Genomic DNA, 57,671 nt, shown 5'->3' with positions numbered 1-57,671 from the left:
GCGGGCCGAACCGGGCGCCGTACGGGAATCGGAACCGCACATCCCGGGGACCGTCGAGCACCTGATCGTGGGCTCGGGAAGGGTCAAGGCCGGACCGGCGGGGGAGGAGGCCGAACTGGACTCCGGCGACTACATGACGTACCGCGGAGACGTGGCCCATTCGTACGAGGCGCTCGAACCCGGCACGACGTTCGTGCTCGTCATGCAGCACGTGTGAGAGCGCGGGCGGACAAGGCAGGAGCCCCGCTGCCGTGCGGCGCGGGGCTCCTTGGGTACTGCATTCAGGTCCGGATCAGAGGCTGGAGCGCCTGTGAGACGGGATCGCTCAGACGGGGGTGACGTTCTCCGCCTGCGGGCCCTTCGGGCCCTGGGTCACGTCGAAGGAGACCTGCTGGTTCTCCTCCAGCGAACGGAAGCCGCTCGCGTTGATCGCGGAGTAGTGGACGAAGACGTCGGGGCCGCCGCCCTCCTGGGCGATGAAGCCAAAGCCCTTTTCGGCGTTGAACCACTTCACGGTTCCGGTAGCCATAAGCCCTCCTTGGGCCCAAAAGGGTTGCCCTGCTCCAGAACCTGCAAGTGTGAAAACAGTGCCGCACAACTGCATTCTTCTGAAAACGACTAGAGCCCGCGGTTACATGCTCCGCAGGCTCTGTACTGCAAGGGAAACCAAACTGCAACTTGCGGCGAGCCTAGCACGCGGGCAGCCGAAAGCAATAGAGGCCAAGATCACGTCACCCGGATGTTTGAAGATCGCGAAGGCGTTGACCCCGGGGCCGGAGTCCGAAGCGTACCCCAAGGGGTCTACTGTCGCGATGTGGACAATTCTCGCACCCGGCCGCGCGTCGGCCACATCCAGTTCCTGAACTGCCTGCCCCTGTACTGGGGGCTCGCGAGGACGGGCACGCTCCTCGACTTCGAGCTCACGAAGGACACCCCGGAGAAGCTCAGCGAGAAGCTGGTGCAGGGAGATCTCGACATCGGGCCCATCACCCTGGTCGAGTTCCTCAAGAACGCGGACGACCTGGTCGCCTTCCCCGACATCGCCGTCGGCTGCGACGGCCCGGTCATGTCCTGCGTCATCGTCTCGCAGGTCCCGCTGGACGAACTGGACGGGGCGAGGGTGGCCCTCGGGTCGACCTCGCGCACCTCCGTACGCCTCGCCCAGCTCCTCCTCGCCGAGCGCTACGGCGTCCGGCCCGACTACTACACCTGCCCGCCCGACCTCAGCCTGATGATGCAGGAGGCGGAGGCCGCCGTGCTCATCGGGGACGCGGCCCTGCGGGCGAACCTCCTCGACGGGCCGAAGTACGGCCTCCAGGTGCACGACCTCGGCGCGCTCTGGAAGGAATGGACGGGACTGCCGTTCGTCTTCGCCGTGTGGGCCGCCCGCCGGGACTACCTCGAACGCGAGCCGGTCATCACCCGCAAGGTCCACGAGGCCTTCCTCGCCTCCCGGAACCTCTCCCTGGAGGAGGTCGGCAAGGTCGCCGAGCAGGCGGCCCGCTGGGAGGACTTCGACGAGGAGGTCCTGGAGAAGTACTTCACGACCCTGGACTTCCGCTTCGGCGACCCGCAGCTCGCGGCCGTCACGGAGTTCGCCCGCCGCGTGGGACCCACGACGGGTTTCCCCGGGGACGTGAAGGTGGAACTGCTTCGGCCCTAACCTGCATCTGAACCTTCTGGGGCCTTACGGGGGAGGCAGCATGCAGCCGCTGGGAGTCGACGAGCCCACCGCCGTGGGCCCCTACCGGCTGCTCGGCCGGCTGGGCTCCGGCGGCATGGGCCGGGTCTACCTCGGCCGCAGTGCCGGGGGCCGCACGGTCGCGGTCAAGATCGTGCACCCGCACTTCGCGCTCGACGAGGAGTTCCGCGCCCGCTTCCGGCGCGAGGTGGACGCGGCACGCAGGGTGGGCGGGGCCTGGACCGCGCCGGTCCTCGACGCCGACCCGGAGGCGGCCGTGCCCTGGGTCGCCACCGGGTACGCGGCGGGCCCTTCGCTGGCCTCGGCGGTCACCGACGGCGGCCCGCTGCCCGAGCACTCCGTACGGGTCCTGGGCGCGGGCCTGGCCGAGGCGCTCGCCGCCGTGCACCAACTCGGGCTCGTCCACCGGGACGTGAAACCCTCCAACGTCCTGCTCACCGTCGACGGCCCCCTCCTCATCGACTTCGGCATCGCCCGCGCCACCGACGGCACCGCGTCCCTGACGTCGACGGGGGTCTCGATCGGCTCGCCCGGTTACATGGCGCCCGAGCAGATCCTCAGCAAAGGGGTGTCGGGCGCGGCGGACGTCTTCTCCCTGGGCGCGGTCCTGGCGTACGCGGCCACGGGGACACCGCCCTTCCCCGGGGACTCCTCGGCCTCGCTCCTCTACAAGGTCGTCCACGAGGAGCCCGAACTCGGCTCGTTGAGCGGTGAGTTGCGGTCCGTCGTGCAGGAGTGCCTGGTCAAGTCGGCGCAGGACCGCCCGGCTCCGGGCGAGGTGGCCCGCCGGCTGGCCCCGCAGGGCGCGGCCCGGTTGGTGGCGGCGGGGTGGCTGCCGGGGGCCCTGGTGGAGCAGGTGGGGCGCAGTGCCGTGGAACTGCTGAACCTCGAGGCGGTGGGGGAGCAGCCGTCCGGGCCGGTGGGGTTCAGCAGCCCCTCCGTGGGCGGGGGCCCGGCGGCGTCGGTCGGCGCGTTCGGGCCGCCGCCGGTGATGCCGTCGGTGTCGCAGGGGGCACCCCCGGCTCCCGCGACCGGGCCCGCCGCGTTTCCGGTCACGCCACCGGCCCCCACGGGTCCTCCCTCCGGGCCCGCCGTGCCGGAGCCCCGGGACGCGGTGCCGCACGCGACGGTGGTGCCCTCGGACAGCCGGTCCGGTCCCGGAAAGCTCTCCGTCTCCGTGGCGGCCACGTCCACGTCCGGCGACAACGGCCGCGGGCGTCGGATGAGTTGCACCGTGGCGCTCGCGGTGGCGGGCGCGCTGGCGGCCGTGACCGTGGGGTCGGTGCTCGTGTTCGACCTGCTGCCGGACCGAGGCGGCGACGACGACTCGGCGAGCTCCCCGCCCGGCAGCGACGCGTACTCCTCCGCGCCCACGTCCGTACCGTCGGCGACCTCCTCCGTCTCGTCCCCGCCCGGTTCCCCGTCGCCGTCGGGCGGGGCATCCGGCGAGGCGTCGGGCGGGCCGTCCGAGGTCCCGGCCCGCTACCTCGGCACCTGGGAGGGCCAGGGCACGGGTCTCGGCGGGAGCCTGCCGATGGGGACCTTCCGGATCACCGTCAAGAAGGCGGATGTGGGCGAGGAGTTGGGCCGCCTCCGGCAGACCGACGCGATCGGCGCGGTCTGCACCGACGTCCTCACCCTGAAGAAGGTCACCGACACGGAACTCGTCACCACGGCCGTCGGCGCCGCGGACAACCACGCCGGCTGCAACCCCACCGCCCACACGGTCCGCCTCACCACCGTGGGCGACGACCTGAAGTACACCTCCGAAAGTCAGGCCGAGGGCTACCCCGAGGCCCGGATGTCGAAGGTCGGGCGGTGACGGAGCTGCTCGTCGCCGTGGCCGCGCTGTGGGGAGCGGCCACGGGCGCGCTGCTGCCCCGCGCGGCCTACCGCTTCTCCGTCCCGCCCGAGCACCCGTGGCGCGACACCTGCCCCGACGGCCACCCCCTGACCGGCTGGCTCGGACGGGCGAGGTGCCGCGACTGCGGCACCATGCAGTCCTACGGCCGCGGCGCCCTGCTCCTCCCCACCCTCACCGCCCTCCTCTGCGCCGCCCTCGCCGTCGCCACCGGCACCCGCCCGGAGATCGCCGTCTGGCTGCTGCTCACCCCGGTGGGCGTCCTGCTCGCCGCCGTCGACGTGCGCGTACGACGGCTGCCCGACCCGCTCACCCTCCCCCTCGCCGTCGCCGCGCTCGCCCTGCTCGGGCCGGTCTCCTTCCTGCCGGAGCACGCCGGCACCTGGACGCACGCCCTGTCCGGCGCCCTCGCCCTCGGCGTCGGCTACTGGGTGCTGTGGCGGATCAACCCCGGCGGCATGGGCTTCGGCGACGTGAAACTGGCGCTCGGCGCGGGCGCGGTCCTCGGCTGGTACGGCTGGGACACCGTGCTGCTGGGCACCTTCGCCGGGTTCCTGCTCGGCGCGCTGTACGGCGGTGTCCTGGTCCTGGCGGGCAGGGCGGGCCGCAAGACGGCGATCCCGTTCGGGCCGTTCCTGATCACGGGGGCGTACGCGGGGCTGCTCGTCGGTGCGTACACGGCCTGACATCCGGCTTGTCACAGGGCTGGCGTAGGCTGGCCCGGACCGCCCGAATCCTTGACGAAAGGCACGCCCCGGTGACCGAGAAGGCCGACCTTCAGTCCGTCCTCGACCGTGCCGCCGAGGGTGGGCGCATCACCCCGGAGGAGGCGCTCGACCTCTACCGCGACGCCCCGCTGCACGCGCTGGGCTCGGCCGCGGACGCCGTGCGCCGCCGCCGGTACGCGGGCACGGAGCACATCGCGACGTACATCATCGAGCGGAACATCAACTACACCAACGTCTGCGTCACGGCGTGCAAGTTCTGCGCGTTCTACGCCCCGCCCACCGCCAAGGACAAGGGCTGGACCCGCGACCTGGACGACATCCTGCGCCGGTGCGCGGAGACCGTCGAGCTCGGCGGCACGCAGATCATGTTCCAGGGCGGCCACCACCCGGACTACGGCGTGGAGTACTACGAGAAGCACTTCGCCGCCATCAAGAAGGAGTTCCCCCAGCTGGTGATCCACTCGCTGGGCGCGTCCGAGGTCGAGCACATGGCCCGGATCTCCAAGGTGAGCGTCGAGGAGGCGATCCAGCGCATCCACGCGGCCGGTCTCGACTCCTTCGCCGGCGCCGGCGCCGAGCTGCTGCCCGAGCGGCCCCGCAAGGCCATCGCCCCGCTCAAGGAGTCCGGCGAGCGCTGGCTGGAGATCATGGAGACCGCGCACCGGCTGGGCGTGGAGTCCACCTCCACCATGCTCATGGGCACCGGCGAGACCAACGCCGAGCGCATCGAGCACCTGCGGATGATCCGTGACGTCCAGGACCGCACGGGCGGCTTCCGGGCCTTCATCCCGTACCTCTACCAGCCGATGAACAACCACCTGAAGGGCCGCACCCAGGCCACGATCTTCGAGTACCTGCGGATGATCGCGATCTCCCGGCTCTTCATGGACAACATCGCCCACATCCAGGGCTCCTGGCTGACCACCGGCCAGGACGCGGGCCAGCTCACCCTGCACTACGGCGCGGACGACCTCGGCTCGGTCATGCTGGAGGAGAACGTCGTCTCGGCGGCCGGTGCAAAGCACCGCTCCAACCTCCAGGAAATGATCGACATGATCCGCACGGCGGGCCGTGTCCCGGCGCAGCGCTCCACCACGTACGAGCACCTCGTCGTCCACGACGACCCGGCGAACGACCCGGTCGACGCGCGCGTGATGTCCCACATCTCCTCCACGGCGATCGAGGGCGGCACGGCCCACCCCGAGTTGAAGATCCTCGCGTCCAACTAGGCGCGCGGTGCTGACGATCCACACGGCCGACGTCGTGGTCCCGGGGGGCGGGAGGTCCTTGCTGCCCGGCGGGGCCGTACTGGTCGAGGGACGGCACATCGCGGCCGTGGAGGCGTACGAGGACCTGGCGGCGGCCCACCCGGCAGCACGGGTGCGCCGCTGGCCCGGCCGCATCACCCCCGGCCTGCTGGACCCGCACGGGCGGGAGCTGCTGGAGGAGTCCTACCACCCCGACCCCCGCGAGGACCTGGGCGACGAACCCCTCACCGGCGAGGCACTGTCGGCCCTGGCCATGACCGACGCGCGATGGGGCGCGAGCGCGCGCCGGGGCGTACAGCGGTTGCTGGCGAAGGGCACGGTGGCGGTGGTGGGCCCCTTGCAGCGCCCCACGGTGATCGACGCCGTGCACAGGTCGGGCCTGAGGATCGAGCACAGCTTCACGGAGGAGCCCCTGATCCCGCTGCTCCCGGGCGCGGACGCGACCTTCGTGGTCTTCGACGCACCGGAGTGCGTGGCCACGGTGATCAGGGGCCGCTTGCTGCACAGGCGCAGGTAGGGGCTTCAAGGGGCGCGGGGAACTGCGCGACGAGCCCCCGCAGGCCGGCACTCGGAACTCAACCCGCCAAAGCCTCTCCGAACGCCCCTGCGGACTGGGAAACCCCGCTGCAATTGGTCAACGCGTCATCCGCATCCGAGTCCCCCGACGCACACTGCCGATCCCGGAACGCCGACCACATGGACACCCACGCCACCTGCTTCGACTCCGCGAACTCCCGCACCTGCGCCGCGTCGGACAAGGTGAACGTCTCCCCGGCCACATCATTCGTGCCGATCATCGACGTGAGCGCCATTCCCCGCCACGCGGTGGAGTCGGACGTGCCGAACACCTTCTTCAACTGACTCTGCGCCGCCTTCGCCGAGGTGATCGCGTAATCCCCCATGTCCCCGTCGTACGACTCCCCGTAGTTCATCGTCATGATGTTGACCGTCGACACCTGAACCGCGTTGTCGTTCGCGGACTCCAGCAGAGCCACGCTGTCGTCGTCGAGCCCCGACGGCATCACGGGAAGCGTGAACGAGACGGCGAGACCGGTCCGTTCCTTCTGGAGCAACGCGATCGCCTCGGACCGCAGCTCCACCGACTCGGAGTCCGTCAGCGCGTCCCCCTCGATGTCGAAGTCGGCGAGCGAGGAACCCGCCGCGTCCAGCGCGGAGCCGTACGCCGCCGCGAGCTCCGCCGCGCTGGAGCAGGTCTCCGCCAGCTCCTTCCCGGACGCCCCGCCGAAGGAGACCCGCACCTCGGCGCCGTCCTCCTTGAGCGCGTCGATCCGGGACGCGACGGACGCGTCGCCGACGGCGGACGTGCCGTTCCAGGACGGCGTGCAGTCACTGCCGTCGGCGATCACGAACGCGAGGTTGTACACGGAGGGCGAGCCCGCGGAGTCGTTGTCGGAGGCCCCGGTGGCACTGACGTACGGGGCGTACCCGGTGACCGCCGACGGTGACGCGCTGCTGCGGTCCGGCGGCTTCGCGTCCGAGGCGCTGTCCGATGCGGAGGAACACCCCGCCGTGGCCAGGGCGACCAGACAACTGAGCCCGGCCATCGGCTTCAGGAAACTCCGCATTTCACATGCACCCGCTCTCGTGAGGTCGCCTTTCGGGGAGCGAATGTCTCACACGGACCTGAGCTTTCCCGGCCCCTCTCAGGAAACAGACAGCATAAGGGCCTTCTCATATGCGCTTCACAAGAACGCCAAATGTGAACACATAAAGACCGCCTAACGTCTGGGAAATGCATTCCGAGCCTGCCACCGAAAACCGCGCGGACATGCGCGGTCACCGCCGCAAACGCGGCAGTAACGGGTCCGCCGAGGGGCCCGTGTTCGTTGACAACTCCGGACGCCGCTCCAGGCTGCTGCGCCGGATCGGCCTCCTCCTCGGCGCCCTGTCCCTCGGCTACGCCGTCGTCCTGGGCCTGGCCTTCATGGGCATCGGCGTCTCCAGTACGACGCTGCTGCCCTTCGCGGGCGGCGGGCCCGGCGGTTCCTCCACATCCGGCCCCGGCGGCTTCCGGCCGCAGGGCGGTGTCGGCACCCCGCCCGCGCTGCCCACCGGTACCCCGCCCGCAGGCACCGCCCCGACCGCGACCGCCTCCGCGGCCTCCAACTGACCGGAACGGCCCACCACATGACCACGACGACGCCCTCCCGCGGCCGCCGGCGTGCCCCCTCCCGCATCGAGCGGGCGGCGGGCAGGGCCGCGGCGCTCCAGAAACCGCGGGTCGTCCTCGCCCTGCTGCTCCTGCTCGGCCTGACCAGCGTGATGCTGCTCGACGGCTATCTGCGCGCCGAGGTCGGCGGCGACCAGCGGGTGCGCGACGGCGCCAGCTCCAGCAAGGTCCCCGACGAGATCATCAACGGGGGGCCGATCATCAGCTTCCGGGGCGGCCAGGCGACCACGACCTCCGTGCCGGACAAGACGATCGCGCTCACCTTCGACGACGGCCCCAACCCGACGTACACGCCCCAGGTGCTGGAGATCCTGGAGAAGTACGACGTACCGGCGACGTTCTTCGTGGTGGGCTCGATGGTCTCGCGCTACCCGGGGATCGTGAAGGACATGGTCGACCAGGGCAACGAGGTGGGCATCCACACCTTCACCCACGTCGACCTCTCGTACCAGAGCGACGCCCGCATCCGGCGCGAGATGACCCAGACGCAGCTCGCCCTGGCTGGCGCGGCCGGCATCACCACCACGCTGTTCCGGGCGCCGTACTCCTCGGAGACGGACGCGATCGACAACTACAGCTGGCCCGTCTACAAGAAGCTCGGCGAGGAGGGTTACACCAGCGTCTTCGTCGACACCGACAGCGACGACTGGAAGAAGCCGGGCGTCTCGAAGATCGTCAAGTGGGCCACCCCGTCCGGGACCTCGGGCGCCTCCGTGCTGATGCACGACGCCGGTGGCGACCGCGAGCAGACGATCGCCGCGCTGCCGAAGTACATCGAGAAGATGCGGGCGAAGGGCTACACCTTCACCACCGTCAGCGGGGTCGTCGAGGCGCAGAACACGGGCGCGCAGTTCCCGGTCGGCAACCGGAACGGCACCGACCGCCTCCAGGCCGCCCACCGCGAGGCCACCGGGGCAACCCTCTACGAGGGCAAGGCGCTCGTCGTGGCCGTGGCCGTCGCCGAGTACACCGTGCCCGCGCTGTCGGCCGGACTCGTGGTGGTGGGCGTTGCCGTCATGGGCCGGTTCGGGATGATGCTGATCCTCGCCCGCCGCCACTACCGGCAACGCAACAGACGCCGCTTCTCGTGGGGGCCCGCGGTCACCCGGCCGGTGACCGTGATCGTCCCGGCGTACAACGAGAAGGAGTGCATCGCCAACACCCTGGAGTCGCTGGCGAGGAGCACCCATCCGATCGAGATCATCGTGGTGGACGACGGTTCGTCGGACGGCACCTCCGAGATCTCGCGGGAGGCGGCCCGGGCCCTCGGCATGACCAACGTCCGCGTCATCCGCCAGGAGAACGCCGGCAAGCCGGCCGCCCTCAACAACGGTGTCCGCCACGCCAGTCACGACATCGTCGTGATGATGGACGGCGACACCGTCTTCGAGCCGGACACCGTACGGCAGCTCGTGCAGCCCTTCGCCGACCCGGAGGTCGGCGCGGTCGCCGGCAACGCCAAGGTCGGCAACCGCAACACCGTGATCGGGGCCTGGCAGCACATCGAGTACGTGATGGGTTTCAACCTCGACCGCCGGATGTACGACCTGCTGCGCTGCATGCCCACCATCCCGGGCGCGATCGGCGCGTTCCGCCGCGAGGCGGTCCTCCAGGTCGGCGGCATGAGCGAGGACACCCTCGCCGAGGACACCGACATCACCATCGCGATGCACCGCGCGGGCCGGCGGGTCGTCTACCAGGAGCACGCCCGCGCCTGGACCGAGGCACCGGGCTCCCTCAAGCAGCTCTGGTCGCAGCGTTACCGGTGGTCGTACGGCACCATGCAGGCGCTGTGGAAGCACCGCAAGTCCCTCACCGACAGGGGGCCCTCGGGCCGCTTCGGCCGGGTCGGCATGCCGCTGGTGGTGATCTTCCAGATCGTCACGCCGGTCTTCGCCCCGCTGATCGACGTGTTCACCGCATACTCGATGATCTTCGTCGACTTCCGGGCGGCGCTGTACGCGTGGCTCGCGGTCCTCGGCGTCCAGCTCGTGTGCGCCGCGTACGCCTTCAGGCTGGACAAGGAGCGGTACCGCTATCTGCTGATGATGCCGCTCCAGCAGCTCGCCTACCGGCAGATGATGTACCTCGTCCTGATCCACTCCTGCATCACCGCGCTCACCGGCGGCCGCCTGCGCTGGCAGAAGCTGAAGCGGACCGGCGAGGTCGGCACCCCGGCGGGGGTCGGCCGATGAGCTGGGAGCAGCAGGGATACCAGCAGCAGGGGTATCCGCAGCAGTACCGGGGATACGGGCCCGAGTACGGGTACCCGGAGTACGTACAGCAGTCGTACCCGCAGCAGTACGTGGACCCGGTGCCGTACGCGACAGCCCCCTTGCCGGTGGTGGAGCCGGAACCGGAGCCACCGGTGCCCGGTGCTCCCACCGACGCCGAGGCGGAGGAGGAGAAGCCTCCGTCTCGGCCCGCCGGCCGTGACCGCTACTTCGACACGCTGAGAGCCGTCGCCCTGGTCCGGGTCGTCGCCTATCACACGTTCGGGTGGGCCTGGGCCGGCCTGGTCTTCCCCTCCATGGGCGTCATGTTCGGCCTGGCCGGGACCCTGATGGCGAAGTCCCTGGAGCGCCCGGCGGCCCAGGTGATCAGGAGCCGGCTGCGCCGCCTGCTGCCGCCGTTCTGGTTCTGGGGCGTCTTCGTGGTCCTCGCGATGCTGGTCCACGACTGGATGCCGGACTGGCGGATCGTCTTCTGGGTCGTGCCGCTCGGCGACCCGCCGGGCGACGCGTGGGGCGAGCAGGCCTGGGAGATCCTCTGGTACCTGCGCACCTACCTCTGGTTCGTCCTGCTGTCCCCGGTGCTGCTGAGGGTGTTCCGGCTCGCCCCGGTGCCGGTCCTGCTGGCGTCCCTGGTCCCGATCGTCGTCCTCCGGTTCCTGTGGGAGCCCCCCGACGACCGTCTCGGCAGCGCGCTGACCGACCTCGCGACCTTCCTGTTCTGCTGGCTTCTCGGCTTCGCCCACCGGGACCGGGTCCTGGACCGGCTCAAGCCGGCGGCCGTGGTCGTGCTCTCGCTCGCCGCGCTCGGGTTCGGCGGCTGGTACGCCTTCACCCACCGGGCCGAGACGGGGTCGTACGACCTCGACGACATCCCCCTCGGACAGGCCTTCTGGTCCGCCGGGTACGTGATGCTGCTGATGTGGGCCAAGTCGTACTTCCGGATCGACTTCGCGTGGCTGACCCGCTTCCGGCGCACGGACCGGGTCGTCACCGCCTTCAACTCCCGCGCGGTGACGATCTACCTGTGGCACGAGATCGCGCTGATCCTCGCGGTGCCGCTGATCGACGAGTTCTGGAACGTGCCCGCGTTCGAGAAGTGGCTGCCGCTGGAGAGCCAGTGGTTCATGTTCGGCGTCGGCTGGGTCCTCCTCGCGGTGTTCGTGCTGCTGTGCGGATGGGTGGAGGACGTGGCCGGGAAGAGGAAGCCGCAGCTTCTTCCGGGTGGGCGGCCTGCAAGAATGGGGACGTGACCCGCGCTTCCCTGAACAAGCAGCCGCACGAAGTCGCCTCGATGTTCGACGACGTGGCGGAACGGTACGACCTGACCAACGACGTGCTGTCGCTGGGCCAGGACCGGGTGTGGCGCAAGGAGGTCGCCAGGGCCGTCGACGCCCGCCCCGCCCAGAAGATCCTGGACCTGGCGGCGGGCACCGCCACCTCGTCGCTGCCCTTCGCCCGCACCGGCGCCTACGTCGTGCCCTGCGACTTCTCGCTGGGCATGCTCCGGGTCGGCAAGCGGAACCACTCCTGGCTGCCGTTCACCGCGGGCGACGCCACGAAGCTGCCCTTCCAGGACGACACCTTCGACGCCGTCACCATCTCCTTCGGGCTGCGCAACGTCCAGGACACCGACGCCGCGCTGCGCGAGATGTACCGGGTGACGCGGCCCGGCGGCCGGGTCGTGATCTGCGAGTTCTCCCACCCGACCTGGGCGCCCTTCCGCACGGTCTACACCGAGTACCTGATGCGCGCCCTGCCGCCGGTGGCCCGCGCGGTCTCCTCCAACCCCGACGCGTACGTCTACCTCGCCGAGTCCATCCGCGCCTGGCCCGACCAGCCGGCCCTCGCGGAGCGCCTCCAGAAGGCGGGCTGGTCGAAGGTGGCGTGGCGGAACCTGACGGGCGGGATCGTGGCCCTGCACCGGGGCGTCAAGGCGGGCTGACCGGCCCGGCGCCGGCTCAGAGTCCGGTCACGCAGCGGACCACGTACGGATCGCCCGGCTCGTCCAGTTCGCGCTGCAGGCCCCCGCTCGGGGGTCTGGGGACGCGGGGCTCGCGGATGCCCCCGCCGCCCTCACCCGGGCCGAGGTCGAACCACACGTACACCACCGAGTCCCGCGGCACCTCCGCGCCGGCCTGCGGGTACTGGCGTACGACGTAGTCCACGACGGACTGGTGGAAGTCCTTGCGGTCCGGCGCGTTGACGAACAGGCCCTGCGCCTGGGCCGTCTCGCGCGCGTCCACGGCCATGAGTCCGACCAGACGCGGCACGCGCACTTCGGGCGTCTTGGGTGTTATGTGCACAGATGTCACCCCCAGCGGTACTGGAAGGGTAACTCCGGCCCTGTGGCGGCCGGAAGTGCCGGATGTCTTTCTGTAACAGAACGCTACGGTGAGTAACTTCCCCTACAGGGAGAGCCGGAAGCAGAGCGCCTCTTCCTGGAAGAGGGGGTGCGGGTAGGTCTCCGCGAGTTCCATGCCGAGGCGCTTGGTGACCGCTATCGACCGTTCGTTGCCGGGTCTGACCATCGCCACCACGTCGGTGACGCCCGCCGCCTTGAGCCGCTCCAGGGTCATCCGCGCGGCCACGGTGGCGTACCCCTTGCCCCAGTACGCCCGGCCGAGCCGCCAGCCGATCTCGATCTCGCCCGTCGGCCCCCAGTCCCGCGGCCAGGGCTGGGCACCGGTGAAGCCGATGACCCGCCCGTCCTCGTCGACCATGGTCCACAGGCAGAAACCCAGCTCGGCGTCGTGCCGGCGCTGGCGCGCGGTGAGTTCCTCGTAGACGGACAACTCCGCGGACTTGCCGCCATGGAACTCCATGACGTCCGGGTCGTCGAAGACCCGGTGCCAGGCCACGGCGTCCTCGTCGGTGGGGACACGCAGCCGTACCACGGGCAGAGCTCGGTTCACTGGGGCAGCCCTTCAGCCGGGTGATCAATTCTGCTGAATAGACTGCCCATGTCCAGTGCCGGTCGGCACGCGGATTCAGAACTTGATTCCGAACTTGATTCCGAGCCTGGGGAGATCCCGCAGTGACCGAGCCCCTGTCCGAGAACACCGCCGATGTCATCGTCGTCGGCGCGGGGCCGGCCGGCTCCACGACCGCGTACCACCTGGCCAAGTCCGGCCTCGACGTGCTCCTGCTGGAGAAGACCGAGTTCCCGCGCGAGAAGGTCTGCGGCGACGGTCTCACGCCCCGGGCCACCAAACAGCTCGTGGCCATGGGCATCGACATCTCCGAAGAGGCCGGCTGGCTGCGCAACAAGGGCCTTCGCATCATCGGCGGCGGGGTACGCCTCCAGCTCGACTGGCCGGAGCTGGCCTCCTTCCCCGACTACGGCCTCGTCCGCAAGCGCGACGACTTCGACGAGCAGCTCGCCCGCCAGGCCCAGAAGGCCGGTGCCCGGCTCTACGAGCGCTGCAACGTCGGCGCCCCGATCGTCGACGACCGCACCGGCCGCATCACCGGCGTGCACGCGAAGCTCGGCGAGGACAAGCGCGAAGTCACCTTCCACGCGCCCCTCGTGGTCGCCGCCGACGGCAACTCCACCCGGCTCTCCCTCGCGATGGGCCTGCACCGCCGCGAGGACCGCCCGATGGGCGTCGCCGTACGGACGTACTTCGAGAGCCCCCGCCACAAGGACGACTACCTGGAGTCCTGGCTGGAGCTGTGGGACCGGCGCGGTCCCGGCGAGGACCGGCTGCTGCCCGGCTACGGCTGGATCTTCGGCATGGGCGACGGCACCTCCAACGTCGGCCTCGGCGTGCTGAACACCTCCGACTCCTTCAAGGAGCTCGACTGGCGCGAGGTGCTGAAGGCCTGGTGCGCCTCCATGCCGGAGGACTGGGGCTACACCCCGGAGAACATGACCGGCCCGATCCGCGGTGCCGCCCTGCCGATGGCCTTCAACCGCCAGCCGCACTACACCAAGGGCCTGCTCCTGGTCGGCGACGCCGGCGGCATGGTGAACCCCTTCAACGGCGAGGGCATCGCCTACGCCATGGAGTCCGGCCAGATCGCCGCCGACGTCATCGTCCAGGCCCACGCCCGCGCCACGCCCGCCCAGCGGGAGATCGCCCTCCAGCGCTACCCGCAGGTCCTCAAGGACACCTACGGCGGCTACTACACGCTGGGCCGCGCCTTCGTGAAGCTCATCGGCAACCCGAAGGTCATGAAGATCGCGGCCCAGCGCGGCCTGACCCACCCGCTGCTCATGAAGTTCACCCTCAAGATGCTCGCCAACCTCACCGACCCCACCGGCGGCGACGCGATGGACCGGATCATCAACGGGCTGAGCAAGGTGGCGCCGAAGGCGTGACGGGGAGCCCGGGAGTGGGGCACCTTGGAAGGATGGACGCAGGGCTCGCGCTACCCGTGTTCGTCATCCTCATCGCGGTGTCGGTGTGGGCGCTGGTCCACTCCCTCAGGCGCTGAACGTGCCCCGGGCATCCGGGGTGCCCCGAGCGGCACGGGTGTCCCGAGCGCCGTTCAGCGCCTCGGCGTTGGCCGCCCGGCGGGCGAGCACCTCCTCCCGCCGGTCCGCCGCCTGCCGCAGCGCCTCCTTGCGGTCCCGCCTGGACAGCCGGTCCAGATACACGTGCCCGTTCACATGGTCGGTCTCGTGCGCCAGGCACCGCGCGAAGTAGCCGGTCCCCTCGATCACGAGCGGCTCCCCGTCCCGGTCGACCCCCCGGACCACGGCCCGGTCCGGACGCGGTACGTCCATGACGGCTCCGGGCACCGACAGGCACCCCTCGCCGTCGTCGAGCAGCCTGCGCCCGGCCGGATCGAGCGGATCCAGGACCGGGTTGACGATGTGCCCGACATGCCGGACACCGTCGTCGTCGGGGCAGTCGTACACGAACAACCGCAGATCGACGCCGACCTGGTTCGCCGCGAGGCCCGCCCCGTCGGCGATGTACATCGTCAGGAACATGTCGTCGATCAGCGCGGCCAGATCGGGCCCGAACTCCGTCACGTCCCGGCAGGGCCTGTGCAGCACCTCCTCGCCGACCTCGGTGATGCGCCGCACCTGCCCGCGCCGGGCCTCGGGGGCGAGCCGGGGGTACGAGTCGGTGGGCCTGCCTTGCACGAACACACTGGGCATGCGGATGTCTCCTGTCTGGTGGGGGCGGTGCGGACGCGCACCGCGGACCCCCATCCAACCCCGTGCAGGAGAACGGAAGGGCCGCAGCCCCCGAGCGGCTGCGGCCCTTCCGTACGTTCGTGCCGTCCTGGTGTCTCCTGGTGTCAGAGCACCCGCACCGCGCCGGTCGGCGGGTCGTAGGACAGCGGCTTCTCGGCGACACCCGTCGAGGGGTTCTGCGCGCCGACGAACATGCCGTCACCGACGTACACGGCGACGTGATACGCGCTGCCCGCGCCGCCCCAGTACAGGATGTCGCCCGGCTGGAGGTTGCTCAGCGAGACCTGGGTGCCCGCGGTCGACTGGTCCTGGGAGACGCGCGGCAGGTCGACACCGATCTGGCTGAACGCGGCCTGCACGAGGCCGGAGCAGTCCCAGGAGTTGGGGCCGGTGCCGCCGGAGACGTAGGCGTCACCGATCTGCGCCTTCACGAAGGCGATGACGGCCGCGGCCGAACCGGTCGCCGTGGACGAGCTCGTGGAGACACTGGCGCTCGCCGAGGCGGCCAGGGTGGTCCGCTCGGAGCTGCGGGAGGCGGCCTCCTCGGCGGCGGCCCTGCGGGCCTCCTCCGCCTTCTTCTTGGCCTCCGCCTTCTTCTTGGCTTCCGCGAGGTCCGCCTTGGCCTGCTTCGCGGCCTTTGCCGCGGCCGCGTCACGCTCGGCCTGAAGCTGGTAGTTGGCGGCCGCCTGCTGCATCGCGTCGGCGGACTCGGCGACCTGGCTGCCCAGGTCGGCCGAGAGGGTGGGCAGTTCGAGGGTCTGCGTCGTCGACTCGGCGGCGAACGCCGAAGCCGACGCGCCCGCCGCGGCCATGCTGAGCACGCCACCGGCGACTCCGGCACGCACGGCGATCGAAGTCGTCGCGCTGCGGCGGGGTTTCCGGTGGCTGCGTATGTGAGCGGTGTGGGACATGAGACCAACTGGTATCAGGGGCTCCTCCATACCTTCAAGAAACGTGGGCTGCGCCACAGTTGTTCAATCGGCGGCCCGAATTCCGGGCGTGCCGCTCTTTATTGACGCCGTAACGGACATTGCGGACTCTCGTGATCATGGCCGTGATCATGGACTTTCGCTGTTACGCCCGAATTGCCCCGCGGCTACCATCGGTTGGCCCTGATGGCCAAGCCCCCTTCTTATGGATCTCTCATGTGTGTGGCGGAGGTCACGCAACGGTTACGGGGGCGGCTGCGTCCGGAGCCGTTCGGTGCTCGTGAATGTGTGCACGCGTCCACACCCGCCCCCGCGCCTCCCTCTGATGTGTGAACGCGGTCCTCTACCAAGTGGTCGCGTCCAGCGCCAATTTGCATGCAGGAGAAGTCTCTTGATATGGAGACGCCTCTCGCGACCTGCGCCGACTAGCGGAAATGTCACCTCTGGTGATCACTCGGACGCTTCTCGTGTGAAGATCACCGCTGATCCGACTTCATGATCCTTCGTCTGGTGGTGGAGATCACAAAGCTTGTGCAATACCCCGTGTCGCAGATCACAGACCGGCGGGCATAAGATGCGGGTCAGTTGGGCTTGTGACCTGCTTCACATGTTCGCGATCTTCGTCGGGACGGACGGAGGTCTGAGGGACGTATGAGCCGGGTGTGAGTCCGATGTCATCGCCAGCAGTCAGTGCCGACTGAGAGGAGCGAGGAGCGGTGAACGCGTATGCGCCCATCCTCGTACTGGGAGCCCTCGGGGCAGGCTTTGCGATCTTCTCCGTGGTCATGGCCACGCTGATCGGTCCGAAGCGGTACAACCGGGCCAAGCTCGAGGCCTACGAGTGCGGGATCGAGCCGACCCCCACGCCGGCCGGCGGCGGGCGCTTCCCCATCAAGTACTACCTGACGGCGATGCTCTTCATCGTCTTCGACATCGAGATCGTCTTCCTCTACCCCTGGGCCGTCACCTTCGACGCCCTGGGTGTTTTCGGGCTCGTGGAGATGCTGCTCTTCGTGCTCACCGTCTTCGTGGCGTACGCGTACGTGTGGCGGCGCGGCGGCCTGGAATGGGACTGAGGGGCCTTTAACTCATGGGACTCGAAGAAAAACTGCCGAGCGGCTTCCTGCTGACCACCGTCGAGCAGGCCGCGGGCTGGGTGCGCAAGGCGTCCGTCTTCCCGGCCACCTTCGGCCTGGCCTGCTGTGCCATCGAGATGATGACCACCGGCGCCGGACGCTACGACCTGGCCCGCTTCGGCATGGAGGTCTTCCGCGGCTCACCCCGCCAGGCGGACCTCATGATCGTGGCCGGCCGGGTCAGCCAGAAGATGGCGCCGGTGCTCAGGCAGGTCTACGACCAGATGCCGAACCCCAAGTGGGTCATCTCCATGGGGGTCTGCGCCTCCTCGGGCGGCATGTTCAACAACTACGCGATCGTGCAGGGCGTCGACCACATCGTCCCGGTCGACATCTATCTGCCCGGCTGCCCGCCACGGCCGGAGATGCTGATGGACGCCATTCTCAAGCTCCACCAGAAGATCCAGTCCTCCAAGCTCGGCGTGAACGCCGAGGAGGCCGCCCGTGAGGCGGAGGAGGCGGCGCTCAAGGCCCTGCCCACGATCGAGATGAAGGGGCTGCTGCGGTGAGCGACGCGAACGGCACCAACGGAGCCAACCCGGAGAAGGAGCTCAGCGGCTCCAACCTCCCCGGCCAGCGCGGCGAGGGCGGTGAGGAGATCCGCGTCCAGCGCGGCATGTTCGGCGCCAACAACGGCGGCGACACCACCGGTTACGGCGGCCTGGTCCGCTCGATCCGCCTCCCGGGACCGGCGGCCCGCCCCTACGGCGGCTGGTTCGACGAGGTCGCCGACGAACTGGAGGGCGCCCTGGAGGAACAGGGGCTGCTCCCCGACAACGCCATCGAGAAGACGGTCGTCGACCGCGGCGAGATCACCTTCCACGTCGAGCGCGAGCACCTGCCGCGCGTCGCGCGCACCCTGCGCGACGACCCCGCCCTGCGCTTCGAGCTCTGCACCGGCGTCAGCGGGGTCCACTACCCCCACGACAAGGGCCGCGAGCTGCACGCCGTCTACCACCTGCGCTCGATCACCCACAACCGGCTGATCCGCCTGGAGGTCAGCGCCCCGGACGCCGACCCGCACATCCCGTCCCTGGTCTCGGTGTACCCGACCAACGACTGGCACGAGCGCGAGACCTACGACTTCTTCGGGATCGTCTTCGACGGTCACCCGGCCCTGACGCGGATCATGATGCCGGACGACTGGCAGGGCCACCCGCAGCGCAAGGACTATCCCCTCGGCGGCATCCCCGTCGAGTACAAGGGCGCCCAGATCCCGGCTCCGGACCAGCGGAGGTCGTACTCATGAGCACGCAGCACGCATCCGCCTCGGCGCGCGAGACCACCGAGGGGACCGTCTACACGGTCACCGGGGGCGACTGGGACGAGATCGTCCAGGCCGCGGCCCGTGCCGACGACGAACGCATCGTCCTCAACATGGGCCCGCAGCACCCCTCCACCCACGGAGTGCTCCGCCTGATCCTGGAGATCGACGGCGAGACGGTCACCGAGGCCCGCTGCGGCATCGGCTACCTGCACACCGGCATCGAGAAGAACCTCGAGTTCCGCACGTGGACGCAGGGCACCACGTTCGTGACGCGCATGGACTACCTGACGTCCTTCTTCAACGAGACCGCCTACTGCCTCGCCGTCGAGAAGCTCCTCGGCATCGAGGACCAGATCCCCGACCGGGCCGAGATCATCCGGGTGCTCCTCATGGAGCTGAACCGGCTCTCCTCGCACCTGGTGTGCATCGCCACCGGCGGCATGGAACTCGGCGCCACCACGATCATGATCTACGGATTCCGTGATCGTGAAATGATTCTCGACATCTACGAGCTCATCACGGGCCTGCGGATGAACCACGCGTACATCCGCCCCGGCGGACTCGCGCAGGACCTGCCGCCCGGCGCGGTGGACCACATCCGCGAGTTCGTGAAGAAGATGAAGAAGAACCTCCCGGAGTACGACAAGCTCGCCACCGGGAACCCCATCTTCAAGGCCCGTATGCAGGACGTCGGCTACCTGGACCTGGCGGGCTGCATGGCCCTCGGCGCCACCGGCCCCATCCTGCGCTCCACCGGCCTGCCGCACGACCTGCGCAAGGCCCAGCCCTACTGCGGCTACGACACCTACGAGTTCGACGTGCCGACCGCCGACACCTGCGACTCCTACGGGCGCTTCCTGATCCGCCTGGAGGAGATGCGCCAGTCGCTCCGGATCGTCGAGCAGTGCCTGGACCGGCTCCAGCCCGGCCCGGTCATGGTCGCCGACAAGAAGATCGCCTGGCCCGCCCAGCTCGCCCTGGGACCCGACGGGCTCGGCAACTCCCTCGACCACATCAAGAAGATCATGGGCACCTCCATGGAGGCCCTGATCCACCACTTCAAGCTGGTCACCGAGGGCTTCCGCGTGCCGCCGGGACAGGCGTACGCGGCCGTCGAGTCGCCCAAGGGCGAACTCGGCGTGCACGCCGTGTCCGACGGCGGCACCCGCCCCTTCAGGGTCCACTTCCGCGACCCGTCCTTCACCAACCTTCAGGCCATGGCGGCGATGTGCGAGGGCGGCCAGGTCGCCGACGTCATCGTCGCCGTCGCGTCCATCGACCCCGTGATGGGAGGCGTCGACCGGTGACCACCAGTTCTTCCGAGCGGGGCGTCAGCCTGGGCATGCCCGAACTGCCCGCACCCGCTTACCCGGACGACGTCCGAGCCCGGCTGGAGGCGGACGCGCGCGAGATCATCGCCCGCTACCCGGACTCCCGCTCGGCGCTCCTGCCGTTGCTGCACCTCGTGCAGTCGGAGGAGGGGCACGTCACGCGCACCGGCATGCAGTTCTGCGCCGACGTGCTGGAGCTGACCACGGCCGAGGTCACCGCGGTGGCCACCTTCTACACCATGTACCGGCGCAAGCCCTCCGGTGACTACCAGGTCGGCGTCTGCACCAACACGCTGTGCGCGGTCATGGGCGGCGACGCGATCTTCTCCGAGCTCCAGGAGCACCTGGGCGTCGGCAACGGCGAGACCACCGACGACGGCAAGGTCACCCTGGAGCACATCGAGTGCAACGCGGCCTGCGACTTCGCGCCGGTCGTGATGGTCAACTGGGAGTTCTTCGACAACCAGACCCCGGACACCGCCAAGCGGCTCGTCGACGACCTGCGCGCGGGGCGTCCGGTCGAGCCCACGCGCGGGGCGCCGCTGTGCACCTTCAAGGAGACCGCGCGGATCCTCGCCGGCTTCCCCGACGAGCGGCCCGGTGCCGTCGAGGCGAGCGGCGGGGCCGGCCCCGCCTCGCTGGTGGGCCTCCGCCTCGCCAGGGGAGAGGCCGCACCCGCACGCGTGGTCCACCCGCGCGAGGGAGCACCGCAGGACCGCGACGGCGCACCGCAGGACGGGACCGCCCACGAGCCGTCCCCGTCGGAGCACCTGAGCTCGCACGACGCGCCGCAGGACACGTCGGCCTCCGACCCGGCCCACCCGGCCGGGCCCGCCGCCGAGGAGGGGGAGTGATGACCTTGGCACCCGAACTGAAAGACACCGGCCCCGAGAAGCTGCTCGCACCCGTGCTGTCGGCCTTCTGGGACGAGGACAAGTCCTGGACGCTGGACGTCTACAAGAGGCACGAGGGCTACGAGGGACTCCGCAAGGCGCTCGCGATGTCGCCGGACGACCTGATCGCGTACGTCAAGGACTCCGGTCTGCGCGGCCGCGGCGGCGCCGGGTTCCCCACCGGGATGAAATGGCAGTTCATTCCGCAGGGAGACGGCAAGCCGCACTATCTGGTCGTCAACGCCGACGAGTCGGAGCCGGGCACCTGCAAGGACATCCCGCTCCTCTTCGCGAACCCGCACAGCCTCATCGAGGGCATGATCATCGCGTGCTACGCCATCAGGTCCTCGCACGCCTTCATCTATCTCCGCGGTGAAGTCGTCCCTGTGCTGCGGAGGCTGCACTCGGCCGTGAGCGAGGCCTACGCGGCCGGCTACCTCGGACAGAACATCCTGGGCAGCGGCCTCGATCTCGACATCACCGTGCACGCCGGGGCCGGGGCGTACATCTGCGGTGAGGAGACCGCACTGCTCGACTCGCTCGAAGGCCGCCGTGGCCAACCGCGGCTCCGTCCCCCCTTCCCTGCGGTCGCGGGCCTCTACGCCTGCCCCACTGTGGTGAACAACGTGGAGTCGATCGCGTCGGTTCCCGCGATCCTCCAGAAGGGCAAGGACTGGTTCAGGTCGATGGGCAGCGAGAAGTCCCCGGGCTTCACGCTCTACTCGCTCAGCGGCCATGTCGCCAACCCCGGCCAGTTCGAGGCCCCGCTCGGCATCACGCTCCGCCAGCTCCTGGAGATGAGCGGCGGCATGCGGCCCGGCCACCGGCTGAAGTTCTGGACGCCGGGCGGCTCCTCCACGCCGATGTTCACCGACGAACACCTCGACGTCCCCCTCGACTACGAGGGCGTCGGCGCCGCCGGCTCCATGCTCGGCACCAAGGCGCTCCAGTGCTTCGACGAGACGACCTGCGTGGTCCGCGCCGTCACCCGCTGGACCGAGTTCTACGCCCACGAGTCCTGCGGCAAGTGCACCCCGTGCCGCGAGGGCACGTACTGGCTCGTGCAGTTGCTGCGCGACATCGAGGCCGGCAAGGGCGTCATGTCCGACCTCGACAAGCTCAACGACATCGCCGACAACATCAACGGCAAGTCGTTCTGCGCCCTCGGTGACGGCGCCGCCTCGCCGATCTTCTCCTCGCTGAAGTACTTCCGCGAGGAGTACGAGCAGCACATCACGGGCCGCGGCTGCCCCTTCGACCCGGCCAAGTCGACGGCCTGGGCCGACCGCACGGAGGTGAACGCATGACTGTGACCACCAACGCTCCCTCAGGCGGGGGAGAGGCGGCGGTCCCGCCGGAGGATCTCGTCTCGCTGACGATCGACGGCGCCGAGATCAGCGTGCCCAAGGGCACCCTGGTCATCCGGGCCGCCGAGCAGCTCGGCATCGAGATCCCCCGGTTCTGCGACCACCCCCTCCTCGACCCGGCCGGCGCCTGCCGCCAGTGCATCGTCGAGGTCGAGGGCCAGCGCAAGCCGATGGCCTCCTGCACCATCACCTGCACCGACGGGATGGTGGTGAAGACCCACCTCACCTCGCCGGTCGCCGAGAAGGCCCAGCACGGTGTGATGGAGCTCCTCCTCATCAACCACCCGCTGGACTGCCCGGTCTGCGACAAGGGCGGCGAGTGCCCCCTTCAGAACCAGGCCATGTCCCACGGCCAGGCCGAGTCCCGCTTCGAGGGCAAGAAGCGGACCTACGAGAAGCCCGTCCCGATCTCCACCCAGGTGCTGCTCGACCGGGAGCGGTGCGTGCTGTGCGCCCGCTGCACCCGCTTCTCCAACCAGGTCGCGGGCGACCCCATGATCGAGTTGATCGAGCGGGGCGCGCTCCAGCAGGTCGGCACCGGCGAGGGCGACCCCTTCGAGTCGTACTTCTCCGGCAACACCATCCAGATCTGCCCGGTCGGCGCCCTCACCTCGGCGGCGTACCGGTTCCGCTCCCGCCCCTTCGACCTGGTGTCCTCCCCGAGCGTGTGCGAGCACTGCTCCGGCGGCTGCGCGACCCGCACCGACCACCGGCGCGGCAAGGTCATGCGCAAGCTCGCGGCCAACGACCCCGAGGTCAACGAGGAGTGGATCTGCGACAAGGGGCGCTTCGCCTTCCGGTACGCGCAGCAGCGGGACCGGCTGGAGCACCCTCTGGTCCGCAACCCCGAGGGCGAGCTGGTCCCGGCGTCCTGGCCGGAGGCGCTCCAGATCGCGGCCCAGGGCCTGCTCGCCTCCCGCGGCCGGGCCGGCGTCCTCACCGGCGGCCGCCTCACCGTCGAGGACGCCTACGCGTACAGCAAGTTCGCGCGCGTGGCGCTCGACACCAACGACATCGACTTCCGCGCGCGCGTGCACAGCAGCGAGGAGGCCGACTTCCTGGCCGCGCGGGTCGCGGGCCACGGCCGTGACCTCGACGGTACGGGCGTCACGTACGCCGCTCTGGAGAAGGCGCCGGCGGTCCTGCTGGTCGGGTTCGAGGCCGAGGAGGAGGCGCCCGGCGTCTTCCTGAGGCTGCGCAAGGCCTGGCGCAAGCACGGCCAGAAGGTCTTCTCGCTCGCCACCCACGCGACCCGCGGCCTGGAGAAGGCGGGCGGCGTCCTGCTGCCGGCCGCTCCCGGCACCGAGACCGAGTGGCTGGACGCGCTGGCCGGCGGGGTCGGCCTGGAGGACGACGGCAGCAGGGCCGCCGAGGCGCTGCGCACCCCGGGCGCGGTGATCGTCGTCGGCGAGCGGCTGGCCGCCGTGGCCGGGGGCCTCACCGCCGCCGCACGGGCCGCCTCCGCGACCGGCGCACAGCTCGTGTGGATCCCGCGGCGGGCCGGAGAACGCGGTGCCGTCGAGGCGGGCGCGCTGCCGTCGCTGCTGCCGGGCGGGCGCCCGGCCACCGACCCGCGCGCGCGTGAGGAGGTCGCCTCCGTCTGGGGCGTGGCCGAACTCCCGCACCGCTACGGCCGCGACACCGGGCAGATCGTCGAGGCCGCGGTCTCCGGCGAGCTCCAGGCCCTGGTGGTCGCGGGCGTCGAGATCGCCGACCTGCCCGACCCGGCACGCGCGCGTGAGGCGCTCCAGGAGGTCGGGTTCGTGGTGTCGCTGGAACTGCGTCCCGGCGAGGTCACCGAGCACGCGGACGTCGTCCTGCCGGTGGCCGCGGTCGCCGAGAAGGCCGGCACCTTCCTCAACTGGGAGGGCAGGGTGCGCTTCTTCGAGGCCGCGCTCAAGCCCGACCAGATGACCCGCCGCCTCGCGCCCACCGACGCACGGGTGCTCCAGATGCTGGCCGACGCCATGGACGTGCACCTGGGCCTGCCGGATCTGCGCACCACGCGCGCGGAGATCGACCGGCTCGGCCCCTGGGACGGACCGCGCGGCACCGAACCCTTCGAGACCGGGGCCCAGCTGCCGCGGCCCGCCGCCGGAGAGGCCGTCCTGGCCGGGCACCGGCTGCTGCTCGACCAGGGCCTCCTCCAGCAGGGCGACGAGGCGCTCGCCGGGACCCGGCACGCGGCACGCGCGCGCGTGTCGGCCGCGACGGCCGCCGAGGTGGGCGTCAAGGAAGGCGACCTCCTCGCCGTGACCGGCAAGACCGGAGTCGTCGAACTGCCGCTCCAGATCACCGAGATGCCCGACCGCGTGGTCTGGCTCCCGCTGAACTCCACCGGCGGGGGCGTCGCCTCCGACACCGGGGCGCTGCCCGGCTCCCTCGTCCACATCGGCCCGGCGACGCTCGCAGCCGAAGCTCCCAAGGAGGTGGAGGCATGAGCCCGTACACCGCCGCGGAAGACCTCTCGATGTTCGGCACCGACCCGTGGTGGCTCGTCGTCGTCAAGGCCGTCTTCTGCTTCGCGTTCCTGATGGTGACCGTGCTGTTCTCCATCGTGTGGGAGCGCAAGGTCGTCGCCTGGATGCAGCTGCGCATCGGCCCCAACCGGCACGGCCCCTGGGGCATGCTCCAGTCGCTCGCCGACGGCATCAAGCTGATGCTGAAGGAAGACGTCATCGTCAAGCGCGCCGACAAGGTCGTCTACGTCCTCGCGCCGATCGTCGCGGCCATCCCCGCCTTCATGGCGATCGCGGTGATCCCCTTCGGCCCGTCCGGCAACGAGATCTCGATCTTCGGCCACCGCACCGCGATGCAGCTCACCGACCTGCCGATCGCGATGCTCTACATCCTCGCGGTGGCCTCGGTCGGCATCTACGGCATCGTCCTCGCGGGCTGGAGCTCCGGATCGACGTACCCGCTCCTCGGCGGCCTGCGCTCCTGCGCCCAGATGATCTCGTACGAGATCGCCATGGGTGCCGCCTTCGCCTCGGTGTTCCTCTACTCCGGGTCGATGTCCACCTCGGCGATCGTCGAGGCCCAGCAGGACCGCTGGTACATCATCCTGCTGCCGGTCTCCTTCATCATCTACGTCGTCACCATGGTCGGCGAGACCAACCGCGCCCCCTTCGACATGCCGGAGTCCGAGGGCGACCTGGTCGGCGGCTTCAACACCGAGTACTCGTCGATCAAGTTCGCGATGTTCATGCTCGCCGAGTACGTGAACATGGTGACGGTCTCGGCCGTGACCACCACGCTCTTCCTCGGCGGCTGGCGGGCGCCCTGGCCCGTCAGCACCTTCTGGGAGGGCGCCAACCACGGCTGGTGGCCGCTCCTCTGGTTCGTGATCAAGGTGCAGCTGCTGCTGTTCTTCTTCATCTGGCTGCGCGGCACGCTCCCGCGCGTCCGCTACGACCAGTTGATGAAGCTCGGCTGGAAGGTCCTCATCCCGGTCTCCGTGGTCTGGCTGATGCTCGTGGCGACCGTGCGGACCCTGCGCAACGAGAACTACGACTTCGCCGACATCGCCCTGTACGTCGGCGGCGGAGTCCTGGTCCTGCTGCTGCTCTCCTTCGTCGCCGACATGTTCCGCGAGAAGTCGAAGGCCGCGGCGCAGCCCGCCGAGGAGCCGCCCGCCTTCGACCCCACGGCGGGCGGATTCCCCGTCCCGCCGCTGCCCGGACAGCAGTTGCCGCCGGTGCCCAGGCGCCGCTCGCGCCAGGAGCGGGAGCTGATTGTCAGTGGCGGGCCCGATACTCAGAGTGACGGATCTCTGGATGGAAAGGAGGCGTCCGATGGCTGAGGAGCCCAAGGAGACCGAGCAGTTGAAGCCCGGCTTCATGAACCCCGTCGCCGGCTTCGGCGTGACCTTCAAGGCCATGTTCAAGAAGCGGCTGACGGAGCAGTACCCGGAGCAGCAGAAGACCACCGCTCCGCGGTTCCACGGACGGCACCAGCTCAACCGCCATCCGGACGGCCTGGAGAAGTGCGTCGGCTGCGAGCTGTGCGCCTGGGCCTGCCCCGCCGACGCCATCTACGTGGAGGGCGCCGACAACACCGACGAGGAGCGCTACTCGCCCGGCGAGCGGTACGGCCGCGTCTACCAGATCAACTACGCCCGCTGCATCCTGTGCGGGCTGTGCATCGAGGCGTGCCCCACGCGCGCGCTGACGATGACCAACGAGTTCGAGCTGGCCGACAGCAGCCGCGCCAACCTCATCTACACCAAGGAACAACTGCTCGCCGGCCTCGAAGAGGGCATGGTCGACTCCCCTCACGCGATCTACCCCGGCACCGACGAGCAGGACTACTACCGGGGCCTGGTGACCGAGGCCGCGCCCGGCACCGTGCCCCAGGTCGCGGTCTCCAAGGGTGAGGTGGTCCAGGAGGCCGACTCCACCTTCGGCGAGGACGAACCGGCGTCCAAGAAGGTGATCGGGCGATGACCGCACCTCTCCAGCTCGCCGCCACGGCGACTCTGGCCGCCGACACCTCCACCGGCGAGGCCTTCCAGTTCTGGGTCCTCGGCACCGTCGCCGTGATCGGCGCCCTGTGCACCGTGTTCATGCGGAAGGCCGTGCACAGCGCGCTCTGTCTCGCCGGCACCATGATCATCCTGGCGGTGTTCTACCTCGCCAACGGCGCCTACTTCCTCGGCGTCGTCCAGATCGTCGTCTACACCGGCGCGATCATGATGCTGTTCCTGTTCGTGGTGATGCTCGTCGGCGTGACCGCCGCGGACTCCCTCAAGGAGACCATCAAGGGCCAGCGCTGGCTGGCCCTGCTGTGCGGACTCGGCTTCGGCATCCTGCTGTTCGCCGGCATCGGCAACGCCTCCCTGCACCAGTTCAACGGCCTCGCCCAGGCCAACTCCGGTGGCAACGTGGAGGGCCTGGCGACCCTCATCTTCACCAAGTACGTCTTCGCCTTCGAGATCACCGGCGCCCTGCTGATCACGGCCGCCGTCGGCGCCATGGTGCTCACCCACCGCGAGCGCACCGAACGGGCCCTGACCCAGCGCGAACTGGCCGAGAAGCGCGTCCGCGAGGGCAAGCACGTCCCGCCGCTGCCCGCCCCCGGCGTCTACGCCCGGCACAACGCGGTGGACATCGCGGGCCTGCTGCCCGACGGCACCCCGTCCGAGCTCACGGTCAGCAAGACCCTGCGCGAGCGCGGCCAGATCCGTGACGTGTCCGCCGAGGCGCTGGGCGACCTCAAGGCGCTGGAGCAGCGCGCCGAGGAGCGCCTGGAGCGGACCGAGATCGAACCGGCCACCTTCAAGAAGGAGGCGTCGAAGTGAACCCGGTCAACTACCTCTACCTCGCCGCCCTTCTGTTCACGATCGGCGCCACCGGCGTGCTGATCAGGCGCAACGCCATCGTGGTGTTCATGTGCATCGAGCTCATGCTCAACGCCTGCAACCTCGCGTTCGTCGCCTTCTCCCGGATGCACGGCAACCTCGACGGCCAGATCATCGCCTTCTTCACGATGGTCGTCGCCGCCGCGGAGGTCGTGGTCGGTCTCGCGATCATCGTGTCGCTGTTCCGTTCCCGCCACTCGGCCTCGGTCGACGACGCCAGCCTGATGAAGCTGTAAGGGGTCGCTGAATCGTGGACAACCTCATTGCGCTGCTCATCGCGGCGCCCCTGCTCGGAGCGGCGGTCCTGCTGACCGGCGGCCGGCGGCTGGACGCCGTCGGCCACTGGATCGGCACCCTGCTCGCCGGCGCCTCCTTCGTGTTCGGCGCCATCCTCTTCGCCGACCTGCTCGGCAAGGACGCCGAGCACCGCACGCTCACCCAGCACCTGTTCAGCTGGGTGCCGGTCGAGGGCTTCCAGGCGGACGTCGCCTTCCGCCTCGACCAGCTGTCGATGACGTTCGTGCTGCTGATCACCGGCGTCGGCTCACTGATCCACCTGTACTCGATCGGGTACATGGAGCACGACGAGCGGCGCCGCCGCTTCTTCGGCTACCTGAACCTGTTCCTCGCGGCGATGCTGCTGCTCGTCCTCGCCGACAACTACCTCCTGCTCTACGTCGGCTGGGAGGGCGTCGGTCTCGCCTCCTACCTGCTGATCGGTTTCTGGCAGCACAAGCCCAGCGCGGCCACCGCGGCGAAGAAGGCCTTCCTGGTCAACCGCGTCGGCGACGTGGGCCTGTCGATCGCGATCATGCTGATGTTCACGACCTTCGGCACCTTCGCCTTCGGCCCGGTCCTCGGCAGCCACCAGGAGCCGGGCGCGGTGAGCGACGCCGGAGAGGCCACGCTGACCGGCATCGCCCTGATGCTGCTGCTCGCGGCCTGCGGCAAGTCCGCCCAGGTCCCGCTCCAGTCCTGGCTCGGGGACGCCATGGAGGGCCCGACCCCCGTCTCGGCCCTCATCCACGCGGCGACCATGGTGACCGCGGGCGTCTACCTGATCGTCCGCTCCGCCAACATCTTCAACCTCGCCCCGGACGCCCAACTGGTCGTCACCATCGTCGGCGCGGTCACGCTTCTGTTCGGTGCGATCGTCGGTTGCGCGAAGGACGACATCAAGAAGGCGCTGGCCGGCTCGACCATGTCGCAGATCGGCTACATGGTCCTCGCCGCGGGCCTCGGCCCCATCGGCTACGTCTTCGCGATCATGCACCTGGTGACCCACGGCTTCTTCAAGGCCGGGCTCTTCCTCGGCGCCGGTTCGGTCATGCACGGCATGAACGACGAGGTCGACATGCGCAAGTACGGCGGCCTCCGGAAGTACATGCCGGTCACCTTCGTGACGTTCGGCCTCGGCTACCTCGCCATCATCGGCTTCCCGGGCCTGTCCGGCTTCTTCTCCAAGGACAAGATCATCGAGGCGGCCTTCGCCAAGGGCGGCACAGAAGGCTGGATCCTCGGCGCCTGCGCCCTGCTGGGCGCGGCCATCACCGCCTTCTACATGACACGCGTGATGCTGATGACGTTCTTCGGGGAGGAGCGCTGGAGGAACCAGGCCACCCGCTCCCCGGAGGCCCCGAGCGCCGAGCCCGCCGCCGAACACCACGGCGAGCACGCCGAACCGCACCCGCACGAGTCCCCCAAGTCCATGACGATCCCCATGATCGTGCTGGCCTTCGGATCGGTCTTCGCGGGCGGCCTGTTCAGCATCGGCGACCGGTTCCTCAACTGGCTGGAGCCCGTCACCGGCCACGACCACGGCCACGCGCCGATCGGCGCCGCCACGGTCACGGCGGCCACGGTGACCGTGATGGTCGTCGGCGTCGCCATCGCCTGGCTCCAGTACGGCAGGCGCCCGGTCCCGGCCGTCGCCCCGCGCGGCTCGCTGCTCACCCGGGCCGCCCGGCGCGACCTGCTCCAGGACGACTTCAACCACGTCGTCCTGGTCCGCGGCGGGCAGCACCTGACGCGGTCCCTCGTCTACGTCGACCACACCCTGGTCGACGGAGTGGTCAATGGCACGGCGGCCTCGGTCGGCGGTCTGTCCGGACGGATGCGCAAGCTGCAGAACGGCTTCGCGCGGTCGTACGCGGTCTCGATGTTCGGCGGCGCGGCGATCCTCGTCGCCGCGACCCTGCTGATGAGGGCGGTCTGATACCGATGTCCTTTCCTCTGCTGACAGCGACGGCGGTGCTCCCGGCGATCGGAGCCGTCGCCACGGCCGCCGTGCCGGCCGCGCGCCGCACCGCCGCCAAATGGCTGGCGCTGCTCGTCTCGCTCGCCACCCTCGCCCTCGCGATCGCCGTCCTGGTCCGCTTCGACCCGGACGGCGACCGCTACCAGCTCACCGAGTCCCACGCCTGGATCGCGGAGTTCGGGGTCCGCTACGAACTCGGCGTGGACGGCATCGCGGTCGCGCTCATCGCGCTGACCGCCCTGCTGATCCCGTTCATCGTCCTCGCGGGCTGGCACGACGCCGACCCGCTGGAGACCGGAAGCAGGCGGTGGCGCCCGACGCAGGGCTTCTTCGCCCTGATCCTGGCCGTCGAGGCGATGGTGATCATCTCCTTCGAGGCCACCGACGTCTTCCTCTTCTACATCTTCTTCGAAGCCATGCTCATCCCGATGTACTTCCTCATCGGCGGCTTCGGGGACCGGGCCCACGCGGGCTCCGACGAGAACGCGGCGGCCCAACGCTCGTACGCCGCCGTGAAGTTCCTCCTCTACAACCTGGTCGGCGGCCTGATCATGCTGGCCGCGGTGATCGGCCTCTACGTCGTCGCAGGGAACTTCAGCCTCCAGGAGATCGCCGAGGCGCGGGCCAACGGCTCGCTCGACATGGCGACCAACACCGAACGCTGGCTGTTCCTCGGGTTCTTCTTCGCCTTCGCGGTGAAGGCGCCCCTGTGGCCGCTGCACACCTGGCTGCCCAACGCGATGGGGGAGGCCACCGCCCCGGTCGCCGTCCTCATCACGGCGGTCGTCGACAAGGTGGGCACCTTCGCGATGCTCCGCTTCTGCCTCCAGCTCTTCCCGGAGGCCAGCAAGTGGGCGACGCCCGCGATCCTCGTCCTGGCGGTGATCAGCATCATCTACGGGGCGCTGCTCGCGGTCGGCCAGCGGGACATCAAGCGCCTGGTGGCGTACGCGTCGATCTCCCACTTCGGCTTCATCATCATGGGCATCTTCGCGATGACCAGCCAGGGCCAGTCCGGCGCGACGCTCTACATGGTCAACCACGGGATCTCGACGGCGGCGCTGATGCTGGTGGCGGGCTTCCTGATCTCGCGGCGCGGCTCGCGGCTCATCGCCGACTACGGCGGGGTCCAGAAGGTCGCCCCGGTGCTCGCCGGCACCTTCCTGATCGGCGGTCTGGCCACTCTCTCGCTGCCGGGGCTCGCGCCCTTCGTCAGCGAGTTCCTGGTCCTGGTCGGCACGTTCGCGCGCTACCCGGTGATCGGCATCATCGCCACCTTCGGCATCGTGCTCGCCGCGCTCTACACCCTCGTCCTCTACCAGCGGACGATGACGGGCCCGGTGAAGCCGGAGGTCTCCGCGATGCCCGACCTGCGGATGCGTGAGCTCGTGGTCGTGGCCCCGCTGGTCGTCCTGCTGATCTTCCTGGGCGTCTACCCGAAGCCGGTCACGGACATCGTGAACCCGGCAGTGAAGTCGACCATGTCCGACGTGCACAAGAAGGACCCCAAGCCCGAGGTGGAGGCGGCCAAGTGAGCGCAGTAGCCGTCCACAGCCTGTGGACAACCGCGGCCGACCCGATCTCCAAGATCGACGCGCCGAAGATCGAATACGGACAGTTGTCGCCCACCCTGATCGTCGTGGGCGCGGCGATCATCGGAGTCCTCGTCGAGGCCTTCGTCCCGCGCAAGTCCCGTTACTACGCCCAGCTCTTCGTGTCCGTCGTGGCCCTGTGCGCCGCCTTCGCGGCGGTCGTCGCCCTGGCCGCCGACGGATACGCCACCACCAAGGCGGGCATCGCGGCCATGGGCGCGATCGCCGTCGACGGACCGGCCCTGTTCCTCCAGGGCACGATCCTGCTCGCGGCCCTGGTCGGCCTGTTCACCTTCGCCGAGCGGCGGCTCGACCCCGAGGCGCACGGCAACCGCGTCGACTCGTTCGCCGCGCAGGCCGCCTCGGTGCCGGGCAGCGACAGTGAGAAGGCGGCCGTGAAGGCCGGGTTCACCACCACCGAGGTGTTCCCGCTGCTGCTGTTCGCCGTCGCCGGCATGCTGATCTTCCCGGCCGCCAACGACCTGCTGACCCTGTTCGTGGCCCTGGAGGTCTTCTCCCTCCCGCTGTACCTGCTGTGCGCGCTGGCCCGCCGCAAGCGGCTCATGTCGCAGGAGGCCGCGGTCAAGTACTTCCTGCTCGGCGCGTTCGCCTCCGCGTTCACCCTGTTCGGCATCGCCCTGCTCTACGGCTACGCGGGCTCGGTGTCCTACGGCACCATCGCGCAGGTCGTCGACGGCACCATCGGCACCGTGGACCCGGCGCTCGCCGACACCATGGGCAACGACGCGCTGCTGCTGATCGGCGCCGCGATGATCGTCATGGGCCTGCTGTTCAAGGTCGGCGCGGTGCCGTTCCACATGTGGACCCCGGACGTCTACCAGGGCGCGCCGACCCCCGTCACCGGCTTCATGGCGGCGGCGACCAAGGTGGCCGCCTTCGGCGCGCTGCTGAGGATCCTGTACGTCGTGCTGCCGGGCCTGCGCTGGGACTGGCGGCCGGTCATGTGGGCCGTCGCGATCGTCACCATGCTCGGCGGCGCCATCGTCGCGATCACACAGACCGACATCAAGCGGCTGCTGGCGTACTCGTCGATCGCGCACGCCGGGTTCATCCTCGCCGGTGTCATCGCGACCACGCCGGACGGTGTGTCGTCGGTCCTCTTCTACCTGGCCGCGTACTCGTTCGTGACGATCGGCGCGTTCGCCGTGGTCACCCTGGTCCGCGACGCCGGTGGCGAGGCCACGCACCTGTCCAAGTGGGCGGGGCTCGGCCGGCGTTCACCGCTGGTGGCGGCCGTCTTCGCGGTGTTCCTGCTGGCCTTCGCCGGTATCCCGCTGACCTCCGGATTCGCCGGGAAGTTCGCCGTGTTCAAGGCGGCGGCGGAAGGCGGCGCGGCGCCGCTCGTCGTGGTCGGTGTGATCTCGTCGGCCATCGCCGCGTTCTTCTACATCCGGGTGATCGTGCTGATGTTCTTCAGCGAGCCGCGTCCGGAAGGGCCGACGGTCGCCGTGCCGTCGCCGCTGACGATGACGGCGATCGGGGTCGGTGTGGCGGTCACGCTGGTCCTCGGTGTCGCGCCGCAGTACTTCCTGGACCTGGCGAACCAGGCCGGAGTCTTCGTGCGCTGACCCGCGCTGCGCGGTCCCGGTTCATGCGGCGGGCCCCGGCTCCCTTCGAGGGAGCCGGGGCCCGCCGCACGCGGTCACACATCCAGGTTCAGATCCGGGATCAGGTCGTCCAGATCCGGGATCAGGCCCAGGTCCAGGTCAAGGTCCGGAATCGAGTCCGCGTCCGCGTCCGCGTTCGAGTTCGCGTCCGAGTCCGAGTCCGAGTCCGCTGAGCACGTCACGTCGGCGTGCGTGGGGCTGAAGAGACCGCTGGGGTTCGTCTTGTAGATCCAGGCACGCAGGGTGTAGCTGGAGCCCACCTCGGGCAGCTCCACCGGCTGCTGGAACGTCTGACCGAACATCGCCGGAGCGGCGGCACCCGACTCCGCCTTCACGACCCACTCCACCCCGATGAGCCTGCGCCCGTACGGGCCGTCCTCGTAGAGGAGCGCCGCTGGCTTCTCCGCGTCGGTCTGCCCGACGTTCGCCTGGTTGACGTAGCGGTAGCCCGTGCCGGGCGCGCAGGCCGTGGGGGCGAAGCCGTCGGCGACGGCGTACGGCTCGTAGGCGTACGCGCCGGTGGCCCCGTACGTGTGGGACAGCTCCGTCCAGACGGACGGGTCCAGGTCGTCTGCCTGCGCGGGCACGGCGGTCAGTGAGAAGGCCGCTGCCGCCGCGACGGTGAGCACTGCCTTCAGGGGCCGAGAGGCCATGGTCGTTCTCCTTGAGGCGCTTGAGGCGGGAGGGGCGCGCGGGTGAGGCGCCGTCCGTCGGAGGAGCGGGCCTCCCGCCCCAGCAGCATGTCCCCGCGTCGAACGAGTGCGCCATGTGACATCCGCCGATCGGATGAGCACGCAACGTAACGGGCCCGGCCTGTGGACAACTCCGACGCTGTCGGTCCCGGCCCCTATCGTGGAGGCAGTGGTCGAAGGACGACGTACGGGGGACGGGACTATGGGCGGGATGGGCGGTATCAGCGAGATGCCAGGGATCACCGGGACACCGGGCGCGAGCGACAGCGAGGCACTGGCCACGCTGCACCGGGTCTTCGGATACGACGCCTTCCGCGGCGAGCAGGAAGAGATCATCGAGCATGTGGTGGCCGGCGGGGACGCCGTCGTCCTCATGCCGACCGGCGGCGGCAAGTCGCTGTGCTACCAGATCCCCTCCCTGGTCAGACCAGGCACGGGCGTCGTCGTCTCACCGCTCATCGCGCTCATGCAGGACCAGGTGGACGCGCTCAGAGCGCTCGGCGTGCGCGCCGGGTTCATGAACTCCACGCAGGACTTCGACGAGCGCCGCGTGGTGGAGGCCGAGTTCCTCGCCGGAGAGCTGGACCTGCTCTACCTCGCCCCGGAGCGGCTGCGCCTCGACACCACGCAGGACCTCCTCTCCCGGGGCAAGATCTCCGTCTTCGCCATCGACGAGGCGCACTGCGTCTCCCAGTGGGGCCACGACTTCCGCCCCGACTACCTGACACTGGCGGTCCTCGGCCGGCGCTGGCCCGACGTCCCCCGGATCGCGCTCACCGCGACGGCCACCCGCGCCACGCACGAGGAGATCACCCAGCGGCTGGACATGCCGACGGCCCGGCACTTCGTGGCGAGCTTCGACCGGCCCAACATCCAGTACCGGATCGTGCCCAAGGCCGACCCCAAGAAGCAGCTCCTGGCCTTCCTGCGCGAGGAGCACCCGGGAGACGCGGGCATCGTGTACTGCCTCTCCCGCAAGTCGGTGGAGGCCACCGCAGAGTTCCTCTCCCGCAACGGCATCGAGGCGGTCCCGTACCACGCCGGCCTCGACGCGGGCACCCGCGCCGCCCACCAGTCCCGCTTCCTGCGCGAGGACGGCCTGGTCGTGGTGGCGACCATCGCCTTCGGCATGGGCATCGACAAGCCGGACGTCCGCTTCGTGGCCCATCTCGACCTGCCCAAGTCGGTCGAGGGCTACTACCAGGAGACGGGCCGCGCCGGACGGGACGGACTGGCGTCCACGGCCTGGATGGCCTACGGCCTCAACGACGTCATCCAGCAACGCAAGATGATCCAGTCGAGCGAGGGCGACGAGGCGTTCCGGCGCCGGGCCGCCGCCCACCTGGACTCGATGCTCGCGCTGTGCGAGACCGCGCAGTGCCGGCGCGGGCAGCTCCTGAACTACTTCGGTCAGGAACCGGCGTCGACGGGCTGCGGCAACTGCGACACCTGCCTCACACCGCCCGAGACCTGGGACGGCACGGTGGCCGCCCAGAAGGTGCTGTCGACGATCGTGCGGCTCCAGCGGGAGCGGGGGCAGAAGTTCGGGGCGGTGCAGATCGTGGACATCCTGCTCGGCAGGCGCACCGCCAAGGTCATCCAGTTCGACCACGACCAGCTCTCCGTGTTCGGCATCGGCGAGGAGCTCTCCGAGGGCGAATGGCGAGGTGTCGTACGGCAGTTGCTCGCCCAGGGGCTGCTCGCGGTCGAGGGGGACTACGGCACGCTGGTGCTGACCGAGGCCAGCGGGGCGGTGCTGCGGCGGGAGCGGGAGGTGCCGCTGCGCAAGGAACCGGAGAAGCCTGTGACCGCCAAGTCGGGCTCCTCGTCCGGGCGGGGCAAGGCCAAGGCCGCGGTGGCCGAGCTGCCCGAGACGCTGGTGCCGGCGTTCGAGGCCCTGCGGGCCTGGCGCGCCGAGCAGGCCCGCGAACAGGGCGTCCCGGCGTACGTCATCTTCCACGACGCCACGCTCAGGGAGATCGTGACGGCCTGGCCGACCTCGGTGCAGCAGCTCGGCGGGGTCAGCGGAGTCGGCGAGAAGAAGCTGGTGACCTACGGGGAGGGCGTGATCGGAGTGCTGGCCGGTCTCGCGGACGGCGGGCCGGCCGCGCAGACACCCGACCGCACCGATGACACGGCCCCCGAGGCCGACCACTGGCCGGAGATGGACGCGGACCCGGAGCCCGAGGACGACTGGATATAACCGCCACCGGCCCCCGGGCGGCGAGGTGAGGTGCAGCGCCGCACCCCACCCACCCCGTGTCACAGGGCCCGCGCCGCGTACGCCCTCACGTCCGCGTCCGAGTCCGTCGTCGCCGTGGCCAGGGCCGCGCGGGCGTCCTCGGCGGCCGAGTGCCGGGTCAGGGCCAGGACGGCCGCCTTGCGGACATCGGCGTTCGGGTCGGCGAGGGCCTTGGCGAGGGCGGGCACGGCCAGGTCCGGGTCGGCGGCGGACAGCGCCTTCGCGGCACCCGACCGGACCTGCCAGGCGGCGGCCGACAGGGCGGCGACCGCGCGGGCGGCGAGAGGCGCGGGGCAGCCGGTGGTGCCGAGAGCTCCGTAGGCCGCTCCCCGCACCAGGGCGTCGGGGTCCTCGGTGAGACGGGCCAGGGCGTCGAGGACGGCGTTCGGCGGGCGTTCCGCCGACACCGTCGCCAGCGCCTTCGCGATCGTCACGCGGACCTCGCGGGAGGGGTCGGTGGTGGCCGCGCGGGCGAGCTCCTCGGCGGCGTCCACCGAGACGAGGGCGCGGACCGCCTCGACGCGGACGGCGATGTCCGCATCGGTGAGGGCCCCGGCGAAGAGATCCGTGTCGCCGAGGCGCAGGGCGCGCAGCACGTCCAGCGCGGCGGCGCGGACGACGGGGTCCGCCTCGGACAGGGCGGCGGCGAGGCCGTCGCGCAGCGCGGGTTCGGCGGGCAGCGTCTCCACCAGCTCGCGCAGTGAGGCGGCCGCGGCGGCGCGGACCTCGGGGGCGGGGTCCCGGAGCGCCTCGGCGAGGGCGGGGCCGGTGCCCTGGGGCAGGGTCTCGGTCAGCACGGCCACGGCCTCGCGCCGGACGCCGGGCGCGGCGTCGGTCAAGTAGGGCCGCAGGGCGTCGAGTCCGGGCTCGCCCTCGGCGAGGGAGACGAGTTCGAGGAGACGGGCGGAGGAGTTCTGGGGGGTGGGGGTGGGGTGGGGAGGGGGGAGGGGCCCCCTCCCCGAGCCCGAAGCCAACGCCCCGTTCTCCCCGGCAACCCCCACCCCGGCCCCCGCCCCGATCTCCCCAACAGCCCCCGTCCCCGCCCCCGCCACCGGCGCCCGGTCCCGTGCCCCCGCTGTGGCCACCTCCTCCGGATGCACCTCGCCGAGGTGCCGGGAGGGGCCGCCGACGGGGGTGAACTCGTCGATCGGGACCAGGTAGGGGGCCACGGGCCGGGCCGTGAACTCCATCGCGCCGGAGGGGGACTTGTGCAGGTCGAGGTGGTGGAACCAGGAGACGTCGTCACGCTGGGGGTGGTCGAGGCGGTCGTGGTAGAGGCCCCAGCGGGACTCGGTGCGGGCCAGGGAGGCGCGCGCGGCCATCTCCGCGCAGTCGCGGATGAAGGAGACCTCGGCGCAGCGCATCAGTTCGTGCGGGGTGCGGGCGCCCATCGCGGCGATGTCGTCCCGCATCCGCTCGAAGGACTCCAGGGCCAGCGAGAGCCGGGCGCCGGACTTCGGCGGGGCCACGTAGTCGTTCACGAAGCGGCGCAGTTTGTACTCGACCTGGGGCTGCGGCGGGCCGTCCGGGTTGCGCAGCGGGCGGTAGATCAGTTCGTGCGCCTCGCGGACCTGGTCGAGCGGCAACTCCCCTTCGTAGGGCGTGTACTGGGAGGCGTCCGCGCCCGCGAGGTCGCCGAAGACGAACGCTCCGATCATGTAGTTGTGCGGGACGCAGGCCAGGTCGCCGGCGGCGTAGAGGCGGGGGACGGTCGTGCGGGCGTGGTCGTCGACGCGGACGCCGGAGGCGGAGTGGCCGCCGCACAGGCCGATCTCGGAGATGTGCATCTCGATGTCGTGGGTGCGGTAGTCGTGCCCGCGGTTCTCGTGGAAGGTCCCGCGGGTGGGGCGTTCCGTGGAGTGCAGGATCGATTCCAGGGACGAGATCGACTCCTCGGGCAGGTGGCTGAGTTTCAGGTACACCGGGCCCCGGTCGGAGGCGACCTCGGCCGCGAACTCGGCCATCATCTGGCCGGACCAGTAGTCGGAGTCGACGAAGCGTTCACCGTGCCGGTTGACCTGGTAACCGCCGAAGGGGTTGGCGACGTAGGCGCAGGCCGGGCCGTTGTAGTCCTTGATGAGCGGGTTGATCTGGAAGCACTCGATGCCGGTCAGCTCGGCGCCCGCGTGGTAGGCCATGGCGTAGCCGTCGCCGGCGTTGGTCGGGTTCTCGTAGGTGCCGTACAGGTAGCCGGAGGCGGGCAGGCCCAGGCGGCCGCAGGCGCCGGTCGCGAGGATGACCGCGCCCGCGCGGACGGTGACGAACCCGCCCGTGCGCGTGTTGAAGCCGACCGCGCCGACGGCGCGCCCCTCGGCGGTCAGCACCCGCACCGGCATCACCCGGTTCTCGATGCGGATCCTCTCGCGCATCTCGCGCCGCCGCAGCTGCCGGTAGAGGACCTTCTTGACGTCCTTGCCCTCCGGCATCGGCAGCACGTACGAGCCGGAGCGGTGGACCTGGCGGACCGCGTAGTCGCCGTGCTCGTCCTTCTCGAACTTCACGCCGTACGACTCCAGGCGCTGCACCATGCCGAAGCCGCGGGTGGCGGTCTGGCGGACGGTGGACTGGTCGACGATGCCGTCGTTGGCGCGGGTGATCTCGGCGACGTAGTCGTCGGGTTCGGCGCGGCCGGGGACGACCGCGTTGTTGACGCCGTCCATGCCCATGGCGAGGGCGCCGGAGTGCCGGACGTGCGCCTTCTCCAGCAGGAGGACGTTCGCACCGCGCTCGGCGGCGGTGAGGGCCGCCATGGTGCCGGCGGTGCCGCCGCCGACGACGAGGACGTCGCAGGTGATCTCCTCGGCGTCGGTCGGGGCGGGGATCTCGAGCGGCGGGTTCAAGGGAGGAGTTGTCACCGGGGGCCTTTCAGGTACCGAACGAGGTTCCGAGCGAGGAGAGGACGTCGCGCCGCAGCGCCACGCGCGCGTGCTGGTCGTGCGCCGACCGGTCGCGCGGGCGCGGCACCTCGCGTACGGCGGTCAGGCGGCCGTCTCCGAGGAGCGCCACGCGGTCGCCGAGGAACAGGGCCTCGTCCACGTCGTGGGTGACGAAGACGACGGTCGCGCCCGTGCCGCGCAACACCTCCACCAGGAGGTCCTGCATGCCGGCGCGGGTCTGGGCGTCGAGGGCGCCGAAGGGTTCGTCCATGAGGACCGCGCGGGGCGCTCCCGCGAGGGCGCGGGCCAGTTGGGCGCGCTGGCGCTGCCCGCCGGAGACCCGGTGCGGCAACTGCCGGGACTGGTCGGCGAGTCCGACTCGCTCCAGCCAGGACTCGGCCTGTGCGCGGCGCTCGGTGCGCGGCACGCCCTTGACGGCCAGCGGGAGTTCGACGTTGGCGCGCAGGGTGCGCCAGGGCAGGAGGGCGTCCTCCTGGAAGACCAGAGCGCGGTCGGCCGAGGGGCCGGTCAGGGCGCGGGCGTCCTGGGTGACCTGGCCGGAGAGGGGAGCGAGGAGGCCGGCCAGGGTGCGCAGCAGGGTCGATTTGCCGCAGCCGGAGGGTCCGACGACGGTGAGGATCTCACCGGGTGCCACATCGAGTTCCCGCACGTCGAGGACGGGTGCTCCGGGCCGGCCCAGGGCGGTGCCGCGCAGGGCCAGCGCCGCACCGGTGCCGGAGCCGGCCCGCAGGTCAGACGAGCTGGTCATGGGGGATGCCCTCCTTGGGCCGGACACCGACCGGCACGCCGGTCCGGGTGCCGCGTGCCCGCCGCGGGGTGCGGCGGCCGGCGTAGGACGTCCTCGGCAGCCACCGGGTCAGGCGGCGGCCGAGCAGCTCCACGGCGGTGGAGGTGAGCCAGCCGAGGACGCCGATGGTGACCATGCCGACGAAGACGCCCGCGTAGTCGACGACGGTGTAGTCCTGCCAGGTGCGGTAGCCCACGCCGTACTGGCCGGAGATCATCTCGGCGGAGATGACACAGATCCACGAGACGCCGATGCCGACGGACAGGCCGCCGAAGATGCCGGGCAGGGCGCCCGGCAGGACGACCGAGGTGATGATCCGCCACCGGCCGGCGCCCATGGTCAGCACCGCCTCCTCCCACACGGGGGCCAGCGCGCGGACCGCGTGCCGGGTGGAGACCAGGACGGGGAAGAAGGCGGCGGTGCAGGTGATGAAGACGATGCCCTGCTCGTTGGAGGGGAACAGCAGGATCGCGACGGGGACCAGGGCGATCGCCGGTATCGGGCGGACGACCTCCAGGACGGGGCCGAGGATGTCCTCGGCGAGCGGGGAGCGCGCGACGAGCACGCCGGTCGCGACGCCCAGCACCGCGGCGAGCAGGAACCCGGTGAGGATGCGGGTGAGGCTGGCGGTGAGGTCCGTCCAGTAGTCGGGGCCGGTGAGGCGGTCGGCGAAGGCGCCCGCCACATCGGTGACCGTGGGGAACTGCGAGAAGCGCAGCCACAGGTCGATGTCCCGGCTGGTCAGCAGTTGCCACACGGTGAGGGCGACCGCCAGGGAGGCCGCCCTGAGCGCGTACCGGCCGGCTTTCGGCAGGGGCCGGCTCATGACGCCCGCTCCAGTGCGTCGGCGTACGTGACGACCCGGGCGCCGGCGTGCGCGGAGATGTACGCCCGGGCGGTCTGCGGGGCGACGAAGGGCAGGAGCCGGTCGCCGTCGGCCACCCAGACCGCCCTGTCGGCGAACCAGAGGGTGCCGGTGGTGGCGTCGGGCACGTAGGCGGCGCGGATGCCGTCCTGGTGTGCGGAGACGTACGTCAGCAGCTCGTCGGGCGTCTTGAAGGTCCGGGTTGCGGAGGCGCCCTTGGGCCAGACCTCGCTCGCGGTGGCGGGAGGAGCAGCGGCGAGGCGCTTGGCGTACCCGGACCCGAGGGCTTTCTTGACGTACTGGTCGTCGACGAAGGAGTCCACGTCGATGTCGCCGGTCAGCCCGGCCGCCTTCAGCACCGAGACGTCCTGTTTCAGCGCGGAGACCAACTGCGGCTTGACCGACGGGTCGAAGGTGGCGATGCCGTGGGCGCCGTTGTAGAGGTAGACGACCTCGGCGGGCAGACCGGTGGCCTTCGCGACCGACTCGGCGGCGGCGACCGGGTGGGCGTCGAGGTAGTCGGTGGCCCGGGCCTGCGCCTTGAGGAACGCCTCCAGGACCGCGGGGCGTTTCTCGGCGAAGTCCTCGCGGGCGGTGACGCCGTGGAAGGTGGGCAGGTTCAGCTCGGCACCGTCGTACAGGGCCTTCGCCTTGCCCTGGTAGGCGAGCAGTCCGGGCCAGGCGACGAACTGGGAGAGCGCGTCCGCGCTGCCCGCCGACAGGGCCGAAGCGCCCACGGCGGGCTGCTGGTTGAGTTTCTCGATGCCCTTGGCGGGGTCGATGCCGGCCCGCTGGAGGGCGCGTACGAGGGTGCCGTCGGCGGCGGAGCCGACGCTGGTGGAGACCTTCTTGCCGCGCAGGTCGGCGAGTGCGGCCAGCTGGGAGTCGGGGGTGGTGACGATGGTGTTGAGGCCGCCGCGGAGGTTGTAGCCGGTGACCGAGACCAGGTGGGTGGGCTTGCCGAGCTGCTTGCCGCGGGCCGCGTTGATGAGGAGCGGGAAGTCTCCCATCGAACCGATGTCGATCTTCCCCGCGGTCATCTGGGCGGTGATCGGGGCGCCGGTGGCGTAGTCCTGCCAGTCGACTTTGTAGGTGCGGCCGTCGTGCAGGGAGTTGAGCTGCTTCTCGAAGTAGCCGAGGGAGCGCAGCAGGGTGCCGGCGGTGACCGTGTTGATGGTCCTGGACTGGTAGCCGACGGTGACGGTGACCGTCGAACCGTCGCCCGCCTCGGCGCTGCCGCAGGCGGTCAGCGGCGCCAACAGCAGCAGGGCGGCGACAACTGGTTTGTTTTTCATGGCAGTTCGGGACCTCTCACCGGAGCAGATAGGGCATGTTGACCGTGACGGCTCCGGTGGGACAGCGGGCCGCGCACGGGCCGCAGTACCAGCACTCGTCGACGTGCATGTAGGCCTTGCCGCTGCTGGTGTCGATGGCCAGGGAGTCCAGCGGGCACATGTCCACGCAGAGCGTGCAGCCGTCGATGCACTTCGACTCGTCGATGGTCACGGGCACGTCGGCCCGCTGGGGCACCAAGGGCATGGCTGTCTCCGGGAATGTGCGAGCAGGGGCTTCTACAGGGAGCGGTGCAGCAGACCGCTCATGGTGATGCGGTCGCCGCGGAAGCGGATGAACTCCAGGTCCACCGGGCGGCCGTCGGCGAGGTGCGTGAGGCGTTCCAGCATGAGGACGGCCGCACCGCGCGGGGCCTCCAGTACGGCGGCGGAGTGGGCGTCCGCGTTCACCGCCTCCAGGGTGATCTCGGCGTGGCCGAGGCCCTGGCCGGTGGTCGTCTCCAGCAGGCGGAAGACGTCGGTGTTCTCCAGGTCGGCGCCGAGCAGGGCGGACCCGAGGTCGAGCGGGAGGTAGGTGAGGTCGAGGGAGAGGGGCAGGCCGTTGAGGCGGCGCAGACGTTCGATGCAGAGGACGTCGGTGCCGGGCTCGACCTGGAGCCGCCGGGCCACCGGGTGCGGGGCAGGGGCGGGTCCCATGGTGCGGACTTCGTTGGTGACCGTGCCGTGTTCGCGCAGGGTTTCCGCGAGACCCATCAGACGGTCCAGGCCGTGGGGGTACTTGTGGCCGACGACCACGGTGCCGACGCCGGGGAGGCGTTCGACCAGACCTTCCGCGCGGAGCAGGTCCAGGGCTTGGCGGACCGTGTTGCGGGAGGCGCGGTAGTCGGCGGCGAGGGTCGTCTCGTGGGGGAGGGCGCCGTTCTCGAAGCCGCCGGTGAGGATCTGGTGGCGCAGGAGGTCGGCGAGCTGGCGTGCCTGGTCCGCGCGCAGCCGGCGCCTGGCGCGGGCGGCGACGGTGGTCGCGCCCTGCCCGGCGTGGTCCCGGATGCGGTCGGTGGCTGGCATGGCTGGAACCATACCGAGGAGATAGGAAAACCTGTGTTGCCGATGTGTTGCGCCACCTGACGGACCGACGGATCAGGTGCTGACCTGCGGTTTCACGTGCTGTTGGGTGACATGTGCCACCTGGAGGGCTAGCAGGCGCGTGGGTGCGCCCACCTAGGGGCGCGGGAAATGCGCGACAAGCCCCCCACCGGCCCGCACCCGGAAACCGACCGCCTCACGCCAGCGCCGACAATCCCGGCCCGAACACGATCAGCAGCGGCAGCAACGGCACCAGCGCGGCCGTCGCGGACGTCAGCGCCCGCTGCCTGCGCAGCAGCCGCGGCGGCGGTTCCAGCAACCGGTCCACCCGCTCGCCCAGCAACCGGTGGCTGGACGCGCACGACAGCACTCCGCGGTGCTGGTTCAGCTCGATCAGAGCCAGGGCCGTGGTCAGGTGGCCGCACCGCCGTGACGCGGTGTCGTCCGCCGCCAGTTCCACCAACCGGTGCGTCTGGTCGCAGAAGTGGGCGAACAGCGGCACCCGCGGGAACCCCGTGGCCAGCGCGGTCGAGAGGTGGAGCAGCCAGTCGTGGCGGGCCCGGGCGTGGCCGCGCTCGTGGGTGAGGACCGCGTCGAGCTGGTGATCGGTCAGCCGGTGCAGGGCGCCGGTCGTCACGATGAGCTGCGGCGGGCTCCCCGGCATCCACCACGCGTCCGGGTACTCGTCCTCCAGCACCAGCAGCGGGCCGCGCGTCGCCGTCCCCAGGCCGGCCGGCAGATCCGGCGCGCGCTCCCGCAGATGCTCACGGGCCAGGCCCCGGCGCCGGCGGGCCTCGACCAGTTCGCGCGCCAGCATCGCCGTGGTCCACGCGGCCCCGGCCGCCAGCAGCAGGGTCGAGGCGACCGCCCAGGCCGGCGCGGCCGACAGGTCGTACGCCGCGGTCACCGCGGGCGGCGCCGGGGCGAACACGTGGTCGCGGACCGTGTGGAAGACGGCCGCCGCGCCCAGCACCAGAGCGGTCAGACAGCACAGCAGCACCGTGGCGACCAGGCACTGCCACACCCACAGGCCGACCACCGGTTCCCGTTCGGGCCACGCGGCCCGGGTGAGCGCGCGCGGCACCGGCACGGCGGCCGCCACGGCGACGGTGCTCAGCAGGAGCAGGCAGAGTGTCATGCCACGGGCTCCGGATCCTGATCGGAGACAGGGGAGGTGGGGCTGTGCGGTGAGCGCTGCGGGGCGGTCGGCACGTCGTCCCACGCGTACCGCCCGCCGCCAGTATGCCGTGACCGGAGCCGCCGTGGCAGGACTCGAAGGGCTCCGGTTGCCTCACACCTCGCCGGGCACCACCCGTCCCACCACATCGCCCAGGCCCACCCGGACCCCGTCCGGGCCGGGAGCCCACGCCGACAGCGTCACCACGTCCCCGTCCTCCAGGAACGTCCGCTTCCCGTCGGGGAGTTCCAGCGGGTCCCGCCCGTTCCAGGTCAGCTCCAGCAGCGACCCGCGTTCACCGGCGGAGGGGCCGCTCACCGTGCCGGAGCCGTACAGGTCGCCCGTCCTGAGCGAGGCGCCGTTGACCGTCATGTGCGCCAACTGCTGGGCGGCCGTCCAGTACATGGTGGAGAAGGGCGGCTCGGACACCACGTGGCCGTTGATCGCGACGGAGATCCGCAGGTCGTAGCCGCCCGGCTCGACGGCGGGGGCGGTGTCGTCCAGGTACGGCAGCAGCTCGTGCGTCCGCGAGGGCGGCGCCACCCGGGCCTCCTCCAGGGCGTCCAGCGGGGTGATCCACGCCGACACCGAGGTGGCGAAGGACTTGCCGAGGAACGGGCCGAGGGGGACGTACTCCCAGGCCTGGATGTCCCGCGCCGACCAGTCGTTGAGCAGGCACAGCCCGAAGACGTGCTCGCGGAAGTCGCCGAGCGGCACCGGCCTGCCGAGCGCGGACGGCGTGCCGACCACGAAGCCGACCTCCGCCTCGATGTCGAGCCGCACCGACGGCCCGAACACGGGAGCCGCGTCGGCGGGGGCCTTGCGCTGCCCCGACGGCCGTACGACGTCCGTGCCCGAGACCACCACGGTGCCCGCGCGGCCGTGGTAACCGATCGGCAGGTGCTTCCAGTTGGGGGTCAGGGAGTCCGCCGCGTCCGGGCGGAAGATCTGGCCGACGTTACGCGCGTGGTTCTCCGAGGCGTAGAAGTCGACGTAGTCCGCGACCTCGAAGGGGAGGTGCAGGTCGACCGAGGACAGCGGGTGGAAGAAGCCCGCGATCGCCTCCTGGTGCGCCGGCACCGTCACCCAGGCGGTCAGCGCCCGCCGCACGTCCGACCAGGCCGTGCGGCCGGCGGCGAGGAGCGCGTCCAGGGAGGGCCGGGCGAGCAGGGAGGCGTAGGGGGAGCCGAGGGCGGCGGCGGCCGCGCCCGCGTCGAGGACGTGGTCGCCGAGCCGGACGCCGACGGTCCGGTCGGACGAGCCGGAGGCCGAGAAGACGCCGTACGGAAGGTTGTGCGGGCCGAAGGGGTCGCCCTCGGGCAGGTCGAAGGGGACTTCGAAGGGGGGCATGGGGTGCTGCCTCACTCTCGCGCATGCCGCGGACCGGCTGGTCGCGGCACACGTTGCGGTCCGGTGGTCGCGCCCACGTTACGGCCGGGACGCCGGTCACGGGAGTGCCCAAAGAGAGAGCAGTGTGGCTAAAGAGTTAGCAATGTCCGGTTAAGGGACGGTCGGAGGCTTCCATTCCGGCTTAGCGTCCTTTGCGAGCACGGAGGGGCACGGACGGGCACGGACCGGATGGGTGGGACCGCGTCCGGGGGCCGGCGTCCGTGGGGGGACGCGTGGGGGGACCGTGGCCAGAAGCGCGAGCAGTGTGCCGTTGGAGGCCGACCGTGAGGTCCCGGCCCTGATCGTCAAGTTCGGCGACTACCCGCTGCACCACGGCGGAGTCGGCGCGATCCGCAGTCTGGGCCGCCTCGGCGTCCCCATGTACGCCATCACCGAGGACCGCTGCACACCCGCGGCCGCCTCCCGGTACCTCACCCGCGCGTTCGTCTGGCCGACGACCGGCACCGAGGACCCGCGCCACCTGGTCGAGGGACTGATCCGGATCGGGCGCCGCATCGGCCGCCCCGCCGTCCTGGTGCCGACCGACGAGGAGGCGGCGGTCCTGATCGCCGAGCACCAGAACGACCTCTTCGGCCGGTTCCTCTTCCCGCGCGTGGAGCCCGCTCTCACCCGCCGGCTGGCCAGCAAACAGGGCCTGCACGAACTGTGCGCGGAACACGGGATCGCCAGCCCGCAGGCCGCCTTCCCGCAGTCGTACGACGACATCGTGGCCTTCGCCGAGAAGGCCCGCTTCCCGGTGGTGGCCAAGAACCGCGAGGCGTTCGTACGGCGCCGGCGGCCCGCGGTGGGCGGCACCACCCGCATCGCCACCCGTGAGGGGCTGCTCGCCCTCGCCCGTGACTGGGGCGAGCGGCCCGGGGTGATCCTCCAGGAGTACCTGCCGCGCGAGGAGGCCGAGGACTGGATCGTGCACGCCTACTTCGACGGCAACTCCGCGCCGCTGGCCCTGTTCACCGGCGTCAAGGTGCGCTCCTGGCCGCCGCACGCGGGCATGACCGCCCACGCGTACGTCGTGGACAACCCGGAACTCGCGGACCTCGCCGCACGATTCGTCAAACAGATCGGCTACACCGGCATCATCGACCTCGACCTGCGCTTCGACCGGCGCGACGGCCAGTACAAGCTGCTCGACTTCAACCCCCGCATGGGCGCCCAGTTCCGGCTCTTCGAGAGCGAGTCGGGGGTGGACGTCGTACGCGCCATGCACCTGGACCTGACCGGGCGGGCCGTCCCGGAGGGGGAGCAGCGGACCGGTCGCCGCTATGTCGTGGAGAACATCGACCTGCCCGCGCTGCTCGCCTACCGCCGCAGCGGCTATACGACCCCGCACGCGCCGGCGCGGCCCAGCGGGACCGAGCTGGCCTGGTTCGCGGGTGACGACCCGCTGCCGTTCCTCACCATGCTCGGCCGGTTCGTGCGGCCCGGCGCCAAGCACCTCTACCAGCTGTGGCGGACCAACCGGCGCGGCGGAAAGACCAGTTGAACAGCGGCACCACCACGAAGTGACGAAGTGACGTCCTGGGGAGGGACTTCGTGATCCAACCGGTAGCAGTCATCGGCGCCGGGCCCTTCGGCCTGTCGACCGCGGCCCATCTGCGGGCCCGCGGCATCCCCGTGCGCGTCTTCGGCGACCCCATGGTGAGCTGGCGCGACCACATGCCCGCGGGCATGCTCCTCAAGTCGACCCCGGCCGCCTCCAGCCTGGACGCGCCCCAGCCCGGGCACACCCTCGGCGACTACTGCGACGCGGCGGGCATCCGCCGGCTGGTGACGGACGAGGACATCGTCCCCGTCGAGACGTTCATCGCCTACGGCCGGTGGTTCCAGCAGAAGCTGGTGCCCGAGCTGGAACAGGTGCGGGTCGTGTCCGTGGACCGCAGCGAGCGGGGCGGCTTCCAGCTCAAGCTGGACTCGGGGGAGTCGTTCACCGCACGGGCGGTGGTCGTGGCCACCGGTCTGTCGGGGCTGTCCCACCTGCCCCGGGCGCTGGCCGCCGCCCTGCCCGACGGACCGGCGCCCACCGGTCCGGTCTCCCACAGCTCCCAGCACCATGACCTCGGGCGTTACTCCGGCAAGGAGCTGATCGTCGTCGGGGCCGGCCAGTCCGCGCTGGAGACGGCGGTCCTCGCGGCGGAGGCGGGCGCCCGGGTCCGGGTGGTCGCCCGGGGGCGCGGCCGCGTGGCCTTCGGCGCACCGCCGTGGCAGCAGCCGAGGCTGCGCCCCGAGTCGCCCTTCGGCCGGGCCTGGTCCCTGTGGGCCCTGACCTACTACCCGCACCCCTACCGCCGGCTCCCGGCGGGCGCCCGCCACTACCTGGTCCGACGGGTCCTCGGCCCGCTCGGCGCGTGGTGGCTGCGCGACCGCTTCGAGGGCAGGGTGCAGGTCACCGAGGTGGACCGGATCCTCAAGGCGGACACGGTCGACGGCCGTCCCGCGCTGGAGGTCCTCTCCCACACCAAGGCGCTGGACCGCCTGTCCGCCGACCACGTCATCGCGGCCACCGGGTACCGCGTCGACCTCGCCGCGATGGACTTCCTCGGCCACGAACTGCGCACCGCCCTGGCGGTCAGCCGCGGCACGCCCAGGCTCGGCGCCGGGTACGTCTCCTCCGTCCCGGGCCTGTACTTCACCGGCCTGCCGGCGGCGGCGTCCTACGGCCCGGTCATGCGCTTCGTCTGCGGCACGGAGTACGCCTCCCCGAGGCTCGCCCGCCACCTGGCGGCGGCGCACGGCTGAGGCGGGCGGGGCCTGTGCCGGGGCTGTGCGGTGTCCGGGGGGTCGGCCGGGTACACCTCGCGGCCCGGAAGGGGGTGCCACGGGGCGTCGTGAGAGGGCTGCGGGTCGGTGGGGGGCTATCGCGCAGTTCCCCGCGCCCCTGAGGAGTCCAGTCAGCCGCGTACGAAAGTGACAGCCTCCCGGGGCCTCTTTCCCCACAAAGCCCGGCAGTCCTTTATCGCCGGTATCCCCCCAAGACCCGCAACCCCGGCAGCGCCCTGTCCTCGAAGTCGAACAGCGCCAGGTTCTCCCACGCATTGCCCGAGGCGGGGTCCGTCGGGTCCCAGCCGCTGCCTGTGCGGTAGGTCCACAGGCCCTCCCAGTAGCAGTAGCCGAGGCCCCGCCCGTCGGGGACGCCCGCGGCGAGGTCGGCCACCGTGCGCAGCCACGCGGCCTGGCCCGCGGGCGTGGCGGGGAAACCGTCGGTGAGCTGCGAAGGGCTGTTCATGATGTCGTTGACGTCGTCCTCGCTTTCCAGCGTGAACGGATAGGCCGTCTCGGCGATCACGCACGGCTTGCCGTAACGCGCCGTGATGTCGGCCATGTTGGCCGCCGCGTCCGCGATCGGCCCGTGCCAGAACGGGTAGTACGACAGCCCGATGATGTCGAAGTCGACGCCGTACGACAGCACGTTGTCGAACCACCAGCGGTACAGCCCGTTGTCGCCGCCGTTCGCCAGGTGCAGGATCGTGCGGACGCGAGGCGTGGTGTCGCGGGCCGCGCTCAGACCGGCCTTGAGGAAGGCCGTCATGTTGTCGAAGTGCTCCCAGTTGCCCTCGGGCCAGATCAGGCCGCCGTTCAACTCGTTGCCGATCTGCACCAGTTGAGCCGGGGTGCCCTGCCGCTTCAGCGCACCGAGGACGTCGGCCGTGTGGTCGTACACCGCCCTGGCCAGCCCCGCCACGTCCAGGCCCGCCCACCCGGCCGGCTTGGTCTGGTGCGCCGGGTCGGCCCAGCTGTCGGAGTAGTGGAAGTCGATCCAGATGCCGACCCCGGCCCGCTCGAGGCGGCGGGCGAGCGGCAGGATGCGCGCCTTGGTGTTGTAGCCGTCGGCCGGGTCCACCCACACCTTCAGGCGGGCGTGGGTGACACCGGCCCGCGCGATCAGCTGGACCGGGTCCGCTCGGTGGCCGTCGGCGGTCCGGTACACCGCGCCGTGGTCCTCGTTCTTCGGCAGCGAGGAGATGTCCACGCCCCGGATCTCCAGACGCCCCCGCCGGCTGGCGGACGGTGCGGCGACCGCCGGTGCCGCCCCCAGTACGGGAACGGCCAGCGCGGCGGCTCCGGCGGCGGCGAGAACACTGCGTCTGCGCATGTCAGGGGGTCCTTTCGCGGACGGTCACGGGGATACCGGCGGTGCGCCTGCCCGACCGGCCGGAGCAGGGCAGGGGCAGCGCCGAGGCGCGGGGTGAGGGAAGCCCGCGAAACGCCGGACGATCCCAGAAAACCCTCATTTTCTGTGATCGTGCACAGCTTCCCTCACCCCTGTCATCAGGGAGCAACAAGTAGGTAACCCCACGCCCCCGCCATTGACAAGGGCCCGAAACAATTCTCTACTGTGCACGATCACAGAGCCGCGCGGCCCTCGCGCACAGCCTCTCGGTCACGTCCGCAGAACCTCCCCCCACGGCGGTTGCCGCGCACGCGGGACGTCTCGAGACCGGCTGGTTCCAAGTCAGGGGAGTGAAGATGTCGATCAACCGCCGCCAGATCAGCAGGCGCAGCATCCTTGCCGGGGCCGCAGCCCTCGGCCTCACCAGCACCCTCGCCGCCTGCGGCGGTTCCGACGACAAGGACTCCGGCGAGAGCAGCGGGCCCGTCAAGCTGACCTACTGGTCGTGGGCGCCGAACATGGAGAAGGTCGCCGCGATCTGGAACAAGAAGAACCCGGACATCACCGTCACCGTCTCCAAGCAGGCCAGCGGCCAGGAGATCCTCTCCAAGCTGATCACCGCGAAGAAGGCCGGCAACGCCCCCGACCTGATCCAGGTCGAGTACCAGTCGCTGCCCACCCTGGTCTCCAACGACGTCCTGGCCGACATCTCCCAGTACGCCGGTGACACCAAGTCCCAGTTCGCCGAAGGCCTGTGGGGCATGGTCACCCTCGGCACGGACGCGCTCTACGCGATCCCGCAGGACTCCGGGCCGCTGATGTTCTACTACCGCGAGGACCTCTTCAAGAAGCACGGGCTGACCGTCCCGAAGACCTGGACGGAGTTCGCCGAGACCGCCCGCGCCGCGAAGAAGGCCGTGCCGGACGCCTACCTGACGACCTTCTCCGCCAACGACCCCGGTCTGTTCGCGGGCCTCTCCCAGCAGGCCGGCGGCAAGTGGTGGACCGTCGACTCCGGCGGCAAGTGGACCGTCGGCATCGACGACGCGGCCACGAAGCAGGTCGCCCAGTTCTGGGGCGGACTGGTCCAGGAGGGCGTCATCGACAACCAGCCGATGTACACCCCGGCCTGGAACAACGCCCTCAACAAGGGCACCCACCTGGCCTGGGTCTCCGCGGTGTGGGCGCCCGGTGTGCTGGTCTCCTCCGCGCCCGACACCAAGGACAAGTGGCGCATGGCCCCGCTGCCGCAGTGGAAGTCCGGCGACAACGTCACCGGCAGCTGGGGCGGCTCCTCCACCGGCGTCTCCACCGACTCGAAGCACGCCGAGGCCGCCGCCAAGTTCGCCACCTGGCTGAACACCGACCCGGAGGCGCTGGCCGCCCTGGTCAAGGAGGTCGCGATCTACCCCGCCGCCACGAAGGGCCAGTCCGGAGACGTCCTGACCACACCGGAGTTCTTCTCGAACCAGGCGGACTTCTACACCACCGCCGGCGAGATCGCCGCCAGCACGGCCGCCGCGGCCTGGGGTCCCAACGTCAACACGGCCTACACCACCTTCCAGGACGCCTTCGGCAAGGCGGCCAAGGCGAAGAAGGAGACCCAGTTCGACTCCGCCCTCGCCACCGTGCAGTCGAAGACCTTCGCCGACATGAAGAAGCAGGGCTTCGAGGTGACCGAGGCATGACCAGCGCTCCGCTCAAGGGCGCCGACCTCACCGAGGCCGGCCCCTTGGCGGACGGCACCGGCACCGCCGCCCAGTCCGTCCGCCCCAGCCGCCCCCGCCGACGTGGCCGCAGCGCACCGTACTGGTTCCTGGTGCCCACCCTGACCCTCTTCGCCGCCTTCACCGTCGTCCCCATCGGGTACGCGATCTGGCTGAGCCTGCACAAGGTGCAGGTCAAGGGCATCGGCCTCGGCAAGGGGGCCCGGCAGCAGGTCTGGAACGGCATCGGCAACTACACCGACGTCCTGAAGGACTCCGAGTTCGGCCACAGCGTCCTGCGCGCCTTCGGCTACGGCCTCATCGTCATCCCGACCATGCTGGGCCTCGCGCTGCTGTTCGCGCTGATGCTGGACACCCCCAAGGCCCGCAGCGCACCCTTCGCCCGGCTGATGATCTTCCTGCCGTACGCGGTGCCGGGCATCATCGCCGCCCTGATGTGGGGCTTCCTGTACCTGCCGGACGTCAGCCCCTTCTACTACCTGCTGGACAGGTTCGGCCTCCCGCAGCCCGACCTGTTCGACGGCGGCAACCTCTACCTCTCCTTCGCGAACATCGCGGTCTGGGGCGGCACCGGCTTCAACATGATCGTCATCTACACCGCCCTGAGGGCCATCCCGCCGGACATCTACGAGGCGGCCCGGCTCGACGGCGCGTCCGACCTGGGCATCGCCCTGCGGATCAAGATCCCGATCGTGATGCCCTCCCTGGTGCTCACCTTCTTCTTCTCGGTGATCGCCACCCTCCAGGTCTTCACCGAGCCGATGGCGCTCAAGCCCCTCACCAACGGCCTGCCCAGCTCGTGGAGCCCCCTGATGGCCATCTACGACAAGGCATTCCTCCAGTCCGACGTCTACGGCGCCTCCGCCACCGCGGTCGTCCTGGCCCTGGCCACGTTCGTCCTCTCCTTCACCCTGCTGCGCATCTCCGACCGCTACACCCGGGAGGACCGGGCATGACCCCCCTCACCCTCACCGCCGGCCCCAAGAGCGGCCGCCGCACCGCGTGGGTGCCCACGATCGTGCTGATCCTCGGCGCGCTGTACTGCCTGATCCCCATCGCCTGGGTGGTCGTCGCGGCGACCAAGGACCGGTCGGAGCTCTTCTCCACCTTCACCTTCGCGCCCGGCACCGGCTTCCTCCAGAACCTGAGCGACCTGACCGCCTACCGGGACGGCATCTTCTGGCGGTGGATGGCCAACTCCGCCTTCTACGCCGGTCTCGGCGCGCTGCTCTCCGCCGCGGTCTCCGCCGCCGGCGGCTACGCGCTCGGCCGGTACGCCTTCCGAGGCCGTGAGGCGATCTTCAAGATGATCCTGGCCGGCGTCCTGGTCCCGTCGATCGTGCTGGCCGTACCGCAGTACCTGCTGCTGTCGAAGCTCGGCATGGCCGACTCGTACTGGTCGATGCTGCTGCCGTCGATCCTGTCGCCCTACGGCGTCTACCTGGTCCGCATCTACGCGGCCGCGTCGGTGCCCGCCGAGCTCATGGAGGCCGCCCGCATGGACGGCGCGAGCGAGTGGCGGATCTTCTCGCGGATCGCCGTACCGATGATGATGCCTGGCCTGATCACGGTGTTCCTCTTCCAGTTCGTCGGCATCTGGAACAACTTCCTGCTGCCCTTCGTCATGCTCGCCGACGACGAGAAGTTCCCGATCACCCTCGGCCTGTACACCCTGCTCGCCCAGGGCGCCTCGCAGCCCGCGCTCTACACCCTGGTCATCACCGGATGCCTGCTCGCGATCCTTCCGCTGATCGGGCTCTTCCTGGTGATCCAGCGGTTCTGGTCGCTGGACCTGATGAGCGGCTCGGTCAAGGCCTGAGGCCCGGGCTCCCCCGCACGAACGTCTCCGAACGAGGAACATGACCACCAGCGCGAACGGACGCCGCAAGCCACCGACCATCCACGACGTGGCCCGGGAGGCGGGCGTCTCGCGGGGCACCGTCTCCCGCTTCCTGAACGGCGGCCACTACGTCTCGCCCGCCGCCCGGCGGTCGGTCGAGACCGCCATCAGGAAGACCGGTTACGTGGTCAACCGGCACGCCCGCAGCCTCAGCACGGGCCGCTCGGACTCGGTGGCGTTCCTGCTGACCGAACCGCAGGAGAAGTTCTTCGAGGACCCCAACTTCAACGTCCTGCTGCGCGGTTGCACCGAGCGGCTCGCCCAGCACGACATCCCGCTGCTGCTGATGCTCGCCGAGAGCGACGACGACCGGCGCCGGCTGACCCGGTACATCACCTCGGGTCACGTCGACGGTGTGCTGCTGCTGTCCAACCACAGCGGCGACCCGGTCGCGGCCGAACTGCACGACGCCGGGATCCCGTTGGTGGTCTGCGGCAAGCCGATCGGGCGGGGCACCAAGGTGAGTTACGTGGCCGCGGCCGACCGGGAGGGCGCACAGGACATGGTCCGCCACCTCCTCGCGGGTGGCCGGCGCCGCGTCGGCATGGTCACCGGGCCGCTGGACATGCCGGGCGGCCCCGACCGGCTGGCCGGCTACCGGGACGTGCTCGCGGAGGCGGGCCTGCCCTACGACCCGGAGCTCGTCGTCGAGGGCGACTTCCGGCGCAGCGGTGGCGAACGGGCCGCCCGCCGCCTGCTCGCCCAGGCCCCGGACATGGACGCGGTGTTCGTCGCCTCCGACCTCATGGCCCTGGGCGTCGTGGGCGTCCTCCAGCAGGCCGGGCGTTCGGTCCCGGAGGACATCGCTGTCGGCGGCTTCGACGACTCACCGGCGGCCACCGCGATCGCCCCGGCCCTGACCACCATGCGCCAGCCCTTCGACCGCATCAGCGCCGAGATGGTCCGCATGCTCCTCGCCCAGATCGCCGGCGAGGACACGGCCGGGGTGATCCTCCCGACCGAACTGGTGGTGCGGGACTCGGCGTAGCCCGTCGGCGGCGCGGAAAGCCCGCGCCCGACGGGGTCCGCCGGCCTTCGCCGGGCCCTGCCGCCGAGGCCCCGGAAGCGGAACTGCCGTCAACGGATGTGAAAGCAGGAGCCGTCCGGTTCGCGTCGAGTCGGAGGGGCCAACCATCCGTATTCTCTGATCATGGCCGCCTCCCCCGCATATTCACTCATCGCCACCGACCTGGACGGCACGCTGCTGCGCGCCGACGACACCCTCTCCGACCGGTCGTTGGCCGTGCTCGCGCGGGTGGCCGCGGGGGGAGCCCGGCATCTCGTCGTGACGGGACGGCCGGCGCCCAGAGTGCGCCCGCTGCTCGACGACCTCGGCAGCACGGGGCTCGCGGTGTGCGGACAGGGCGCGCAGGTGTACGACGCCGGCGCGGACCGTCTGCTCTGGTCGGTGAACCTGGACCGGGAACTGGCCGAGACCGCGCTCGGCAAGATCGAGGCGGAGGTCGGGCAGGTGTACGCGGCCGTGGACCAGGACGGGGTCGACGGGCTCACGCTCATCGAGCCGGGCTATCTGATGCCCCATCCGACCCTGCCCGCCGTGCGGGTCGGCCGACGCGACGACCTGTGGTGCGAGCCGATCAGCAAGGTGCTGCTGCGCCACCCGTACCTGTCCGACGACGAGTTGGCGGGCACCGCGCGCTCGGTGGTGGGTTCGCTGGCGACGGTCACCATGTCGGGGCCCGGGACCGTCGAACTCCAGCCATGCGGCGTCACCAAGGCGACGGGCCTCGCACTCGCCGCCGAACACCTGGGACTGGGACCCGAGGTGACGATCGCCTTCGGGGACATGCCCAACGACATCCCCATGTTCGACTGGGCGGCCCGCGGGGTGGCGATGGCCAACGCCCACCCCGAACTCAAGGCCGTGGCCGACGAGGTGACCCTGTCGAACGAGGACGACGGCATCGCCGTCGTCCTCGAACGACTCTTCCCGCGGGCGTAGTCCCTAGTACGCGCCGAACACGTTGTCGATGGATCCGTACCGCTGGGCCGCGTAGTTGCAGGCCGCGGTGATGTTCGCCACCGGGTCGTACGGGTCCCACGAGGTGTTGGCCACGTGGTACGCGGCGAAGGTCGGGTCGATCACCTGGAGCAGGCCCTTGGAGGGCGTGCCGGCGGCCGCGTTGGAGTCCCAGAGGTTGATGGCGTAGGGGTTGCCGGAGGACTCACGGATGACGTTGCGGTAGATGCCGTCGTAGGAGCCGGGGATGCCGTGCTCCGCCATGACGGCGAGGGAGGCCCGGATCCAGCCGTCGAGGGTGTTGGGGTAGCCCAGCGTGGTCGCGGTCTGCTGGGGCGGGGTGGCCGCGGAGGCGCTGGTCGCGCCGATGAGCGGCAGGGCCAGGACGGCGACTCCGGTCCCGGCGACGGCGAGCTTGCGGGCGAGACGGCTGGTGCGGGGACGGCGGTGCTGAGCGGCAGCGGGCATGGCGAAGTTCCTCTCCGTCGCCTGCGAGGTGAGCTGTCGGGTTCGGGCGGGAGATGCCCGGACACACCTACGAAAGGCGTGACTTCACCCCGAGCCGTACCGGTATGTCCGAAGACGACCGTTCCGGCGACTTACCTGGTTCCCCCGCTCCTGCCATGGTTCTCGGTGGGTGTACGGGCGGTGGCAGGATTCGGCGTCCGTCCGACAGGCCGGGAACGTATGCGAGAGCACATGTCCGGAACAAGTGGCGAATTCACATGGGGTGCCTGTTGACCTTGGTGAGGGAGATTTGAGGCACTTGATCCTTTGCGTTCGCCAAGTCTCAACTCGCGCACGGTAGAAGGCGGATCGCAGGATTCCGGATGTCCGCCGACCCGCCTGCCCGAGTGGGCCAAGTCACAGCCGAACGCAAGAGGTGTAAAACGGTCAAGAAGCACCAACTCATGTGCAACCGGCTGCCCGTGGGATGCGCTTCTCCCACGCCCACCGGAAGACCACCTAGCCGCACCGGAGGTGGCGAAGTCCGCCCCCTCACCTGGTCGCGGGTCTGACGGTCGAGCCGGGCGAGCGGCGCCGCCGCCCCCGCGTGCATGTCCGGAGGGAGCCGGGGCCGCCGGACATGCCGACCCGGCCGTCGCACCAGGGCCGGCGCTGCCGGTCGCAGGGTGCCGTCCGGCCGGGCAGGTATTCGAGGATCGCGGGTACCGGTTCCGTGGTGAGCGGCCCGCATCGGCGGGTCCTGTCGGTCTCAGGGCACCGGTTTCACGACGAAGGCGGCTACTTACCTACAAATAGATTGATAGCCGTTCTTTTCAGGTGATCAAAAACATACCGGTCGTGATCCGATAGCGCCTGGCATGGACGGGGCGGGCGCTATCGGTGATCCAAAGGTGACCGGATACGCTGACTTGAGTGATGGCAGCGACCTATCGACATTTCGCGTAACCGCCAGTAGACACCAGCAGACAGGAGACCCCTCGTGACCGTCGTCGGGCCGTTCGGGCTGAGCGTGCGGGACCAGGCTCTGGAAGCCGATGTCCAGGCCGGATTGGCGGCTGTCGAGGAGGGACTGCTCGAGGCCACCAAGAGCGAGGTCCCCTTCATCACGGAGGCCGCCCAGCACCTGGTGCGCGCGGGCGGAAAGCGCTTCCGGCCGCTGCTCGTGATGCTCGCCGCCCAGTTCGGGGACCCCTACGCCCCGGGCGTGGTGCCGTCGGCCGTGGTGGTGGAGCTGACCCACCTCGCCACGCTGTACCACGACGACGTCATGGACGAGGCCGAGGTCCGGCGGGGCGTCGACAGCGCCAACACCCGCTGGGGCAACTCGGTGGCCGTGCTGACCGGCGACTTCCTGTTCGCCCGCGCCTCGCACATCCTGGCCGACCTCGGACCGGAGGCGGTCCGGGTGCAGTCGGAGGCGTTCGAGCGCCTGGTCACCGGCCAGATCCTGGAGACGGCCGGACCGCAGGACGGCCGGGACCCGGTCGAGCACTACCTGGACGTGCTCGGCGGCAAGACGGGCTCGCTCGTCGCGGTCTCGTGCCGCTTCGGCGCGATGATGTCGGGCGCCGACGAGACGGTCGTGGACGTCCTGACCCAGTACGGCGAGCGCCTCGGCGTCGCCTTCCAGCTGGCCGACGACGTCCTCGACATCGCCTCCGACTCCCACGAGTCCGGCAAGACACCGGGCACGGACCTGCGCGAGGGCATCCCGACCATGCCGGTCCTGCGACTGCGGGAGCGCGCCGCCCGGCTCGGCCTGGCCGACGACATCGCCCTGTGCGAGCTGCTCGACTCCGACCTCTCGGACGACACCCGGCACGCGAGGGCACTGGCGGCCCTGCGCACCCACCCCGCGCTGGAGCAGGCCCGCCGGGACACCGTGCGCTACGCGGAGGACGCGCGCGCGGCCCTGGCCCCGCTGCGGGAGTGCGACGCGAAGGCGGCGCTGATGGAGCTGTGCGACGCGGTGGTCCACCGCGCCGGGTAGTGACATCCGTCACCGGCATCGCCGGGACGGGCCATGGGGACGCACCTTCAGCCGCGTACGGCGGCGAGGGGACGGGGTGGGGGGTGTCCGCCCGCAGCGGCCGGCGTCCGTCACCGAGCCCTGCTCAAGAGACCGAGCCGCCGGACCGAGGACGGACACC

At 70.6% G+C, this 57,671-nt stretch carries 51 protein-coding genes and 1 riboswitch (1 of these 52 running past the window's edge); of the genes, 34 read left to right on the top strand and 17 right to left on the bottom strand.

Annotated features, from left to right (window positions below; all coding sequences use genetic code 11):
- Positions 1-217, top strand: the end of a protein-coding gene (locus tag ACIQJT_RS39690) for a helix-turn-helix domain-containing protein (protein ID WP_402650367.1). It extends 335 nt beyond the left edge of the window; the window shows 217 of its 552 coding nt (coding positions 336-552); its start codon lies off the left edge, out of view; it ends in the stop codon at positions 215-217.
- A gap of 108 nt (positions 218-325) precedes the next feature.
- On the opposite strand, the gene ACIQJT_RS39685 is transcribed toward ACIQJT_RS39690, so the two are convergent.
- Positions 326-529, bottom strand: coding sequence for a cold-shock protein (locus ACIQJT_RS39685; protein WP_003992177.1), 204 nt, complete (start codon positions 527-529; stop codon positions 326-328).
- A 285-nt stretch (positions 530-814) separates the two neighbouring features.
- Here ACIQJT_RS39685 and ACIQJT_RS39680 point away from each other — a divergent pair, with 285 nt between their 5' ends.
- From ACIQJT_RS39680 to ACIQJT_RS39660, 5 genes are all read left to right on the top strand, one after another.
- Entirely contained in the window at positions 815-1,663 is an 849-nt protein-coding gene (locus ACIQJT_RS39680) for a menaquinone biosynthetic enzyme MqnA/MqnD family protein (RefSeq protein ID WP_053850039.1), read from the top strand.
- Positions 1,664-1,703: 40 nt separating this feature from the next.
- Positions 1,704-3,524, top strand: a complete 1,821-nt coding sequence (locus tag ACIQJT_RS39675) for a protein kinase (RefSeq protein ID WP_402650366.1) — start codon at positions 1,704-1,706, stop codon at positions 3,522-3,524.
- Positions 3,521-4,249: a prepilin peptidase gene (locus ACIQJT_RS39670; protein WP_402650365.1), complete on the top strand. Its 729-nt coding sequence runs from the start codon at positions 3,521-3,523 to the stop codon at positions 4,247-4,249. Before ACIQJT_RS39675 ends, ACIQJT_RS39670 begins: the two co-directional genes overlap by 4 nt.
- A 71-nt stretch (positions 4,250-4,320) precedes the next feature.
- A complete protein-coding gene (mqnC, locus tag ACIQJT_RS39665) occupies positions 4,321-5,520 on the top strand; it encodes a cyclic dehypoxanthinyl futalosine synthase (protein ID WP_365462021.1) in 1,200 nt (399 codons plus the stop codon).
- Between the two features lie 7 nt (positions 5,521-5,527).
- Complete coding sequence (locus tag ACIQJT_RS39660; protein WP_402650364.1) at positions 5,528-6,076, top strand: imidazolonepropionase-like domain-containing protein; 549 nt, start codon at positions 5,528-5,530, stop codon at positions 6,074-6,076.
- A 58-nt stretch (positions 6,077-6,134) separates the two neighbouring features.
- Here the strand turns inward: ACIQJT_RS39660 and ACIQJT_RS39655 are convergent, their stop codons facing one another.
- Positions 6,135-7,145, bottom strand: coding sequence for a chitinase (locus tag ACIQJT_RS39655; RefSeq protein WP_402650363.1), 1,011 nt, complete (start codon positions 7,143-7,145; stop codon positions 6,135-6,137).
- Between the two features lie 167 nt (positions 7,146-7,312).
- On the opposite strand from ACIQJT_RS39655, the gene ACIQJT_RS39650 reads away from it, so the two are divergent.
- The 4 genes from ACIQJT_RS39650 to ACIQJT_RS39635 are packed head-to-tail and all read left to right on the top strand — an operon-like array spanning position 7,313 to position 11,926.
- Positions 7,313-7,690, top strand: coding sequence for a hypothetical protein (locus ACIQJT_RS39650; protein WP_365462027.1), 378 nt, complete (start codon positions 7,313-7,315; stop codon positions 7,688-7,690).
- 17 nt (positions 7,691-7,707) lie between these two features.
- Positions 7,708-9,945: a bifunctional polysaccharide deacetylase/glycosyltransferase family 2 protein gene (locus tag ACIQJT_RS39645; RefSeq protein WP_402650362.1), complete on the top strand. Its 2,238-nt coding sequence runs from the start codon at positions 7,708-7,710 to the stop codon at positions 9,943-9,945.
- Entirely contained in the window at positions 9,942-11,234 is a 1,293-nt protein-coding gene (locus ACIQJT_RS39640) for an acyltransferase (RefSeq protein ID WP_402650361.1), read from the top strand. Before ACIQJT_RS39645 ends, ACIQJT_RS39640 begins: the two co-directional genes overlap by 4 nt.
- A complete protein-coding gene (locus ACIQJT_RS39635; protein ID WP_365462033.1) occupies positions 11,231-11,926 on the top strand; it encodes a demethylmenaquinone methyltransferase in 696 nt (231 codons plus the stop codon). Before ACIQJT_RS39640 ends, ACIQJT_RS39635 begins: the two co-directional genes overlap by 4 nt.
- Positions 11,927-11,942: 16 nt before the next feature.
- Here the strand turns inward: ACIQJT_RS39635 and ACIQJT_RS39630 are convergent, their stop codons facing one another.
- Together ACIQJT_RS39630 and ACIQJT_RS39625 are read right to left on the bottom strand one after the other, a co-directional pair.
- Positions 11,943-12,260 carry a PASTA domain-containing protein gene (locus ACIQJT_RS39630; RefSeq protein ID WP_053850581.1) on the bottom strand — a complete coding sequence of 106 codons (318 nt, stop codon included), beginning with the start codon at positions 12,258-12,260 and terminating at the stop codon, positions 11,943-11,945.
- A 129-nt stretch (positions 12,261-12,389) separates the two neighbouring features.
- Positions 12,390-12,896 (bottom strand): GNAT family N-acetyltransferase, encoded by a 507-nt coding sequence (locus ACIQJT_RS39625; RefSeq protein ID WP_402650360.1) that lies wholly within the window; start codon positions 12,894-12,896, stop codon positions 12,390-12,392.
- Between the two features lie 122 nt (positions 12,897-13,018).
- Between ACIQJT_RS39625 and ACIQJT_RS39620 the strand changes: the two genes are divergently transcribed.
- On the top strand, positions 13,019-14,305 hold the full coding sequence (locus ACIQJT_RS39620; RefSeq protein ID WP_402650359.1) for a geranylgeranyl reductase family protein: 1,287 nt from the start codon (positions 13,019-13,021) through the stop codon (positions 14,303-14,305).
- A gap of 105 nt (positions 14,306-14,410) precedes the next feature.
- Here ACIQJT_RS39620 and def read toward each other — a convergent pair whose 3' ends face one another.
- Together def and ACIQJT_RS39610 are read right to left on the bottom strand one after the other, a co-directional pair.
- Complete coding sequence (gene def, locus ACIQJT_RS39615; RefSeq protein ID WP_365462039.1) at positions 14,411-15,094, bottom strand: peptide deformylase; 684 nt, start codon at positions 15,092-15,094, stop codon at positions 14,411-14,413.
- Positions 15,095-15,237: 143 nt separating this feature from the next.
- Positions 15,238-16,044: a C40 family peptidase gene (locus ACIQJT_RS39610; protein WP_365462041.1), complete on the bottom strand. Its 807-nt coding sequence runs from the start codon at positions 16,042-16,044 to the stop codon at positions 15,238-15,240.
- A 734-nt stretch (positions 16,045-16,778) separates the two neighbouring features.
- Between ACIQJT_RS39610 and ACIQJT_RS39605 the strand changes: the two genes are divergently transcribed.
- From ACIQJT_RS39605 to nuoN, 14 genes are read left to right on the top strand one after another with little or no spacing between them, the layout of a single operon-like run.
- A complete protein-coding gene (locus ACIQJT_RS39605) occupies positions 16,779-17,138 on the top strand; it encodes an NADH-quinone oxidoreductase subunit A (protein WP_007383963.1) in 360 nt (119 codons plus the stop codon).
- Positions 17,139-17,152: 14 nt separating this feature from the next.
- Complete coding sequence (locus ACIQJT_RS39600; RefSeq protein WP_007383964.1) at positions 17,153-17,707, top strand: NADH-quinone oxidoreductase subunit B family protein; 555 nt, start codon at positions 17,153-17,155, stop codon at positions 17,705-17,707.
- Positions 17,704-18,447: an NADH-quinone oxidoreductase subunit C gene (locus tag ACIQJT_RS39595; RefSeq protein WP_365462043.1), complete on the top strand. Its 744-nt coding sequence runs from the start codon at positions 17,704-17,706 to the stop codon at positions 18,445-18,447. Before ACIQJT_RS39600 ends, ACIQJT_RS39595 begins: the two co-directional genes overlap by 4 nt.
- On the top strand, positions 18,444-19,772 hold the full coding sequence (locus tag ACIQJT_RS39590; RefSeq protein ID WP_053850575.1) for an NADH-quinone oxidoreductase subunit D: 1,329 nt from the start codon (positions 18,444-18,446) through the stop codon (positions 19,770-19,772). Before ACIQJT_RS39595 ends, ACIQJT_RS39590 begins: the two co-directional genes overlap by 4 nt.
- Positions 19,769-20,650 (top strand): NADH-quinone oxidoreductase subunit NuoE, encoded by an 882-nt coding sequence (nuoE, locus tag ACIQJT_RS39585; RefSeq protein ID WP_365462047.1) that lies wholly within the window; start codon positions 19,769-19,771, stop codon positions 20,648-20,650. The genes ACIQJT_RS39590 and nuoE overlap by 4 nt, the downstream gene beginning before the upstream one ends.
- Positions 20,650-21,996, top strand: a complete 1,347-nt coding sequence (nuoF, locus tag ACIQJT_RS39580; RefSeq protein ID WP_402650358.1) for an NADH-quinone oxidoreductase subunit NuoF — start codon at positions 20,650-20,652, stop codon at positions 21,994-21,996. The genes nuoE and nuoF overlap by 1 nt, the downstream gene beginning before the upstream one ends.
- The gene (locus ACIQJT_RS39575; protein WP_365462051.1) at positions 21,993-24,497 is read left to right on the top strand and encodes an NADH-quinone oxidoreductase subunit G; all 2,505 of its coding nucleotides are present in this window, start codon (positions 21,993-21,995) and stop codon (positions 24,495-24,497) included. The genes nuoF and ACIQJT_RS39575 overlap by 4 nt, the downstream gene beginning before the upstream one ends.
- Positions 24,494-25,858, top strand: coding sequence for an NADH-quinone oxidoreductase subunit NuoH (gene nuoH / locus ACIQJT_RS39570; RefSeq protein WP_402650357.1), 1,365 nt, complete (start codon positions 24,494-24,496; stop codon positions 25,856-25,858). The genes ACIQJT_RS39575 and nuoH overlap by 4 nt, the downstream gene beginning before the upstream one ends.
- Positions 25,851-26,501, top strand: coding sequence for an NADH-quinone oxidoreductase subunit NuoI (gene nuoI / locus ACIQJT_RS39565; protein WP_365462055.1), 651 nt, complete (start codon positions 25,851-25,853; stop codon positions 26,499-26,501). Before nuoH ends, nuoI begins: the two co-directional genes overlap by 8 nt.
- Entirely contained in the window at positions 26,498-27,355 is an 858-nt protein-coding gene (locus ACIQJT_RS39560) for an NADH-quinone oxidoreductase subunit J (protein WP_365462057.1), read from the top strand. Before nuoI ends, ACIQJT_RS39560 begins: the two co-directional genes overlap by 4 nt.
- Entirely contained in the window at positions 27,352-27,651 is a 300-nt protein-coding gene (gene nuoK / locus ACIQJT_RS39555) for an NADH-quinone oxidoreductase subunit NuoK (RefSeq protein ID WP_003974374.1), read from the top strand. The genes ACIQJT_RS39560 and nuoK overlap by 4 nt, the downstream gene beginning before the upstream one ends.
- A gap of 14 nt (positions 27,652-27,665) precedes the next feature.
- Positions 27,666-29,630: an NADH-quinone oxidoreductase subunit L gene (gene nuoL / locus ACIQJT_RS39550; protein ID WP_402650356.1), complete on the top strand. Its 1,965-nt coding sequence runs from the start codon at positions 27,666-27,668 to the stop codon at positions 29,628-29,630.
- A gap of 5 nt (positions 29,631-29,635) precedes the next feature.
- Positions 29,636-31,207: an NADH-quinone oxidoreductase subunit M gene (locus ACIQJT_RS39545; RefSeq protein WP_365462061.1), complete on the top strand. Its 1,572-nt coding sequence runs from the start codon at positions 29,636-29,638 to the stop codon at positions 31,205-31,207.
- Positions 31,204-32,853 carry an NADH-quinone oxidoreductase subunit NuoN gene (gene nuoN, locus ACIQJT_RS39540; RefSeq protein WP_402650355.1) on the top strand — a complete coding sequence of 550 codons (1,650 nt, stop codon included), beginning with the start codon at positions 31,204-31,206 and terminating at the stop codon, positions 32,851-32,853. Before ACIQJT_RS39545 ends, nuoN begins: the two co-directional genes overlap by 4 nt.
- A gap of 74 nt (positions 32,854-32,927) precedes the next feature.
- Here the strand turns inward: nuoN and ACIQJT_RS39535 are convergent, their stop codons facing one another.
- Positions 32,928-33,545, bottom strand: coding sequence for a hypothetical protein (locus ACIQJT_RS39535; protein WP_402650354.1), 618 nt, complete (start codon positions 33,543-33,545; stop codon positions 32,928-32,930).
- Positions 33,546-33,786: 241 nt separating this feature from the next.
- Here ACIQJT_RS39535 and recQ point away from each other — a divergent pair, with 241 nt between their 5' ends.
- A complete protein-coding gene (gene recQ, locus ACIQJT_RS39530) occupies positions 33,787-35,787 on the top strand; it encodes a DNA helicase RecQ (protein WP_402650383.1) in 2,001 nt (666 codons plus the stop codon).
- A 59-nt stretch (positions 35,788-35,846) separates the two neighbouring features.
- On the opposite strand, the gene ACIQJT_RS39525 is transcribed toward recQ, so the two are convergent.
- From ACIQJT_RS39525 to fahA, 8 genes are all read right to left on the bottom strand, one after another.
- Positions 35,847-38,681: a fumarate reductase/succinate dehydrogenase flavoprotein subunit gene (locus ACIQJT_RS39525; protein WP_402650353.1), complete on the bottom strand. Its 2,835-nt coding sequence runs from the start codon at positions 38,679-38,681 to the stop codon at positions 35,847-35,849.
- 10 nt (positions 38,682-38,691) lie between these two features.
- A complete protein-coding gene (locus ACIQJT_RS39520; RefSeq protein WP_402650352.1) occupies positions 38,692-39,471 on the bottom strand; it encodes an ABC transporter ATP-binding protein in 780 nt (259 codons plus the stop codon).
- Positions 39,455-40,336, bottom strand: coding sequence for an ABC transporter permease (locus ACIQJT_RS39515; RefSeq protein ID WP_402650351.1), 882 nt, complete (start codon positions 40,334-40,336; stop codon positions 39,455-39,457). The genes ACIQJT_RS39520 and ACIQJT_RS39515 overlap by 17 nt, the downstream gene beginning before the upstream one ends.
- Positions 40,333-41,670 carry an ABC transporter substrate-binding protein gene (locus ACIQJT_RS39510; RefSeq protein ID WP_402650350.1) on the bottom strand — a complete coding sequence of 446 codons (1,338 nt, stop codon included), beginning with the start codon at positions 41,668-41,670 and terminating at the stop codon, positions 40,333-40,335. Before ACIQJT_RS39510 ends, ACIQJT_RS39515 begins: the two co-directional genes overlap by 4 nt.
- Before the next feature lie 16 nt (positions 41,671-41,686).
- Entirely contained in the window at positions 41,687-41,914 is a 228-nt protein-coding gene (locus ACIQJT_RS39505; protein WP_053852588.1) for a ferredoxin family protein, read from the bottom strand.
- 32 nt (positions 41,915-41,946) lie between these two features.
- Complete coding sequence (locus ACIQJT_RS39500; protein WP_365462076.1) at positions 41,947-42,732, bottom strand: GntR family transcriptional regulator; 786 nt, start codon at positions 42,730-42,732, stop codon at positions 41,947-41,949.
- A 214-nt stretch (positions 42,733-42,946) separates the two neighbouring features.
- On the bottom strand, positions 42,947-43,888 hold the full coding sequence (locus ACIQJT_RS39495; protein ID WP_365462078.1) for a M56 family metallopeptidase: 942 nt from the start codon (positions 43,886-43,888) through the stop codon (positions 42,947-42,949).
- Positions 43,889-44,041: 153 nt separating this feature from the next.
- Positions 44,042-45,277, bottom strand: a complete 1,236-nt coding sequence (gene fahA, locus ACIQJT_RS39490; RefSeq protein ID WP_402650349.1) for a fumarylacetoacetase — start codon at positions 45,275-45,277, stop codon at positions 44,042-44,044.
- Between the two features lie 304 nt (positions 45,278-45,581).
- On the opposite strand from fahA, the gene ACIQJT_RS39485 reads away from it, so the two are divergent.
- A complete protein-coding gene (locus ACIQJT_RS39485; protein WP_365462174.1) occupies positions 45,582-46,820 on the top strand; it encodes an ATP-grasp domain-containing protein in 1,239 nt (412 codons plus the stop codon).
- Between the two features lie 50 nt (positions 46,821-46,870).
- The gene (locus ACIQJT_RS39480) at positions 46,871-48,073 is read left to right on the top strand and encodes an NAD(P)-binding domain-containing protein (protein ID WP_402650348.1); all 1,203 of its coding nucleotides are present in this window, start codon (positions 46,871-46,873) and stop codon (positions 48,071-48,073) included.
- A 214-nt stretch (positions 48,074-48,287) separates the two neighbouring features.
- On the opposite strand, the gene ACIQJT_RS39475 is transcribed toward ACIQJT_RS39480, so the two are convergent.
- A complete protein-coding gene (locus ACIQJT_RS39475) occupies positions 48,288-49,427 on the bottom strand; it encodes an arabinogalactan endo-beta-1,4-galactanase (RefSeq protein ID WP_402650347.1) in 1,140 nt (379 codons plus the stop codon).
- 374 nt (positions 49,428-49,801) lie between these two features.
- On the opposite strand from ACIQJT_RS39475, the gene ACIQJT_RS39470 reads away from it, so the two are divergent.
- The 5 genes from ACIQJT_RS39470 (at position 49,802) to ACIQJT_RS39450 (ending at position 55,035) form a co-directional block, all read left to right on the top strand.
- Positions 49,802-51,133: an ABC transporter substrate-binding protein gene (locus ACIQJT_RS39470; RefSeq protein WP_402650346.1), complete on the top strand. Its 1,332-nt coding sequence runs from the start codon at positions 49,802-49,804 to the stop codon at positions 51,131-51,133.
- The gene (locus ACIQJT_RS39465; protein ID WP_365462088.1) at positions 51,130-52,128 is read left to right on the top strand and encodes a sugar ABC transporter permease; all 999 of its coding nucleotides are present in this window, start codon (positions 51,130-51,132) and stop codon (positions 52,126-52,128) included. Before ACIQJT_RS39470 ends, ACIQJT_RS39465 begins: the two co-directional genes overlap by 4 nt.
- Positions 52,125-52,991 (top strand): carbohydrate ABC transporter permease, encoded by an 867-nt coding sequence (locus ACIQJT_RS39460; RefSeq protein ID WP_365462090.1) that lies wholly within the window; start codon positions 52,125-52,127, stop codon positions 52,989-52,991. Before ACIQJT_RS39465 ends, ACIQJT_RS39460 begins: the two co-directional genes overlap by 4 nt.
- 40 nt (positions 52,992-53,031) lie before the next feature.
- Entirely contained in the window at positions 53,032-54,060 is a 1,029-nt protein-coding gene (locus ACIQJT_RS39455; protein WP_402650345.1) for a LacI family DNA-binding transcriptional regulator, read from the top strand.
- Positions 54,061-54,222: 162 nt separating this feature from the next.
- A complete protein-coding gene (locus ACIQJT_RS39450) occupies positions 54,223-55,035 on the top strand; it encodes an HAD family hydrolase (protein WP_402650344.1) in 813 nt (270 codons plus the stop codon).
- Between the two features lie 3 nt (positions 55,036-55,038).
- Here the strand turns inward: ACIQJT_RS39450 and ACIQJT_RS39445 are convergent, their stop codons facing one another.
- Positions 55,039-55,521, bottom strand: a complete 483-nt coding sequence (locus ACIQJT_RS39445) for a transglycosylase SLT domain-containing protein (protein ID WP_402650343.1) — start codon at positions 55,519-55,521, stop codon at positions 55,039-55,041.
- Positions 55,522-55,526: 5 nt separating this feature from the next.
- Positions 55,527-55,727: riboswitch (cyclic di-AMP (ydaO/yuaA leader) on the bottom strand.
- Between the two features lie 773 nt (positions 55,728-56,500).
- Here ACIQJT_RS39445 and ACIQJT_RS39440 point away from each other — a divergent pair.
- Entirely contained in the window at positions 56,501-57,511 is a 1,011-nt protein-coding gene (locus tag ACIQJT_RS39440) for a polyprenyl synthetase family protein (RefSeq protein WP_365462098.1), read from the top strand.
- The last annotated feature ends 160 nt before the right edge of the window (positions 57,512-57,671 follow it).

This window comes from Streptomyces sp. NPDC091972 (genome assembly GCF_044756385.1).
Classification (GTDB): Bacteria; Actinomycetota; Actinomycetes; order Streptomycetales; family Streptomycetaceae; genus Streptomyces.
The sequence above is the reverse complement of the archived record's forward strand: the minus strand, read 5'-3'. Positions and strand labels throughout refer to the sequence as shown.

Coding starts and splice junctions, on each gene's coding strand:
- ACIQJT_RS39675 (WP_402650366.1), top strand. CDS start 1,704: ATGCAGCCGCTGGGAGTCGACGAGCCCACCGCCGTGGGCCCCTACCGG.
- ACIQJT_RS39650 (WP_365462027.1), top strand. CDS start 7,313: ATGCATTCCGAGCCTGCCACCGAAAACCGCGCGGACATGCGCGGTCAC.
- nuoH (WP_402650357.1), top strand. CDS start 24,494: ATGAGCCCGTACACCGCCGCGGAAGACCTCTCGATGTTCGGCACCGAC.
- ACIQJT_RS39560 (WP_365462057.1), top strand. CDS start 26,498: ATGACCGCACCTCTCCAGCTCGCCGCCACGGCGACTCTGGCCGCCGAC.
- ACIQJT_RS39520 (WP_402650352.1), bottom strand. CDS start 39,471: ATGACCAGCTCGTCTGACCTGCGGGCCGGCTCCGGCACCGGTGCGGCG.
- ACIQJT_RS39455 (WP_402650345.1), top strand. CDS start 53,032: ATGACCACCAGCGCGAACGGACGCCGCAAGCCACCGACCATCCACGAC.
- ACIQJT_RS39450 (WP_402650344.1), top strand. CDS start 54,223: ATGGCCGCCTCCCCCGCATATTCACTCATCGCCACCGACCTGGACGGC.
- ACIQJT_RS39645 (WP_402650362.1), top strand. CDS start 7,708: ATGACCACGACGACGCCCTCCCGCGGCCGCCGGCGTGCCCCCTCCCGC.
- nuoF (WP_402650358.1), top strand. CDS start 20,650: ATGACCTTGGCACCCGAACTGAAAGACACCGGCCCCGAGAAGCTGCTC.
- ACIQJT_RS39465 (WP_365462088.1), top strand. CDS start 51,130: ATGACCAGCGCTCCGCTCAAGGGCGCCGACCTCACCGAGGCCGGCCCC.
- ACIQJT_RS39600 (WP_007383964.1), top strand. CDS start 17,153: ATGGGACTCGAAGAAAAACTGCCGAGCGGCTTCCTGCTGACCACCGTC.
- ACIQJT_RS39470 (WP_402650346.1), top strand. CDS start 49,802: ATGTCGATCAACCGCCGCCAGATCAGCAGGCGCAGCATCCTTGCCGGG.
- ACIQJT_RS39610 (WP_365462041.1), bottom strand. CDS start 16,044: ATGTCCCACACCGCTCACATACGCAGCCACCGGAAACCCCGCCGCAGC.
- ACIQJT_RS39495 (WP_365462078.1), bottom strand. CDS start 43,888: ATGACACTCTGCCTGCTCCTGCTGAGCACCGTCGCCGTGGCGGCCGCC.
- ACIQJT_RS39575 (WP_365462051.1), top strand. CDS start 21,993: ATGACTGTGACCACCAACGCTCCCTCAGGCGGGGGAGAGGCGGCGGTC.
- ACIQJT_RS39685 (WP_003992177.1), bottom strand. CDS start 529: ATGGCTACCGGAACCGTGAAGTGGTTCAACGCCGAAAAGGGCTTTGGC.
- fahA (WP_402650349.1), bottom strand. CDS start 45,277: ATGCCCCCCTTCGAAGTCCCCTTCGACCTGCCCGAGGGCGACCCCTTC.
- def (WP_365462039.1), bottom strand. CDS start 15,094: ATGCCCAGTGTGTTCGTGCAAGGCAGGCCCACCGACTCGTACCCCCGG.
- ACIQJT_RS39640 (WP_402650361.1), top strand. CDS start 9,942: ATGAGCTGGGAGCAGCAGGGATACCAGCAGCAGGGGTATCCGCAGCAG.
- recQ (WP_402650383.1), top strand. CDS start 33,787: ATGGGCGGGATGGGCGGTATCAGCGAGATGCCAGGGATCACCGGGACA.
- ACIQJT_RS39500 (WP_365462076.1), bottom strand. CDS start 42,732: ATGCCAGCCACCGACCGCATCCGGGACCACGCCGGGCAGGGCGCGACC.
- ACIQJT_RS39590 (WP_053850575.1), top strand. CDS start 18,444: ATGAGCACGCAGCACGCATCCGCCTCGGCGCGCGAGACCACCGAGGGG.
- ACIQJT_RS39505 (WP_053852588.1), bottom strand. CDS start 41,914: ATGCCCTTGGTGCCCCAGCGGGCCGACGTGCCCGTGACCATCGACGAG.
- ACIQJT_RS39460 (WP_365462090.1), top strand. CDS start 52,125: ATGACCCCCCTCACCCTCACCGCCGGCCCCAAGAGCGGCCGCCGCACC.
- nuoI (WP_365462055.1), top strand. CDS start 25,851: ATGGCTGAGGAGCCCAAGGAGACCGAGCAGTTGAAGCCCGGCTTCATG.
- ACIQJT_RS39475 (WP_402650347.1), bottom strand. CDS start 49,427: ATGCGCAGACGCAGTGTTCTCGCCGCCGCCGGAGCCGCCGCGCTGGCC.
- ACIQJT_RS39545 (WP_365462061.1), top strand. CDS start 29,636: ATGTCCTTTCCTCTGCTGACAGCGACGGCGGTGCTCCCGGCGATCGGA.
- ACIQJT_RS39510 (WP_402650350.1), bottom strand. CDS start 41,670: ATGAAAAACAAACCAGTTGTCGCCGCCCTGCTGCTGTTGGCGCCGCTG.
- ACIQJT_RS39515 (WP_402650351.1), bottom strand. CDS start 40,336: ATGAGCCGGCCCCTGCCGAAAGCCGGCCGGTACGCGCTCAGGGCGGCC.
- ACIQJT_RS39655 (WP_402650363.1), bottom strand. CDS start 7,145: ATGCGGAGTTTCCTGAAGCCGATGGCCGGGCTCAGTTGTCTGGTCGCC.
- ACIQJT_RS39445 (WP_402650343.1), bottom strand. CDS start 55,521: ATGCCCGCTGCCGCTCAGCACCGCCGTCCCCGCACCAGCCGTCTCGCC.
- ACIQJT_RS39535 (WP_402650354.1), bottom strand. CDS start 33,545: ATGGCCTCTCGGCCCCTGAAGGCAGTGCTCACCGTCGCGGCGGCAGCG.